Here is a 57,147-nt window from a genome sequence, read left to right as displayed (position 1 = left end):
CCCAGAAATCAACACCAAGTTTATTCAAGGTGACTGGAGTGGATTACACGATGGTGAGTTTAGATACTTCCACGAGTTACAACATAAATTCTTAGCTCCTTGGCGTGTTGGATTGTATGTATTAGGTTTTGTTTTCTTAGCATTACACTTATTACACGGATTTAGTTCTGCTTTCCAATCAGTTGGAGCAAATAATAAATATACCAGAGGATTGAAAGGATTTGGTAAAGTATATGCTGTCGGAATTCCACTAGGATTCATCATCATTGCATTATTCCACCATTTCAATCACTAATAAAACCACTTAAATATGGCAATTTTAGATTCAAAAATACCAAAAGGTCCATTAAAAGATAAGTGGACAACTTATAAAGATAAAATCGACTTGGTAAACCCTGCTAACAAGCGTTTAATTGACGTAATTGTTGTAGGTACTGGTTTAGCAGGTGGTTCTGCTTCTGCAACGTTAGCAGAATTAGGATACAACGTTAAAGCTTTTGCTTACCAAGATTCACCTCGTCGTGCTCACTCTATTGCAGCACAAGGTGGTATTAACGCAGCAAAGAACTATCAAGGAGATGGTGACTCTTTTTACCGTTTATTTTATGATACAGTAAAAGGTGGGGATTACCGTTCTCGTGAAGCAAACGTTTATCGTTTAGCTGAGGTTTCTGCAAACATCATCGATCAATGTGTGGCGCAAGGAGTTCCTTTTGCACGTGATTATGGTGGACAATTAGATAACCGTTCGTTTGGTGGGGTATTAGTATCTCGTACTTTCTATGCGAAAGGTCAAACTGGTCAGCAATTATTATTAGGAGCTTATTCAGCAATGAATCGTCAAATTGCTCGTGGTAAGATTGAAATGTTCAATCGTCATGAAATGTTAGATTTGGTAATTGTTGATGGAAAAGCTCGCGGTATTATTGCTCGTAACTTGGTTACTGGTGAAATTGAGCGTCACTCTGCACACGCTGTAGTAATTGCTTCTGGTGGATACGGAAATGTGTATTTCTTATCAACCAACGCAATGGGATCTAACGCTACTGCTGCTTGGAAAGTTCACAAAAAAGGAGCTTTCTTTGCAAACCCTTGTTACACGCAAATTCACCCAACTTGTATTCCTCGTTCAGGTGACTATCAGTCTAAATTAACCCTAATGTCAGAATCGTTACGTAACGATGGTCGTATTTGGGTTCCTAAGAAAATGGAAGATGTATTAGCAATTAGAGAAGGAAAATTAAAACCTACTCAAATCGCTGAAGAAGATAGAGATTATTATTTAGAAAGAAGATATCCTGCTTTTGGTAACTTAGTACCTCGTGATGTGGCTTCTCGTGCTGCAAAAGAGCGTTGTGATGCTGGTTACGGTGTAAATGCTACTGGTGAAGCTGTTTACTTAGATTTTAAATCAGCTATTGAGCGTTACGGTAAAGAGCAGTGTAAATTACACGGAATTAAAAACCCTACTCAAGAAAAAATTATTGAGGAAGGTGAAAAAGTAGTAGAGGCTAAATACGGAAACTTATTCCAAATGTATGAGAAGATTGTAGATGACAATCCATACAAAACACCAATGATGATTTATCCTGCAACCCACTATACAATGGGTGGAATTTGGGTAGATTATAACTTAATGACAACTATTGATGGTTGTTATGCTATTGGTGAAGCAAACTTCTCTGATCACGGTGCAAACCGTTTAGGAGCTTCTGCTTTAATGCAAGGGTTAGCTGACGGGTACTTTGTATTACCATATACAATTGGTAATTACTTATCTAACGACATCCGTACAGGAAAAATACCAACCGATACTAAAGAATTTGATGAGGCTGAAAAAGCGGTTAAAGATCGTATTGATTTCTTCATCAACAATAACGGAGAGCATTCTGTAGATTACTACCACAAGAAATTAGGAAAAATTATGTGGGATAAATGTGGAATGGCACGTAACGAACAAGGTTTAAAAGAAGCGATGGCTGAAATTAAAGCGTTACGTGAAGATTTCTGGAAGAACGTAACTGTTCCAGGAGATGCGAATGAAATGAACCCAGAGTTAGAAAAAGCAGGAAGAGTTGCTGATTTCTTAGAGCTAGGAGAATTATTTGCTAAAGATGCCTTAAACAGAACTGAATCTTGTGGAGGTCACTTTAGAGAAGAATCTGTTGAATTAGACGGACCTCAAAAAGGAGAAGCAAAACGTGATGATACTAACTTTGCTTACGTAGCTGCATGGGAATATAAAGGAGAGCCAGCTGATGCTGTATTACACAAAGAAGAATTAGAGTTTAACGATATTGAATTAAAACAACGTTCATACAAATAAGAGAGAATTATGAATTTAACACTTAAAATTTGGCGTCAAAAAAACGCAAGTGATAAAGGAAAAATGGTCGAATATAAGGTGACCGATATTTCTGAGCATATGTCTTTCTTAGAAATGATGGACGTATTAAACGAACAATTAGTAAATACTGGTGAAGAGCCAGTAGCATTCGACCACGACTGTCGTGAAGGAATTTGCGGAATGTGTTCAATGTATATTAACGGTGAGGCACACGGACCAGACCGTGGTGTAACTACTTGTCAGTTACACATGCGTATGTTTAAAGATGGCGATACAATTACAATTGAGCCATTTAGAGCGGCTGCTTTCCCTGTAATTAAAGATTTAGTAGTTGACAGAAGTTCTTTTGAAAGAATTCAACAAGCGGGAGGATACATCTCGGTAAACACTTCTGGTAACACTACTGATGCGAATGCTATCTTAGTTCCTAAAGAAAATGCTGATAAAGCAATGGATGCTGCAACTTGTATTGGTTGTGGTGCTTGTGTAGCTACTTGTAAAAACTCTTCTGCAATGTTATTTGTGGGAGCAAAAGTATCTCAATATGCTTTATTGCCTCAAGGACAAGTAGAAGCTACTGAGCGTGTTAAAAACATGGTAGCGCAAATGGATTTAGAAGGTTTTGGTAACTGTACCAACACTGGAGCTTGTGAAATTGAATGTCCTAAAGGAATTTCTTTAGAAAACATTGCTCGTATGAACTCTGAGTTCTTGAAAGCAAGTTTTAAAGGATAAGATATTATAACTTATAGTAATAAAAAAACCGAAGCAAATGCTTCGGTTTTTTTATTGGCTTATAATTAATTATTTCCAAGTGTTTTCAGCTGCATCTCCGCTCCAAATAACTGTAGCTAAATACGGATTGTCTATAAATGGGTTTCTGTTACCTTGTGCATTTGCAACAACATTGTTACGTTGTATTTCTAAATCAGAAACTGGGTCTTCCGCATTCCATTGTAATAATAAAGTAACCATATTACTATCAGAAGCTGCAACAGAACCCACAGCCACATTTTTAGGTAAACATTGATTTCCATAACGTACATACATATACATCATCATACGAGCAACATCTCCTTTCCATTCATCACCAGGATACCAATTTCCCGATACATCACCTGCATTACCTGAACCAGCGGCAAATAACTTATTTGATCTTTGAGAATTAAAAGTTACATCAGAAGGTCTTAAATGATGCGCATCAGCTCCTGGGCCTGAAGTTCCTAGATTTGGATCTCCTAACGCCTTTGCATATACATGTTCTCTGTTCCAATCTCCTATATTTCCACCATTTGCATTCTTATCACGAGTTCTATCAGTTACATAATTCCCATCGTTATCGTCATACCCATAAATTAAAACTACTTTGCTATTATCTGTAGGATCTAAATCAGATTGTTTTAATACATCCCAAACTCCTGGAGTGTATGATAAACTAGTTGTATGTGTGTTAGCAATAGTCACCGATAATGCATCTTTTAAAGAACTTCCTGTTAGTGTAAAATCAATATCTTTATAATATTCAGATACCTCAGAAGGTATATTGAAATTACCTGAATTACCTGTAGAAGTTTCATTTACATTAATAATTACTGTTGCTGTAGAACAATTGCTAGGTGTAATTGTGCTACAAATAGTATATTTAAAAGAATCTGTACCTACAAAGTCTTGAGCTGGTGTATATTTAAAGATATTATTACTCTCTTGTATTGTTCCATTTCTCGCAGAAGTTGCCTCAAACGTTACCTTTACATTTCCTAACTTATACGTGTCGTTCGTTAAAAAACTAGGTAATACAGCTATTGTATTTTCATCAGCTTGAAAAGAATCATCAACAGCTACAACTATATCTTCTTCTTGTGGTATTACATCACTGTCACTTCCTCCACAATTTATAAACAATGCTAGCATTGCTATAAGTCCTACTACTTTCCTCATAATCTTCTATTATCTAATTATTATTTTACTTGTTTATCATGCACCTTTGTTGGTACATTCTCGTTCCATACAGTCAAAATATCAGTTGCTACACTTGCTCCACTTCCCGCTGCAATCGCAAATTGACTTCGCCACCCTGCTAAAGTTCCACAAACATAAAGTCCGTCCTTAATCAAATGATTAAAATTACGCAGCTGTATTCTGTCCTTCATAGCATTCGCTCGTATATGACGCTCAACGTATTGCTCTAGACCTGCTATTTCAAATGGCTTTGAATAATTTAAAGCAATGATAACGGCTTTACTGTAATATTCATTTTTATTGGTGACTACTTTATATCCATTTTCATCATCTAAAACAGCCATCACTTTTTCATTTTCAATTTGAGCGACATCAGGATATGATTGACTTAATTGTTGTTTTCCTCCTTCTAAAATATCTTTTCCTAAAGTGCCTGGAGTTAACCCCAAAACATTATTAAACAATGCATCTTGTAAGTGAGATGCGCGCTGATGCATAATGATACCAACCTTTTTTCCTCTTGCATACTCTTTGGTTAGTGCCGACCCTAAAATCAAAGCGCATTGCATTCCGGAAACTCCTCCTCCTACTATAAGTGCGTCAAAAATCATTTTCTATGCTAATAACATTTTAATATTGGTTGCAAATAGTTTAACCGCAATTGCTAATAAAACAACTCCAAATACTTTTCTAATGATTTTAATACCATTAGGACCAATCATTTTTTCAATTTTAGAAGACGTTTTTAATACAATGTATATTACAATCACATTTAATAAAACCGCTATAATGATATTTTCTAAGTTAAACTCAGCTCTTAATGAAAGTAAGGTTGTTAAACTACCAGGACCTGCAATTAAAGGAAATGCTAGCGGAAAAACTGTTGCACTCAAAGCCTCCTCTTCTTCTTCTTTGTATAGAGTAATTCCTAAAATCATCTCTAAAGCAATAAAAAATAAGATAAATGATCCTGCAACGGCAAAAGAATGTACATCAATACCAATTAAGTTCAACAGTCTTTGTCCCACAAACAGAAACAAAATCATAATAAATCCAGCAATAACAGAGGCTTTTTCTGATTGAATATGTCCTGCTTTTTTACGCAAATCAATAACAATAGGAATGTTTCCAATAATATCAATTACTGCAAACAAAACCATAAAAGCTGTAAAAATTTCTTTAAAATTAAAGTCCATAGTTGATGTTTTTCGTGTGCAAAATTATATAAGTAATGTTACAATCTAGTATTTTTGCATTTAAATTTACGAGAAGTTAATATAAACTTCTAGTTTTAAAATTATTTTATGTTTCAGTTAGGTAAAACCATAGTTTCAGAAGACCTTATAGAAAAGGAGTTTGTCTGTAACTTATCTGCTTGTAAAGGCGCTTGTTGTATTGATGGTGATGCAGGTGCTCCGTTGGAAAAAGAAGAAACAAAAATTCTGGAAGAGATATATCCAAAAGTGAAACCTTTTTTACGAAAAAAAGGAATTGATGCTATTGAAAAACAAGGTACATGGATTACTAGTGATTTTGGTGAACTAGAAACTCCGTTAATCGATGATGCAGATTGTGCTTATGTTATTTTTGATGATAAAGGAACTGCATTATGTGCAATAGAAGAAGCTTACAATCAAGGAATCATAGATTGGAAAAAACCTATTTCTTGTCATTTATATCCTGTTCGCGTAAAAGATTACAGTGAATTTGCTGCCGTAAACTACCATAAATGGGAAATTTGTGACGATGCTTGTTCTTTGGGTAAAGAATTACAGGTACCTGTTTATAAATTTGTAAAACAGGCTCTAATTAGAAAATTTGGACAAAACTGGTATGACGAACTCGAAAAAGTTGCAGAAAAGCATTTAAGTAAATAAACTAAACACAAAAAACGACGCTAAATAGCGTCGTTTTTAGTTTTTATACTCTCTTCTTTATTAGTTTCCTGTAAAACTCCAAACTTGTCCAATAGACTTTGCTCCTGCATTATCAATTGTGTTTACTTTCCAATAGTATGTTTTACCTGATTCCACACTTACTTCAACATTAGTAGTACTAATACCTTCTTCTTTTAATATTGTTGGAGTTGCATCTTCACCAAAATAAACATCATAGGTTAATGTATCTCCTGTATTAGAATCTGCCCCTTTCCATTCTAAAGTAACAGTTAGTCCATCCACTGCGCTCTCATCAGCAGGTTTAACTAATTCTGCCGTAAAAGGTGCTATATTGCTTTCTCCTTCTCCTTTGGTATAAAAAGCAAATACTGATGATGGTTCTCCTTGTTTTCCTTTGCTATCTATTGCGGTAATTCTCCAATAATATGCTACTCCTTTTTCTAAAGTAATAGTAACCTGAGAAGTACTTACTGTTTGTGTTTTAGCAATGTTTGTTAACTCTCTGTTTTTAGCTATTTCTATTTTATAGCTAATATTATCTCTATTAGGATCTGTGGCATCACTCCAATCGAATGGAATACCATTTTCTATACACAACAAATTTTGTGTAGGATATACCAAGTTTACAGTAGTTGGTGCTTCATTAACGGGTTCTTTACTTCCTCCGCCACAAGCCACAAGTAAAGGAAGTGAAAATAAGGTGATTGTTTTTATTACTTTTCTCATCGTTTTAAAACTTTAAATGTGTTTGTGTTTTCATTTCCTATTTTAAGGATATAGGTTCCTGAATTGAATCCGCTAAAAGGAATTGATAATTCGTTACCTTGTTTCTCAAAACTTCCATCTAGCACTATTTTCCCTTTTGTGTCGTATATTTTTACTTTAAAACTTGATGCTGCATTATCAGGTAATAACAAGTCAATAGTTTCTGAAACTGGGTTATTTTTCAAGAAAATATTATCGATAATTTCAGTTAGTTTTCCTTCACATGCCTTAGCTGTTTTAACCTCTAAAACGCCACCTTTTTTAGCATTTACATCAAATGTTGTTGTTGTAAACGTGTCTAGTATATTTCCATTTAAATATACCGTATACGGTGCCGTTCCTGAGATTACACTAATCGTATAGTTTTGAGATACTTCATTTTTAGCCAATCTAAATGCTACAGGATTAGATCCAGTAATATTAACTTCATAACATTGAACATAATCATCTCTATCATTAACTTTTACGCATACTTCATACTCTCCTGGAGCTAAATCAGTAAAAGTAATTGAAGTTGTTGTTAATTGCTTTGTTAAATCTGTTGAAGTTCCCTTAACAGTTACAGTATAACTCACAAATGTTTGTTTTACACCTACTATTATTTTTCCATCATTTTGATCAACACAAGTTTCTGAAATTGTTTTTACAGAAATGTTATCAGAGTTTTTATAACTTGTATCACATATATCACCTACTCCGTCATTATTCCCGTCTTTCTGATCTGGGTTTTTTGTAGTTAAACAGTTATCCACATCATCCATTATACCATCGTCATCAGTATCTTGACACGCATCACCTACTCCATTTCCATCCGCATCTGCTTGATCTGGATTTGCTGTATTTGGACAATTATCATCAATATCTAAAACACCATCTTCATCATTATCTTGACATACATCTCCTATTCCGTTTCCATCAGCATCAGCTTGATCTGGGTTTGCAGTATTAGGGCAGTTATCAACTCCATTTAATATACCATCTCCATCTGCATCACCATTTGGGTCAAAAGAGAACTTCCCTGAGAAGATACCTCTACCATAAGTAGCTGCAAAAACGGTATTATCATCTCGTAAATCTAAATCTAAAACAGGTACATTACTCATACCATTATAAGACTGACTCCAACTAGGTGATGCATCGTTAAAGTTTTTTGTTTTCCAAACACCTAAATCAGTTCCTATAATTACTTCATTAGTACTTAATGGATTTTGTAAAATTGTTTTTACAGGAATATCTGGTAAATTTCCTTCTTTGCTAACCCAACTAGCACCTCCATCGTTAGAAAACCAAATGTTTTTTACTCCATAATTGTGCATGGTAACAAAAATTTGATTTTCAGTTTCTCCAAACTCAATATCAGAAACTGACCCTATAAACTCTGTTCCTGTAATTTCAGACCAAGTCCCTAATCCTTTATTTGCGTCTTCTACTTTTAATAATTTCCCATTTTTTAAACCAATAAATAACTTACTTGACGTTTTAGTGTGAGGAGAAACTTTTAGAGATGATGGTTCAGCATCCATTAACGAATTCGATAAAGATTGTTTTACTACAGTTGATGATAATATATTTGAATATCTTTTAACTATATAATTCGTTCCTGAAGAATAGTTTGAATATAATATATTTAAGTTAGAGTCTAATTCTTCTTGATTAATAAAATCTCCATTTGACTCCTCTTCATCATTAATAATAATCTCTTGATTAGTCGCTAAGTTTTTTAACCCAATAGACTGATTGTATACATAGTTAACTATATAATATTTATCTATTCCATCTGTATCAAAAAAACTGGCTGCACCGTCTCCCCCAGAAACATCATAAGAACTATTTACCCCGGCTTTAGCATTAGTTACTAAGTGGGTTCCATTGTCTTGAGCTCCTGCTAAAAAGTATTCCTTACCATTAAAAGCTGTTTTTGGAGCAACCCCAACAGTATAAAATTGAACCGTATTGTAATTGTTATTTCTTTTGTTTATTGTAGTTCCTGAATTATTAGAAAAATAAACTCCTCCATCATTTCCAAAAACCATTCTACTAGAAGAGGCAAATGCTAGACCATGTTGATCAGCATGAACATTTTGTTTTCCAAAATCCCCATACCAATGAGATAATTGGTTCCAACTTGTTCCTCCATTAACAGATTTAAACAAATCAATTCCTCCTACATAAACCGTATTCTCATCATTTGGATCTACTTTAATTAATAAATCATAAAATGCTTGACCTCTTGTAAAGTCATTTGCTTCAATACCTGTATCTGCATCATTTGGTAACGCTAATTCATTAACCATAGTAAAATCGTCTGTAGTTTTTAAAATTTTAACAGGTGAGCTGTCATTGTTTATTTGAGATAGTATATATAAAGTTTTTGGTTTTGTTGGTGACAATGCAATCTCTGTTCTAAGTCCATTTGGAACTGAATATACTAGACTAAAGTTATTTCCATCGGTTGATTTAAAAATAGCTCCTCCTCCATCATCATAAGTGTAACTTTGAGTAGTACTTACAAAAACCGAGTTATCAGAAGCTATTTCAATATTATTAGGCTCATAATCATTTCCTGCTGATGTTTTAGGAAAATTTACTTTGGTAAAACTTGTACCGTCAACAGATTTATAAACTCCAATACTATCTCCTCCTAACGAAACACCTCCAGTATACCCTGCTTCCCCTGCTGCAATATACACTTCAGATACACCTGCATTATTTCTTACAACAATATCATTTATGTGTTGAATACCCGGAACAACTGTAGCATTAGTAGCATTGTTATTCGTTTTTATCAATGTTCCATTTACAGTACCAGAAGATATTGCGGTAATTATTGCATCACCATCTTCTTTTCCTATCATCACTGCTGGAATACTAACTTCTCCTGCTCCATCTCCTGCTGCCATATTAAAAGGAGGTGTAGTTGCGTTATTAACTACAATAACTGCAATAGCTCCCGCATCTTGAGCATTTTTTGCTTTAGCTGAAAAATTACACGATCCTCTTCTTATAACAGCGATTTTACCATTTAATTCCGAAGCATTTGTAATTGTTTCACAACCATCTTCTGTTGTTCCCGTTCCATCATCAGCTAATATTAAATCACTTGTAATTGGAGATGTCATATCCCCTCCAAAAGCTGTAGTTAATACTGTGGTATAATCTCCTTTTATTTCTAAAGGTAAATTGACAGTTAATTTAGAGTTTGTGTCAAAAAAAGACGCTCCTGAAACCCCTCCGAATACTTTAGTCCATGAATTTCCACTATCAGCAGATCTCCATAAACCATCACCGTTAACATCGCCATTAACATAGGATTCTCCAGTACCTACATAAAAAATTTTAGAATCATTTGGATCTACAGCAATACATGACACTGCTAAATTTTCTGGAATCCCTACACGTTCCCATTTTTGATTATGATCAGAAATATTTGTGTTTTTCCATAATCCCCCACTAACTCCTCCTGCAAAAACAGTTTCATTAGTAGCATCGTTTGGATCAAATAAAAGAGCTCTGGTTCTTCCTCCAACATTATTAGGTCCTCGCTCTTCCCATGCATTATCAACGTCTCCTGGCACCTTTTGTCCTAATCTGAGCTTATTTAGTTCTTCTTGAAGTTTGTAAACGTTTTCTTTATGTGTTCTTCCAGTACTAGGATTAATTTCACTCAGGTACTTTTGCTCAAAATAAGCGTTTGGTGGTAATCCTTGTGCTTTTCTTTTCTTTTTAGGAAGTTCCCCTGTTTTTTGAAAGGGGTGGTTCTTTAAAAACTCTGCATGTTGTTTTCTTAGTTTATCAACCTCTGTGTCATTTTTAATTGAAACTTTAAAAACAGCACCGCAAATAGCTAACATTAAAAAGCTAAGGGAAAGTATTTTTTTATTCATAATAACATTATTCTTGACAAGTAGAACAAACAGTTTTTATTTTACCCTACTATTTACCGAGAATAATATGTTAATTGTGTTAATTTTTAAAAGAAAACTAATTTTTTAACATTTTCTAACTAATATTCCCCATCAGCTTTCTATGCAAACGAATGGCATATCCATCAGATAATCCTGCAATGTAACTACATACTTGCATAATTCTGTCATACAAGTTTTCTCTTTCTTGTTGGTATTCTTCTGGTAGTAAATTCAATACTAATTTATCGTAGTTTGATTGTTTGTTGTCAAACTTATTGTTAAGCGCTGTTACAAAAACATCTAATAAATCGGCAATAATCTTGTACCCTGCCACTTCTTTTTCAACTACCTCTTTGCTTCGGTAAATTTTATCGACACTTATTTTGATAATATCGTTAATCTGTGCTTCGTATTGACATTTATCTAGCAATCCTCTACTAAAAGTTCCGTTTAAAATAGCTTCTTCATTTTCTAAAAAGATAGTTACTGCTTCATCAATTAAAGATCCAATAGCTAATGCTCTTAGATAAGCTGTTCTGTCTTTTGTGTGTTTTAAAGCGTAGTATTTTTCTTTATTTACATTTCTTATTAATTTAGACATGTATTCTAAAGTATAGCTCTCATCAATCAATCCAAGATTAATACCATCTTCAAAATCGATAATTGTGTAGCAAATATCATCTGCTGCTTCCACCAAATATGCTAATGGATGACGATAAAACGATATTCCATCACTTTCTTTTGGTTGCAAACCTAAATCTTCAGCTACTTCTAAAAAAGCTGCTTTTTCAGACTGAAAGAAGCCGTATTTTTTATCAACAATATGATTGGTTGGTTTCTTTGGAAGACTCTCTTTAGGATACTTTAAAAAGGCTCCTAAAGTTGCATACGATAAGCGTAAGCCTCCTTCAATTCCTTCTCTACTTTCTGTAAGGATTTTAAACCCGTTGGCATTTCCTTCAAAATCAATCAAATCTTGATATTCTAAATCAGTAAGCTCTTCTTTATACTGAAGCCCTTTTCCTGTTTTAAAATATTCTCCAATGGCTTTTTCTCCTGAATGCCCAAACGGCGGATTCCCAATATCATGCATTACTGATGCTGCAGCGACAATGGCTCCAAAATCGTTAAAAGTGTAGCCTAACTCTTTTAAATGTGGGTGACGTTCTAATAATTCCTTTCCTACTCTACGCCCCAAAGTACGCCCCACAACCGATACCTCTAAACTGTGGGTTAAACGCGTATGAACAAAATCGGTTTCTGACAGTGGAATTACCTGTGTTTTATCTTGTAAACTACGGAAAGCCGACGAAAATATAATTCTATCAAAATCTACTTCAAAACCTAAACGGGTTTCGTCTTGTTTTGCACGCTCACGTTTTTGAGTGTCACCAAAACGTTTTAAAGAAAGGAGTTGTTCCCAGTTCATTTTTTTATACTTTAATTTTTAATAAAGTGTACTTCAGATATTAGGTTGTTTACTATTTCATAAATCACAACAACTTCTATAAAATCTACACCATTTCTTCCTGTTACTTGTTCTTTATCTATTACCTTATTGTTATAAACAATTCTATTTGCTATTGTAGCACATAAATCAGGCGAATCATTAAAAACCTTCTCATATACTTTAGCTAAAGATTCTAAACCTTTTATGTAGGGTAATTCTTCTTTGAAATTATAAATCTGAATGTCATTTGCATAACATTTTAAAAATTCTGATAAACTTCTATTATTATAAGCGTCTAGCTGTTTTTGAACTATTTTTTCAGGATTCATTTCACGAAAATACTAAAAAAGAGAAGCCTTTCAGCTTCTCTTTATCACTTTTAATTTAATTTGCTTTTTATAAGGTTTCTCTCCTTAAGCGTAGGGGATAGAAATACTACAAAAGGTAAAGTATTCTTTATTAAGATCCACACATTAAACAATCATCTGGACCTGCATTTTTAGAAGCATCAATCATTGCCTTAAATTCTTCTGGGCTCATTGGTTTTTCTTCTTCTTTCTTTTCTATATTCAATGTGAATTGCTTCGCATTTACAGCAGATTTAGTACGTAAATAATACATTCCTGTTTTTAATCCAGATTTCCATGCATAGAAGTGCATTGATGTTAATTTAGCAAAGTCTGGATCTTGCATAAATAAGTTTAACGATTGAGATTGATCGATAAAATATCCTCTATGGCGCGCCATATCAATAATATCTTTCATACTCATTTCCCAAACCGTTTTGTATAAATCTTTTAACTCTCGTGGAATTGCATCAATATGCTGAATTGATCCGTTTGCACGCATAATATCTTCTTTCATATTGTTATCCCATAAGTCTAGTTCAACCAAGTCTTCTAATAAATGTTTATTTACTACGATAAACTCACCTGATAATACTCTACGAGTATAAATGTTAGAAGTATATGGTTCAAACGCCTCATTATTCCCTAATATTTGAGAAGTAGATGCTGTCGGCATTGGTGCTACTAATAACGAGTTACGAACCCCGTGTTTTTTCACTTCTTTACGCAACTTCGCCCAATCCCAACGACCACTAAGCTCTTCATCACCAATTCCCCACATATTGTGTTGGAATTCTCCTTCAGACATTGGAGAACCTTTAAAAGTTGAGTATGGTTCTTTTGCTTTAGCCATTTCCATTGATGAGGTTACAGCAGCAAAATATAAGGTTTCAAAAATTTCTTGGTTCAATTGCTTCGCTCCTTCTGATGTAAATGGTAAACGTAACATAATAAAAGCATCAGCTAATCCTTGAATTCCTAATCCTACTGGGCGGTGGCGGAAGTTCGAATTTTCAGCTTCTTTTACTGGGTAGTAATTACGATCAATCACCGTATCTAAATTTCTAACCACTTTCTTAGTTACCTCAAATAATTTCTGATGATCAAAGAATTTGTTTCCATTCTCATCCTCTGCAACAAACATTGGAATTGCAATAGATGCTAAGTTACATACTGCTACCTCATCCTCTGCAGTATATTCCATAATCTCAGTACATAAATTTGAAGAACGAATAGTTCCTAAATTCTTTTGATTTGATTTACGGTTTGCAGCATCTTTATATAACATGTACGGTGTACCTGTTTCAATTTGTGATTCTAAGATTTTCTCCCATAAATCACGCGCTTTAATGGTTTTTCTTCCTTTCCCTGCTGCTTCATATCCTGTATATAAACGCTCAAACTCTTCACCGTAAGTATCATATAAATGTGGGCACTCATGTGGACACATTAAAGTCCAATGTGCATCTTCTTCCACACGTTTCATAAACAAGTCTGAAATCCACATTGCATAGAATAAATCACGTGCACGCATTTCTTCTTTACCATGGTTTTTCTTTAAGTCTAAGAAATCGAAAATATCAGCATGCCAAGGCTCTAAATACATGGCGAAAGAACCTTTACGCTTTCCTCCTCCTTGGTCTACATAACGAGCTGTATCGTTAAACACACGTAACATTGGTACAATTCCGTTAGAAGTCCCGTTAGTTCCGCTAATGTATGACCCGGTAGCACGGATATTATGAATAGACAACCCGATACCTCCAGCAGATTGTGAAATCTTAGCTGTTTGTTTTAAGGTGTCATAAATTCCATCAATACTATCATCTTGCATTTGTAATAAAAAGCACGATGACATTTGCGGTTTTGGTGTTCCTGCATTGAATAAGGTTGGTGTTGCATGCGTAAAATATTTTTTACTCATCAATTCGTATGTAGCAATAGCCTCGTCAATATCTTCTTTGTGAATACCAATAGAAACACGCATTAACATTTGTTGTGGACGCTCAACAATGTTTCCGTTTAATTTTAATAAATAAGAACGCTCTAATGTTTTAAAACCAAAATAATCGTAGTTAAAATCACGACTGTAAATAATAGTTGAATCCAACTTATCAGCATTATCCATGATGATTTTGTATACATCATCTGCTAATAATGGCGCTTTTTTTCCCGTTCGCGGATTGATATAATTATACAAATCGGTCATCGTTTCAGAAAACGACTTCTTTGTATTTTTATGTAAGTTAGATACGGCAATTCTTGCTGCTAGCTTTGCATAATCTGGATGCGCAGTTGTCATTGTCGCAGCTACCTCAGCCGCTAAATTATCTAATTCAGAAGTAGTTACCCCGTCATACAATCCTTCAATTACTCTCATTGCTACTTTAACCGGATCAACAATATTGTTTAATCCATAACACATTTTTCTAACCCTTGCTGTGATTTTATCAAACATCACAGGCTCTTTTCTGCCGTCTCTTTTTACTACATACATATTGATATTGGTTTTAGTTGGTTAATAGAGTCGTCAAAACACCCTAGATTGACAACTTGTAAAATGATAATAAATTGTTTCTCTTTGAAACGTTATATAAGCTAAAGCACATTTTGCAGTGCTTTAGCTGAGTAATACTGCATGTAGGGGATATAGCAGCTTATTGGTTTCTAAAAATCTGCATCAAAGCTGATGCTTCCTGTACCTCCAGATTTTACTCCGGCTTTTTGGTACTCTGATACTCTTTTTTCGAAGAAATTGGTTTTCCCTTCTAATGAAATCATTTCCATGAAATCAAACGGATTGGTTGCTTCGTATTCTTTTTCACAACCAAATTCAAGTAGCAATCTATCAGTTACATACTCTAAATATTGTGTCATTAAAGTAGCATTCATTCCAATCAAACTTACTGGAAGTGATTCGGTAATAAACTCTCTTTCAATATTTAAAGCTGAGATAATAATTTCTTTAATTCTTTCTTTTGGTACTTTATTAACTAAGTGATTGTTATGTAAATGTACTGCAAAATCACAGTGCATCCCTTCATCACGAGAAATTAACTCATTTGAGAAGGTTAACCCAGGTAATAACCCACGTTTTTTTAGCCAGAAAATTGAACAGAATGATCCTGAAAAGAAAATTCCTTCAACCGCTGCAAAGGCTATTAAACGCTCTGCAAACGAATCAGATTCAATCCATTTTAATGCCCAATCAGCCTTCTTTTTAATGGCAGGAAAAACTTCAATTGCTTTAAACAATCTGTTTTTCTCCTCTTCATTCTTAATATAAGTATCAATTAATAAAGAGTAGGTTTCAGAGTGAATATTTTCCATCATGATTTGAAAACCATAAAAGAATTTTGCCTCTGAATACTGAACTTCATTTACAAAATTTTCTGCTAAATTTTCATTTACAATTCCATCGGATGCAGCAAAGAATGCTAAAACGTGTTTAATAAAATAACGCTCATCATCTGTTAACTTTGTGTTCCAATCGTTTAAATCTGAATGTAAATCAATTTCTTCTGCGGTCCAAAAACAAGCTTGTTGCTTCTTATACCATTCCCATAAGTCATTATGTTGGATAGGAAAAATTACAAATCTGTCTTTGTTTTCTTGTAAAATTGGTTCAATAGATGCCATGCTTTTTTAAGCTCTTTTTAGTGTGTTATTTTTATTACCTAAGGGAGAAACAAAGATTGAAAAAAATGCTAAATTTTGAAAGTTATACTTATTCACAAATCCCTTGAAGTTTTTAACAAAATAGAATTTTTGTGTTAAAAACGTGAATTTTAAACTATTTATAAATTTTTAATAATCAATAACTTATAAATACATAAATTGCTTGATTAGTGATACTCACTGGGTTTCTTATTTTGTGCTTTCACACAAAAAAAGTGATGCAAAATGCATCACTTTTAAAAATTATTCATTTCAATAAATTGAGGCTATTTTTCAACTTTTAAAACATCTAAAATTATTTGTTCAATTTGTTTTTTTGGCAAAGCTCCATGTGCCATTTGTGGATCTTCATTTGCAGGGCAAAATAACATTGATGGAATACTTCTAATTCCAAAAGCCGCAGATAATTCTTGTTCTGCTTCGGTATCTATTTTATAAATATTGATTTTTCCTTCATACTCTTTACTTAACTCTTCTAAAACTGGAGCCAACGCTTTACATGGTCCACACCAATCTGCATAAAAATCAATAATTGCGGGTAACTCCCCTTCAAACTTCCATTCTTTATTTTCTTCGTAATTAAAAACCTTTTTTAAAAAAGCCTCTTTATTCAAATTCTCTGTCATTTGTATTTACTATATTATAATTGTGTAAAGGTAGTCGTTTTTATTTCATGCTTTTTACAGTATTCTTTTTGTTAAAATCGTCTTAAAATAAACTGCTTTCATAGTTTTTCTTCTAAATTTGAGCGAATTAACCAATTTTTAAACCATGAAAAAAGTCCTTCTTCCCCTTATTTGCGCAGGAACAATTTTTGTTTCTTGCAAAGAAGAAAAACAATCTAAAAACAATATTAGTGTGAACTACCCAGAAACAACTAAAAAACCTGTTGTAGATGAGTACTTTGGTACCAAAGTAACCGATAATTATCGTTGGCTAGAAGATGATAAAAGCAAAGAAACTGAAGCTTGGGTGAAAGCTGAAAACGAAGTTACTTTCGACTACTTGAATAAAATTCCGTATCGCGAACAATTAAACAATCGCCTATCTAAATTATGGAACTATGAAAAAATTGGGGCACCTTTTAAAGAAGGAAATCATGAATATTTTTACAAAAATGATGGTTTACAAAATCAATATGTTGTCTATAAAAAAACAGAGGATGGGAAAGAAGAAGTTTTCTTAGACCCAAATACGTTCTCTGAAGAAGGTACAACCTCTTTAGGAAACTTAAGCTTTTCTAAAAACGGAAAAATTGTTGCTTATTCTATTTCTGAAGGGGGTAGCGATTGGAGAAAAGTAATTATTATGGATGCAGAAACTAAAGAAGTTATGGAAGATACTTTAGTGGACGTAAAGTTTTCAGGGATTTCTTGGAAAGGAAACGAAGGGTTTTATTACTCTAGCTACGACAAACCTAAAGGAAGTGAGTTGTCTGCAAAAACAGATCAACACAAATTATACTTCCATAAACTAGGTACAAAACAAAGCGAAGATCAATTAATATTTGGAGGAACAGAAGAGCAAAAAAGAAGATATGTGGGAGGTAATGTTACTGAAGATGATAAATATTTAATCATTACAGGAGCTGTTTCTACTTCTGGTAACGATATGTTTATTCAAGACCTATCTAAAGAAAATGCTCCTTTAGTAGAAGTTGTTAAAGGATTTGATTCAGATTCTTATGTAATTGAAAATGATGGTGACAAATTGTTCATTGTAACCAATCATAATGCTCCTAACCAGAAAATTGTTACTGTAGATGCTAAAAATCCAACTATTGAAAACTGGGTAGACTTTATTCCTGAAACAGAAAATGTAGTATCTCCTAGCACTGGAGCGGGATATTTCTTTGCAGAATATATGAAAGATGCTGTTTCACAGATTAAACAATACGATTACAATGGAAAATTAATTCGTGAAGTAACTTTACCTGGTGTTGGTAGTGTTGGTGGATTTGGAGGTAAAAAAGAAGCTAAAGAACTGTACTTTACTTTTACTAACTATATTAATCCAAGTACAATTTACAAGTTCAATCCAGAAGACGGAACATCTGAAGTATACAAAAAACCTGAAATAGATTTTAATTCAGATGATTTTGAATCTAAACAGGTATTCTATACCTCTAAAGATGGTACTAAAATACCTATGATTATTACTTATAAAAAAGGAACTGAACTAAACGGAAAGAACCCAACAATTTTATACGGTTACGGAGGTTTCAATATTAGCTTAACTCCTAGCTTTAAAATTGCCAATACTATCTGGTTAGAACAAGGTGGTATTTATGCTGTACCTAACTTACGTGGTGGTGGAGAATATGGTAAAAAATGGCATGATGCAGGTACGCAAATGAAAAAACAAAATGTTTTTGATGATTTTATTGCTGCTGCAGAATACTTAATTAGTGAAAAATATACTTCTTCAGATTATTTAGCAATTCTTGGACGTTCTAACGGAGGGTTATTAGTAGGAGCTACAATGACGCAACGTCCAGACTTAATGAAAGTTGCTTTACCTGGTGTAGGAGTTTTAGATATGTTACGTTATCATACATTTACTGCTGGTGCAGGATGGGCATATGATTATGGAACATCAGAACAATCTGAAGAAATGTTTGACTATTTAAAAGGATACTCTCCAGTTCACAATGTAAAAGAAGGTGCTAAATATCCCGCGACAATGGTACATACTGCAGATCATGACGACAGGGTTGTTCCTGCACACTCATTTAAATTTATTTCAGAATTACAAGAAAAACAAGCTGGGGAATCACCTGTTTTAATAAGAATTGAAACAAACGCAGGACATGGAGCTGGTAAACCAGTAGCAATGCAAATCTCTGAATATGTAGATTTATTTGCTTTTACATTATACAATATGGGGTATAACGCTTTACCAAATGCTCCTCAAACAAAAATTAAGAGTTAAAAACTGTAACAATCCTATAGAAATAGAATCTTATTAGGATAAATCAAAAAATCAAGATTCAATCAAAAATCACAACAAATGAAAACCATTCACAAAATGCTGTTTACTACTGCGGTTGCTTCGTTAGGAGTTGTTGCGTGTAAAACAGATAAAAAGCCTGAAGAAAAAGTACAGGCAATTATCTTAGAAAATATGGATAACTCGGTTAAACCAACCGATGATTTCTTTAGATATGTTAACGGTTCTTGGGTAGATAGAACTGAAATTCCTGCTGATGAAACTTCATGGGGAGGATTCAATCAGTTAAGAAAAACTACCACCAAAGATGTACTAGCTATCTTAAACAAGGCAATTGAGGAGAGAAACTTCCAAAAAATAAAAGATGCTGAAGGAAACGAAATAGATTCTGACCAAGAAAAAGCGGTAAACTACTACGAAACCATTATGGATACCGTAGCAAGAAACAAAGCTGGTAAGGCACCAGTACAACCATTCCTTCAAAAAATTGAAGAACTTAAAGATTTGAATGATGTTCAAACTTTTATTACCAACATGGCTCCTTATGGAGGTGCTGGTTTTTATGGTTTTGGTGTTTACAACGACCTAAAAAATAGCAGCATCAATGCTGGTTATATGGGAGCTGGCGGACTTGGATTATCAAGAGACTATTACGTAGACGAAAAGGTAAAAGATAAACTTGAAAAATATAAAATATTTGTAGCAAAAATGTTACAAGAGTTTGGTGATGATGAAGCTACAGCTAAGAAAAATGCTGAAACAATTGTTGCTTTCGAAAAGAGTTTAGCTGAGCCAAGAATGACAAAAGAAGAGCGTAGAGATACTCGTAAAATTTACAACCCAATGACCATTGCTGAATTAACTGAATTAGTTCCAGTAATTGACTGGGAAGCTCACTTAAAAGGAATTGGTGTTGATTTAGAAGGAACTGGGGATTCTAATGGAAATGGTGGTCTTGATAAAGTTATAGTTACCGACCCTGGGTATTTCAAAGCAATGAATGACGTATTAAAAAACAGTCCTATTGAAACTATTAAGTTATCACTACGTTGGAATGCTATTAATAACTCATTAGGTTTATTATCAACTGATTTAGAAAAAGCTAACTGGGAGTTTTACAGCAAAGAAATGCGTGGTGCTAAACAACAACGCCCAAGAGATGAACGTGCTTTAAGTAACTTAAATGGTGCTATTGGTGAAGCTTTAGGTAAATTATATGTGGATGAAAAATTCCCGCCAGAAGCGAAACAAAAAGCTAAGGAAATGATTGATAATGTAATGTTAGGGTTTGAAAAACGCATTGCACAATTACCTTGGATGAGTGAAGAAACTAAAGAAAAAGCTTTAGATAAACTTCACAAATTAACCGTTAAAATAGCTTATCCTGATAAGTGGAAAGATTATTCTGCGTTACAAGTAAAAGGTCTAAAAGAAGGAGGTACATATTTTGACAATGCTGTTAATGTACGTAAGTGGAACTTTGAAAAAGATATGGCTAAATTAGGTAAAGAAGTAGATAGAACTGAATGGGGAATGTCTCCTCAAACAGTTAACGCTTACTTTAACCCAGTTAATAACGAAATTGTGTTCCCAGCAGCTATTTTACAACCTCCTTTCTATAACTACAAAGCGGATGAAGCTGTAAACTATGGAGGAATTGGAGCGGTTATCGGTCACGAAATTTCACACAGCTTTGACGATTCTGGTGCTCGTTTTGACGGTGACGGAAACCTTAAAAACTGGTGGACAGAAGAAGATTCAGAAAAGTTTAAAGAAGTTGGTAGTAAATTAATCAAACAATACAGTGATATTGTTGCTATTGACAGCATGCACTTAAACGGAGAGTTTACTTTAGGTGAAAATATTGGTGATTTAGGTGGTGTACAAGCTGCTTACGAAGGATTACAAATTTTCTTAGAAAAGAATGGTCGTCCAGAAAATATTGACGGATTTACTCCAGAGCAACGTTTCTTCCTTTCTTGGGGAACAATTTGGAGAACTAAAATGCGTGATGAGGCATTGAAAAACTTAATTATGACTAATCCACACGCTCCTGGAATGTACAGAGCATACATTCCTCTTAAAAACGTAGATGCTTTCTATGAAGCATTTGATGTTAAAGAAGATGATCAAATGTATTTAAAACCAGAAGATCGAGTAAGAATTTGGTAATTTAAACCAAAAAACAAGTACCTTTAAACCAGTGTGTAAGCACTGGTTTTTTTATTTTTAATAAATAAAGAATTAGGTATTGTGTATTTCAAAAAATAGTAAGTAATTCGCCATCCTTAACTTTTTATCTTAATGAAACTAATAGGAAGAGCTGAAAAAATATCCTTTTTAAACTGGGAAATTGAAGATTTGCCTGCTAAGATAGATACAGGCGCCTATACTTCTGCGATACATTGTAAGCATATTAAAGAAAAAGATGGTGTCTTAGAGTTTATATTATTGTGCCCAAAAACAGAAAAGTATAATAACAAATTGCTCCAAACAACTAAGTACCAATTAAAAAGTATAAGAAGTTCTAATGGTAAAAAACAAAAAAGATATGTTGTATCAACATCCGTTGTTTTTTATGGAAAAAAATATAAAATAAAGCTATCTTTATCAGACAGAGGTAAAATGAACTACCCTGTTTTAATTGGTAGAAAATTTTTAACTAAAAAGTTTATTGTAGATGTTTCTCAAAAAAACATCGCTTCAAAAGAAATATAAATAATGAAAATTGTTGTTCTTTCAAGAAACACTAAATTATATTCAACCAAACGCCTAGTAGAAGCTGGCGAAAAAAGAGGTCATGAAATGTTGGTTTTAGATCACACCAAATGTGATTTAATTATTGAAAAAAGAAAACCTGCTATTGTATACAACCATGAATTAGTAACCGATGTAGATGCGATAATACCTCGTATTGGTGCCTCTGTTACCTTTTATGGAACAGCCGTAGTTCGTCAATTTGAAATGATGAAAGTTTTTTCAGTTGTAGAATCACAAGCGTTGGTTAGATCTAGAGATAAACTAAGTAGTTTACAGGTACTTTCTAGGGCTAATTTAGGTTTACCAAAAACTGTTTTTACCAATTATTCAAAAGACACTTCTGAAATTATTAAAAAAGTAGGTGGTGCTCCATTGATTATTAAGTTACTAGAAGGAACTCAAGGTTTAGGAGTTGTTTTAGCAGAAACCAAAAAGGCTGCTGAATCGGTTTTAGAAGCTTTTAATGGCTTACAAGCTCGTGTAATTGTTCAAGAATACATTAAAGAAGCAAAAGGAGCTGATATTCGAGCATTTGTAGTTGATGGTGTTGTTGTAGGTGCTATGAAGCGTCAAGGTAAAGAAGGTGAGTTCAGATCAAATTTACACAGAGGTGGAACAGCTGAAATTATAGAATTAACTGAAGAAGAAGAAAATGCAGCCTTAAAAGCTGCGAAATCAATGCGATTGGGTGTTGCAGGTGTTGATATGTTACAATCAGATAGAGGTCCGTTAATTTTAGAAGTTAATTCCTCTCCTGGTTTAGAAGGTATAGAAAAAGCTACTGGTAAAGATATTGCCAAAAGCATTATAAGATATGTAGAAAGAAGTGCTTAAAGCAAAAACCGACATAAAACTATGTCGGTTTTTTTATGTTTAATCTGCTAACTCCATACAGTTAAACCCTTTTTCTTTTACCTTATTTATAATGTCAGCTTCTTTTGTTAAATCTGTTGCTTCTATTCTTAAAACATTATCAACATCTTCAATATCAACAGATAAGTTAATTATATTACTATCTTGATTAAATAATTGACGTATGGATTGTTCTTTTTTCTTTGTATCAATATCAGTCCCATAGATAAATAGTTTCATAACTCATTAATTTTATTCTTGTTCCGTTTCTTTATTTAACTTGTCTACATATTTTTGGTAAGCTTCACTCCCTTCTTCTTCCCAAAACCTATCATAATATTCCCATTCTGAAAGTTTCCCTTTACAGTTCTTTTCATAATATGATTTAAATTTGTGCTTTCTTCTTTTGTCTAAGTGTTTCTCTGATTTGTGTTTTCCTCCACATCCACCAGATGAGAATAAAATTTTCGATAAAATAAATAAGCCTACTGCTTGCCAGTAGTTAATAACCGATAATCCGAAGATCTCTGGCATAAGGTTATTCCAAAGCCACATGATTGCATACCCAAAAAGTATTGCAAGTGCTAAAACAGCAATTATTCCAAATATTATTCTTCCTACAAATATTCCTGGAGATTCTCTATCTCTTCGTTTTTTAAACAAATTTTCCATCTTTTATTTTTTGTTTTCAATTTTTCTTAATAGTATTCCTAATGCTCGATGTCTTCTTGACATTAATGTTCCAACAGGTATTTCAAGTTCTTCCGATAGTTCTTTGTATGAGTACCCTTCAAAATCAATAGCTATAATAATCTCCTTATATACTGGTTTAAGATTCATTATTTTTAATTCTAGTTCCTTTTTCATCGCTTCTGAATAAGCATTATCAGGAGTTCCATACAAAACCTCAGTAAATTCATTCAATTTCATTTCATCAATATCTGAATCAGAAGCTTCGTATTTCTTTTTTCTCAAATTATCAATGATTTTATTTTTTAGAGATCTATAAACAAAGCCAGCTACATTGTTTATAGATGAATGTTCATTAACTCCAGAAAACAATTTTAAAGCAACTTCCTGAATAATATCCTCTGCATCTTGATGAATACTCTGTTTAATTTTAGTTCCAACATAAGACTTAAGAGCGCCATATTCTTTATCAAAAAAGGCTTTTAATTTCTTTTTATTTTCCGTTTCTTGGTTCATTCACTGGCTTTCTTTGTAGCTCCTCAATTATAAAGACGTACTTTTTATTTTCTATTGCATTTTTTTTAAAAAACTTTTCATCTCGTTTATAACAAATATACTTAGGTCTAATTCTTAAAAAAAGAAGATTATTTAGAGAGAAATAGGAGATGAATTATCTTAGCCCTTTACGTATTTTTGTATCTATGCTACAAGTTAACAATATTTCATTCACGTATCCATCAAAAGAAAAAACCCTACAAAACATCCATTTTACCTTACAAAAGGGAGAACATTTGTGTATTATGGGAGAAAGTGGTTGTGGAAAATCTACCCTTCTAAAAATAGTGTATGGTTTACTTGATGTAGATAAAGGAAATCTCTTTTGGAATGATACTCAAATTTTAGGACCTGAACATCACTTAGTGCCTGGAATGGAGTTTTTTAAATATGTAGCACAAGATTTTGATTTGATGCCATTTACTTCGGTAAGTGAAAATATCAAGAAATTCTTATCTCGTTTTTATCCAGAAGAAGCTGAAGAAAGAACCCAAGAACTTTTGGAGGTTATTGAAATGACTGAACTCGCCAATCAAAAAGTTAAAAATTTAAGTGGTGGTCAACAACAACGCGTTGCTATTGCTAGAGCACTAGCCAAAGAACCTGAGCTATTACTCCTTGATGAACCTTTTAGTCAAATAGATAATTTTAAAAAGAATTCTTTACGAAGAAGGTTATTTGCTTATTTAAAAAAGAAAAACATTGCTTGTATTATAGCAACTCACGACGGAAATGATGCCTTATCTTTTGCTGATAAAATGATGGTTATTCGCAATCATCAAGTGCTTGCATACGATAGCCCGTCTAATTTATATAAAAACCCAAAAGAAAAGTATACCGCTTCTTTATTTGATGACGTCAATGAAATTCTCATTAATAATCAATTGTTGTTATTATATCCGAATCAACTAGAAATAACTCAAAAACCGACAAGCATAGAAGCTACTGTTATAAAATCTTATTTTAAAGGATATTTTTGGTTGATTGAAGTATTACATAATAACCAAATAGTGTTTGTAAATCATCACAAAACTATAACGCATAAAAAAACAGTTTTTCTGAAACTCAAAAAAACTGTCTAAACCAATAATAATTATCTCACTAATTATTACTCAACTATCTTAAATTAATTTTGTCTTAAAAAAATACACTTCTACCCTATTAAACACCAAAAGGCAAAAGTGTATATAACTTCTTTTTCTTATAGTAGGAATAACAATCTTTCCTGTAACTAAAACAGGTAAGTTTTATTTTACCCTACTTTTTTTTAAAAAATTTCTTTGATAGTGTTTTTAACTCCATTAAAAACAAAGGTTTCTCCCTCTTTCTTTCCTAAAATTAATTTTCCAATAGGTGAAGATGGAGAAATAGCGAAGTACTTTTTATTGTCAATTGTGAGTAAACCTACACTGATGCTCACAAAATAATTAGCTGAGGTGGTTACAGCCACACTGCCTAAACAAACATTTGATGAAGTATTATTTATGTTTAATTTGGCTAAAACTTCTTTCATTTGTGCAATCCCACTAAGCTGTTGACTTGCCTTTTCCATTTCTAACTGCAACATTGCTCGTCCAGTTTCATGCTTATCTCCTGCAGAGCTCTTAGTTTCTGACTGCAATGCCTTTTGATGAGAAGTAATGGTTTCTTCTACTGTATGTAAACGTTTGTTTACGTACAATTCACATTGTTTATATAGTTCTTCTTTTATGTTCATAGCTTTCCAAGCTTAATTGATAAGTTCTGCTAGCTCCTTACCTACCAAACTACCTATTGCAACCCCCATTCCTCCTAAACGAACACCGCAAAACACATTATTGGAAAGTTGCTTTACAATCGCTTTTTTTTGATTACCAACTCCCATTATTCCACTCCATCTGTGGTCTATTTCAACTTCCATATTTGGTAAAATGGTTGTTTTTAAAAGCTCTTCCAATTTATTTTGAATAAGTGCTGTTTGTCCAAACTCCATAGTTTCTTCTGCTTTAAAATCAAGGTTTCTTCCTCCTCCAAACAAAATTCTATCATCAATATTTCTAAAGTAATAATAGCCCTTGTCTAAGTGAAAAGTCCCTTTGATGTGCAAATCTTTAATCGGTTTGGTAATTAATACCTGCGCTCTTGCAGGTTGTACATTTTCTTTCAAGAGTTGATTTGCAAATCCGTTGGTAGCAACAAACAATTTTTTAGTAGTAAATTCAATCTGATTTGTTTGTACCTCAACTTGTTCGTTGTTTTCTATAAACTGCTCAACTTGAATATTGTTGATGATTTTCACACCAGAAGACAAAACTTTTTCTAGCAACTTAGCCGCCATTTTACCAGTATCAATTTGCCCTTCAAACTGATTGGTTATATATTGTTGATGGATATTTTGAAATCCAAATTTGTTGTTATCAACCGTAAAAACATCCGAAGAAAACAACGGCTTCAAAAGTTCGTTTATCGATGATTTTTTTTCTAAACACGATTCATACAACTCCGTTGTTAAAAACAATTCATATCCTTTATTTTGTTGAAAATCGATGTTTTTATCACCCAATGCGGTACGTAAAAGCTGTAACCCTTCCCAACGTTTTTTTACCAAACTAAAAACCTCTTCTTCGGTATGTGTATTTAAATCATCAATCAATTCAGATAAACTTCCAAAACAAGCAAAGCCTGCATTTTTAGTGCTGGCTCCTTGCGGTAACATCCCTTTTTCTAAAACTATTATTTTGGCTTTTGGATATTTTTCACGTAGCTGTAAAGCACAGTTTAACCCAACAATTCCACTACCTATTACAGTAAAATCAACATTTGTAAACCATTCTTTTAACTCCCAATAGCTGAAATTCAACTTCATATTAATCTGATTATATTTGTGACTTGGCACATTACTTGAGTGCTAAAAATAAACAATAAAAAGAAATTCTATGAAATGAGCCATCTCTGTCTTTGTGTTTAACTAAGATATTTAATGGCGAATTACATTTGACTTAAAAAAATAAAATTTAACTGATGAAACTAATAGGAATCTTACTACTCACATTTAGTTTAACACAATGTGCAAGTGTAAAAACGCAAAACACACACCCTTTTAAAATAGAATCAGCAAGTTACTCTCATATAACTGGTGGTGTAAAAGGTAGTTATAACTCTATTAACTTAATTATCAATTTCACTGCAGAAAAGTCTGTAGATTTCAAAAAGGTATATTTTCAAAATAGAATAACTGATGCTGTTGTAGAGCAAAAAGTTGGTAAACAATACATTGCAGCCCGATACAAAACCTCATCTAATGATGATAGAAAAGATCTTATTCTACATGCAGATCCAAAACAAGAATTTGGAAATACTCCAACAGAAAAATTTCCGTTTGAATTAAAAGAAAATGAAGCGATGGTTTCTTATGTAAAAAATGAGAAAATTTGCTATGTAAAAGTGGAAAACATCATAAAAAAGAGTAAGGTTTTTATGGAGTAAGTTTATACTATTTTAGCTAATAAAAACACCTCTTTCGGAGGTGTTTTTATTTTTGGCACGCAATTTGAAAACTGATAAGCATAACCATAAAACGAATGCTTATGAAACGTATAAAATTACTTTTAATACTACTGGTTAGTGGTCTAACATTTACGTCGTGTGTTGTAAGAAATGATATTGTAGAGGATGGTTTTTCATTAAGTCAATATATTTCAAGTTACGATTTATGGTATGTAGATTATCACAAAACAACAGGTACAGGTGATGTTCCTTTTTTATCAAGAGCATTTACTATTTCTTTTTTAAACGGAACCATGTATGCAAACAACAATATTGTTGATATTGGTAAAACTGGAAACGGTTTAGGAGTTATTGTTGGTAGCTATGGTACTTTTGGTACTGTTTTGGAAACTAGACACGATATTGATGGTTACTATGAATTTGATGTTGTACAACTTTCTAGTAATAGAATTAGACTGGATGATTTATCTCAAAACGTGAGTTACTATTTAGTAGGATACCAAAGAAATAGTTTTGATTATGACATGCTGTTCTATGACAATATTGAGTATTTCTTACAAGAGTATGTTGCTTGGGAAAGAACGGGGGCATCAGGAGGAACAGCAAATCCATTTGATTATGAGCATTATTTGCAATTTACTCCAGAAAATGACGTAACTTTCTACTCATCTCACGATCCTTTTGGCACAAATGTTGATTACATAAATTGGGATTTTACAGGAGGGTATATTGTACAGAATGTTCAGGGTGAAAACAACCTAAAATATTTAACACTTAATTATGATAACGGAGATACTGAAGAGTTTGACTTAACCGTTATTAATGATGGAACAATAGAGTTATACCACGTTGGCTCTGGAACAACCTATATTTTCTCTGGTAGAGGCTTTATACAATACCTAAAAGGAGAAAAAACAAGTACTTCAAAACCCGCTGTAAGGAATAGTGGCAGAAAACGTACTAAGATTGAAAGAGAAACAGTTCCGAAAAGGACATTAAAATAAAGTTTGGTTAGTTGATTTTTGGTTGGTGTAATAGCCAACTAAAAAGGAACCGCCCTCAACAGGGCGGTTTTTCATTTTATAATAGTAGCTTAACATAAAAAACTTTACCTTTATACAAAACAAAAAACCATGCAACAAACTGCTTTAATTACAGGAGCAACCTCTGGTATTGGTAAGGCAACCGCTCAGCTTTTTGCAAAAAATAACATCAACTTAATTCTTTGTGGTAGACGCATAGAAAAGCTGCAAAAATTACAACAAGAATTATCAGCATTTACTAAAGTACACATACTACAATTTGATGTTCGCTATAATGAAGAAGTACAAAATGCTATTAATAGTTTACCAAGCAATTTCAAGCAAATTGACATTCTTATTAACAACGCTGGTAACGCACATGGATTAGATAGCATTCAAAACGGAAATATTGATGACTGGGATGCTATGATAGACGGAAACGTAAAGGGGCTTTTATATGTTTCAAAAGCTGTTATTCCTCAAATGGTCGAACGCAACAATGGATTCATTTTAAATATTGGCTCTATTGCCGGAAAAGATGTGTATCCTAACGGAAATGTGTATTGTGCGTCAAAGTTCGCTGTAAACGCTTTAAATAAAGGAATGCGTATTGATTTGAATCAACATAACATTCGCGTGTGTGCCATTCATCCAGGATTGGTAGAAACCGAATTTTCTGAGGTTCGTTTTAAAGGAGATTCTGAAAAAGCTAAAACCGTATATCAAGGTTATAAAGCGCTACAACCTGAAGATATTGCAGATATCATCCATTTTGTAGTTACACGCCCATATCATGTAAATATTGAAGATTTAATCGTATACCCAACAGCGCAAGCTAGTGCAACTATTGTGAACAAAAATGCTTAAGTTGTGATTAACAAACGTCTTTTAATTAAAAACTTGCTGTCTCATAACGACGAAAATAGTTTTTATGATAAAAAGCAAAAGTTATCCTTAGGGTCAAAAGAAGGAAAGGCAAAATTTATCAAACACATTTGCGCGCTTTCTAACTCAAACCCTAAAAACAACTCGTACATTGTTATTGGTATCGAAGATGAGGAAAATAAAATTATTGGGGTTGATTTCTATGACGATAGTAAAATTCAAAATTTGGTAAATGCCTATTTGAATAACCCTCCAAAAATAGAATATGAAAATGTGCCTTTTCCTCGTTTACAACGTCATAAAGTAATTGGATTGGTAACTATTTACCCAAACAATTTAATTACTTCACTAGCAAAAAATGCATGGAAATATCGTAAAGGAACGGTGTTTTATCGCAGAGGCAGCAATTCTATGCCTGCTGAAGGTAATTTTGAACTAAAAAATGTAAACAAAGAACTTGTTGAAGCTATAGAAAAAAACGCTAGCAACAATATCAAACTCACACTTGATGGTGTTTTCGATTTTATCAACAGACATAAACCAGAATACAATCCTCGATACAAAGTATTTAACGAACAATTTGTGTTGTGTTGGGCTGGAAAAAGAAAACTAATTAATAACGAAGAGTTTTTTACACGAGTAGATATTGAATTGGTAAACGAACAGGTTCGTTTGTTTTTTTCTTCGTTAGATGATGTTCAAATTAGCTATAACGAGCAATCATTTATTATTACCGAGTATATTGTATTAGGGATTGATAAAACCGAAAAACGTTATCCTTTAGAAAAAACAATCATCAATTTTAAAGATAATGGAAAACACGATATTGTTACCGAGTTTTTGTTTGAGGCTCCTCAATACGATAAAAATATTTTACAACACATTTACAACAACAATAACTGTATTGTTGCTAAAATTGTAAAAAACAAACCGCTTTCGGTTACTGAGCACGAAGATGTATTTAGGCTTCCTACCTCCTACTTAATATGTTATTTAAACGGGTTTTTAAATGCTCCGTTACAACTTAAAAAAGCAAAATACTATATTAAAAACTTAGAAGATAAAACCACTTATATTAAATATAAAGAAGCGATGCGCGTGCTTAGGAAAGTGAAGTATAATTAGATAAATTTCTCTTAGAGTTACGTTTATATATAACTTTTAATTTATTTTTTTAAATTTTTGAGAATACCCTTCATTAGAAATGAAATTCAAGATCAAATCCTCATTATTTAATTCAAAAAAAATAGTGGCGATATTAGGATCTTGACAATTCGTTTTGATTATATTATTTTCATACGTTCCAGAACTTATTATTTCATCTGAGTATGGTTTACATAAAGAACTATTAGTTGTCAAAATTCCATTATTTTTAAACTCAATAGTTTTATCACTTTCAACTGGTTCGAAAGCTCCACTCCCATCTCCTGGATCAGCTAAAACCTCAATTAATTTCCATTTTCCTATCAACTCTGTTTCAAAACTATTTTGGTCATTACTACAGGAAAACATTAGTCCAATAGATAATAAAAGGAATATTTGCTTTTTCATGTTTTTTTAGGTTTTTATTTAACTATTAGATGTTTAATTATATAAAAGGTTGCGTCATATAGCTCATAAAATAGCTAAGGATATACTTTCATTTTTATGATTAATATTCTATAATTTCCAATTATAAAAAGAATAAAACAGTCTCCTATTTCACTACCTCAACACCAATTGTACTATCGTAATAATTCCTATTAATAATATAAAAGATAAAGACAAGTTTCTAAACTTTGTTTGTGGTATATAGTGTAATATTCTCTTTCCAATGAATGAGCCCACTAATCCAATTACAAATAAAAAAGGGACATATTTTAAATCATGTTCGTGAATGTAGCCATTTTGATAGTATACAAAGGTTCTTGAAAAGTCTATCATAAAATCTATAAAAGCAGAAGTTGCTATAAATACACTCTTTTCTAAGTTAAAAGCAGCCATCGTTAAGCCTCTAATGGCTCCTCCAGTTCCTAATAACCCTGCCGAAAACCCTGAAAAAGAACCTCCAATAATGGCATTTTTTCTATTGGGTGAGATAACAAACTTATTTTTAATCAGGAAAAAGGCACTAAACCCTACTAAAAAGATTCCTAAAAATATTTCTAAATAGGTGCTATTTAAAATTTTTGATAGTACACCGCCTACAATTACAAAAACTACTGAGGGAATTCCTATATTTATCAATAGTTTTTTATCCAATCCTTTCTTAAATAAAAAGATTTTACTGAGGTTACTAGACAAATGAAAGATAGCTGTGAGCCCTAAAACAGAATAAAAATCGAAATAGAAGTTCCCTAGTGGAACAAAAAAAACAGACGACCCAAAACCACCTATTGTTCCAATAACTTCAGCAATTAAAGCTAATACTAAAAATATGAAGTTAATATCTTTCATCGCATTTTTATTCTAACATCGCTACCACTCTTGCGGGTGCAGCAGAAGCGCCTACTATTTTTAAAGGAAACACCGCTACTTTAAATCCTGTTAAAGGCAAAGCATCTAGATTTACCAACTGTTCCATATGGCAATATTCTTTATTTTGCCCTACCAAATGTCCTTCCCAAAACAATTCAGCATTATTGGTTTCTTTTGCTTTTTGAATCATGTATGGAAGTGGTAAATCCCATCCCCACGAATCAATTCCCATTACTTTAATTCCTTGATCAATCAACCACTCAGTAGCTTTTGCACTTACACCAGTTCCTTTTTTATGAAAATCTTTGGTTCCGTTAAATTTATCACGTCCGGTTTTAATCAATACAATCATGTTTGGTTGTATTTCTAACTGGTTTTCTTCTAAAAACTGTTGAATGTCTTCAACAGTAATTGGGTCAAAATCAACTTTATGTTTCATGTCAATCACGATACCTTCTCCAAAACACCAATCTAAAGGAACTTCATCTATCGTCTTTGCTTTTTCTCCATTTACTGTTGGTGAATAATGCCACGGCGCATCTATGTGAGTTGTTGAATGCACTCCCATTTTTTGAATCGTATCATCTGCCCAACCTGTAAAATTTTTAGGAAAGAGCTTGAATGGCAGTCCTAAAATTCTAATTAGCCATTTTGCTTTATGATGTGGTTTATGTTTTATTTTAACTTTCATAAACCAAGGATCTTGTTTGTTATATTGAATAGGTTTGGATAGATCGATAATTTTCATAGTATCATTTAGTTCTTTCAAACAAATATAAAAGAAAATCCCTCGCTATTGGAGAGGGATTAATGCAGTTATTACGCTTTTCCACCATCTAAATTATCTTGCCAGTCCTTGAGTTCTTCCCATTTACCCTCATACGCTAATTGTGCTTGTTTAGGCCACGTATTAGGTTTATGTATTTTGTATCGTTCACCTCCACTATTCAATACTTCTTGGCATTTTGCTATGGATGTTTCTCCTAAAGCTTTCCATGTATTAATTCCGAATTTGTGAAAAAGACCTTCTATTTTAGGACCCACACCTTCTATTATTTTTAAATCGTTTTCCTTTATTTTTTTTCCAAAAACCTCTTTGGCAAGAGTTGCATCAAAAGGTATAAACACATTTGATTCTTGTGCTAATTTCAAATCTGTTTCTAAGATTAACTTACTTTCTTTACAGTTTCTCAAACTAGACTCTAGCTTCGCTATTTTATTGTTTAAAAGGACTTTCTCATTACCATTCTTGCTTTTTTTTGACAATCTTCCTAATAAATAGCCTAAAATAGCAGAAATAACTCCTACTACTAATGGAATTAATATACTCTGATTCATAATTCTGTTTTAGTTTTTGGTTAATTAAATTATTGATTGTTAATTTATTAAAAATAATTTAATCTATTAAGAGGTTTTTAAGAGCTCATCTTAAATAATTGTTAAGTATCAATCTTTATTGAAACGTTTTTTTTAAACACACGTCTTTTAACTGTAATCCAATCAAAAACACTAAACTTAACATCATGAAAAAATTTGTATTAACTGCCTTTACCATCGCTTTATCTTTTGGAACTGTTACCGCTTCAACTTTACACGAAACTTCTGTTAAAACTACCTTAGAGTATGCAGAGATAAGTACTTTTTGTAAATTAATTAGAGCTGGAAACTACGAAGCTGTAAAAACATTGATTGAAAATGGAACGAATATTAACAGAAAATCTGGAGGTTTGACTCCTTTAATGTTTGCTGCTAGATATAACAAAGCAGATATTGTTCAGTTATTAATTGATAACGGAGCCAAGCTAAAAGTAAAATCTGAAAAAGGATATACTGCCTTAGAATATGCTAAAATGTCAAAAGCACACGAAGCCTATAAAGTTATTGCTGCTGCTTTAGAAAAATAATTATTTGAATTTTATATAAAGAAAAAGTCACATCATAATGATGTGACTTTTTTATATTTTGAAAACTGTGTTTTCTTATAAATCAAACTTAATTCCTTGCGCTAAAGGCAACTCATCAGAATAGTTTACAGTATTCGTTTGACGTCTCATATATACTTTCCAAGCATCAGATCCAGACTCACGTCCACCACCAGTTTCTTTCTCTCCTCCGAAAGCTCCACCAATTTCAGCACCTGAAGTACCAATATTAACGTTAGCAATACCACAATCAGATCCTGCAAACGATAAGAATTTTTCAGCTTCTTTCATTTCGCTCGTCATGATTGAAGAAGATAATCCTTGCGCAACTCCATTTTGTAATTCAATAGCGTTTTCAACATCTCCTGAATACTTCATTAAGTATAAAATAGGAGCAAATGTTTCGTGTTGAACAATTTCAAAGTGGTTTTCAGCCTCAATAATTGCAGGTTTAACATAACAACCACTTTCGTAACCTTCTCCTTCTAAAACGCCTCCTTCAACTAATACGTTACCTCCTTCAGCTTTTGCTTTTTCAATAGCAGCTAAATAAGTATTTACAGCATCTTTGTCAATTAATGGTCCAACGTGATTATTTTCATCTAATGGATTTCCTATTTTAATTTGACCATACGCACCAACAATCGCATCTCTTACTTTATCATATACAGATTCGTGGATGATTAAACGACGTGTTGAAGTACAACGCTGACCACAAGTACCTACAGCACCAAATACAGCTCCAGGAACTACGACTTTTAAATCAGCCGTTGGAGTAATGATAATAGCATTGTTTCCTCCTAACTCTAATAAAGATTTACCAAAACGTTCAGCAACCTTAGCACCAACAATACGTCCCATTCTTGTAGAACCAGTAGCTGATACTAAAGGAATACGTGCATCTTCAGTAATATATTCACCAACTTTATAATCTCCATTAACAATACAAGAAATTCCTTCTGGTAAATTGTTATCTTTTAAAACTTCAGCAATAATGTTTTGACAAGCTACTGAACATAAAGGTGCTTTTTCTGAACCTTTCCATACACATACGTTACCACAAATCCAAGCTAATGCTGTGTTCCAAGACCAAACAGCAACTGGGAAGTTAAATGCTGATATAATACCAACCACTCCTAATGGATGCCATTGCTCTCTCATTACGTGTCCTGGTCTTTCTGATGGAATTACTTGTCCGTTTAACTGACGAGATAAACCTACAGCAAAATCACAGATATCAATCATCTCTTGAACCTCACCTAAACCTTCTTGGTAAGATTTTCCCATTTCGTAAGAAACTAATTTACCTAATGGTTCTTTTAATTCTCTTAATTTGTTTCCAAATTGACGAACTATTTCTCCTCTTTGTGGAGCAGGCATTGCTCTAAAAGTTTTGAAAGCAGAAGTAGCAGCTTCCATTACCTTTTCGTAATCTTCTTTGGTAGAAGCTTTTACTTTTCCTATTAACTTTCCATCTACTGGCGAATATGATTCGATAATTTCACCATTTGCAAAGTTTACTGAACCTGTTGAAGTTCCTTCATTTATCTCTTTTAATCCTAAAGTAGCTAAAGCTTCTTTGATACCAAAATCTGCCATATTTTATATTGTAATTTTAGTTGTTTAAATTTAAAGCTCAAAACTACGAATAATTTTACAATTAATAAATTAAACAAAAACAATACTGTTTGTTTAAAAATTAACAATTAGTTATGAAAAATATACATTACCTATTTTCTTTATTATTGGTTTTATCAGCGTGTAATCAACCCAAAAAAACTTCCAAAGAACAAAACAATGTTCCAGTAAATGAATTTGCCATTATTATTCATGGTGGTGCAGGAACTATCTTAAAAAAGAATATGACTCCAGAAAAGGAAGCTGCTTATAAAGCTAAGTTAGAAGAAGCGATAAGAACAGGATATGAAATTTTAAAAAATGGTGGTTCAAGTGGAGATGCAGTGGTAAAAACAATTCAAGTAATGGAGGAATCCCCTTTATTTAATGCTGGAAAGGGAGCTGTTTTTACCCATGATGGAACTAATGAATTAGATGCCTCTTTTATGGATGGAAAAACACTTAATGCTGGCGCTGTTGCTGGTGTGAAGGATATTAAAAGTCCTATCGAAGCTGCTAGAAGGGTAATGACTAACTCTGATCATGTGATGCTTTCTGGAGCTGGTGCTTCTCAATTTGCCAAAGAGCAAGGGTTAGAAATTGTAGATCCAAGTTATTTTTATACCGAAAAACGCTTCAATTCTTTACAAAAAATCAAAGACAAAGAAAAAACGGAGTTAGATCATAACGATAAAAAAGCCGCTTTTTACGATGTTGATATTAAAAACAGTAAGTTTGGTACCGTAGGTTGTGTAGCCTTAGATAAAGATGGAAATATTTCTGCTGGAACTTCTACAGGTGGAATGACTAACAAACGCTGGGGACGAATAGGTGACTCACCCATAATCGGCTCTGGTACCTATGCTAATAATAATACCTGTGGTGTTTCTTCAACAGGATGGGGTGAGTACTTTATAAGAACTCAGGTAGCTTATGATATTTCTGCTCAAATGGAATACCTGCATAAATCATTAAAAGAAGCTACTAAAGATGTTATTCAAAACAAACTAACTAAACTTGGTGGAACAGGTGGTGTTATAGCTCTTGACAAAAAAGGAAACATGTCGTTTGAGTTTAATACAGCTGGAATGTATAGAGCTTCTATGAATGATAAAGGTGATTTAATTGTTAAAATTTATGCAGATTAAAATATGAAGACCCTCTTAGTTTAGAGTATCAATTATATTTTTAAAACTGATATTTAATTCCAGAATATAAACCTAAAGTATAAGGTTTAAACCCATTACTTTCAGATGAAAAGGTATTTAATTGTACTTTAAACATCGGATTCAAGTTGAATTTGATTTGCTTATTAATTGAATAATCGAATTCAATACCAAAATTACCACTAAAGTCAACTGAATTTAAGTTTTTAACACTTCCGAATGTTTCCGATATTTTTTTCGAAGAAACAGAAACCTCATTCTTATTTAAAAACAACGAACTAAAACCTGTTACTACTTTAGAACTAAATTTTTGAGTATCTATAAATGTGTATTTTATTTCTACAGGAACTTCTATATAACCTAAACTTTGAGTTAGTGTTGCATTTTCATTGACTATCCCAAATCCTGTAGAACTCATACCGATCATACCTGTACTTGTTCCAAAACCAAAGCTACTAAACTCATCAGTATATTCTACACTCGATAGCGTTTGGCTAGAAAAACCATTAGTTACAGGAACATCATTATTTACATAATCAAGTTTTTGTAGTTGAACTCCCGATTGTACTTCCCATCTTTTATTTAACTGATACGCAACTTTTAAACCATAAGAAAAATTGTTGCTTCCATTTGTTGGTGATTGAATTAGTTTACTGTCTAACGGAGATTCCTTAGAAAAAGAATTCGATTTAACAAAAGCAAAAACTGGAGCTATGGACCATTTTTTTGAGTTCTTGTTTTCTTTAATATTTTCTTCTTCTATTTCAGCCAACAACTCTTGTTTTGGGTTTAAAACATCATTGAGAGTACTTTTTTTCTCCTCTGAAAAATCTTGAGCTTCATTTTTAATAACTGGCAAGCTATTTTCAAGCTTGCCAGTAGGTTTTTCTTCTTTCACAACATTGTTTTTAGCTAGTAAAGCCCCTTCAACTACTCTACTAGCTATGTTGCTATCTTTTTCTTGTAGCTCTTTTTTACTAATCTTCACAACATGATTAGCGGTTAAAACTTCATTCTCATGAAGCTTTTCTTTCAATTTCTTTTTTTGGTTTGTTTCTTTCTTTTCAACATTACTTTTAACTAGTAGAGAACCTTCAATTTCTCTACTAGTTTGGTTATTATCTTTTTCTTCTAGCTCTTTTTTACTAATCTTCACAACATGATTAGTGGTTAAAACTTCATTCTCATGAAGCTTTTCTTTCAATTTCTTTTTCGAATTTTTCTCTTCTTTTTCAATATTCGTTTGAACTACTAAAGCCCCTTCAACTTCTCTACTAGTTTCAATTTCTTCTTTTTCTTGGAATTCTTTTTTACTAATTTTTACAACATGATTTGTATTTAGAATTTCATCTTTTTGAAATTCCTCTTTTTGATTGGTTTCTTCCTTAACTATAAGTGTTTCTTTTATACTTTCTTTTTCAGATTCTATTGATACAATTTCTTCTGATTCTTTTTTATCCTTATTTTGCTGAGTTGGTGACTCAACTATAATAGCATCTATTTCGTTTGTATTTTCTTGTTTATCAACATAAGGGTACAATAAAAAGCCTAACACTAGTGTTGCTGCAACACCGCCTGAAAACCACCATATAGGAAAAACTCTTTTCTTTTTTTTCTTACTGAGTTTTCCTTCAATAGCATTCCATACTCTTTCATTTGGAGTTATCTCCAAATCTTTAAGTCTTTCTTGAAATAATCTATCGATGTTTTTTTCTTCCATCAGTTATGCATTTTGTACTTTGGTTAGATGCAACTCCATCTCCTTTTTTAATATCTGTTTTGCTCTTGATAAATTAGATTTTGACGTACCTTCAGTAATTTTTAATAATGTTGCTATTTCTTTATGTGAATAATTATCTAATACATATAAATTAAAAACCAACCGATATCTGTCTGGTAAATTTTGAATTAGCTTCAACAATGTCTCTACACTTATATTTTCAGTTTCAAGTACTACATCTTCCTCTATTTCTTCATTTGAAACTTCAGCTACTAGCTGTAAAGGTGATTTTTCTCTATACTTCTGTAATGCTGTATTTATTGTTATTCTTTTCATCCATCCTTCAAAAGAACCTTTGTTTTGATATTGAGGCATTTTTTTAAAAATGGTTAAAAAGCTGTCTTGTAATGTATCTTCGGCATCTTGATAATTACGCGAATACTTTAAACAAAGCGCGAAAAGTTTACCAGAAAATAACTGGTAAACTTGGGCCTGCGCTGTAATATTTTGATGACAGCATTCTTGTATGAGTTTCTCTAAATTGATGCTACAAATTTACTGGAATTACCACTTCTTCATACACATCTTCTCCGTCATCATTTTTTCCTTTCCAAAACTTAAAAACATAGTCTTCTTCTTGAGTTGCTTTTACTGGAAAAGCATATTCTTCTTGTCTTTCCTCTTCAGTACATGCAACATCAAGAGCCACTATTGCAACACCTGCAACAATTCTAGTTGTATCAACTTTTTGATAGTATAATCCATCAAAAGCATAACAGCTATTAGGCAATGTGTATTTTATTTTAATAGTATCTACTTCTCCATATGTAAAACTTTCGGGGGTAATAGCACTGTCAATCGTTAAATACTCATACTTATAAGTTGGGCCGTCATCATCTAAACAAGAATAAAACGTAAATACACTTAAAAAAAGAATTAAAATTTTTTTCATGATATATAATTATTGGGGGTTATTAACTTTTTAATTTCCATGATTTATATACTAGATGAAAAAAAATTAAAAAGGTTGCGTACAATACTCTTATTTTTGTAAAAGTTTATGAAAAACACCGTTTTTAACATACAATCTCCAGAAGATTTTAATACAACTGCACTGCAGGTTTTCAAACACCAGTTTGCCAATAACAAAGTATATCGCTCTTTTTGCGATTTAATCTATGTGCACCCTTCAGATGTGCATACTATTGAGCAAATTCCTTTTTTACCTATTCAATTTTTTAAAACTCGAGAAGTGCTTTCTTCAACCAATGAAATTCAAGAAACTTTTACAAGTTCTGGAACTACAGGAAGTACAACCAGTAAGCATTTAGTTACCGATGTATCTTGGTACGAAACCAGTTATTTAAAAGGTTTTGAACATTTTTATGGAAATATAGAAGATTATGTAGTACTAGCTTTGCTACCTAATTACTTGGAACGGAAAGGTTCTTCTTTAATTTATATGGTAGATGATTTAATTAAACGTTCTAAACATTCTGAAAGCGGGTTTTACCTCAACAATCTTGGTGAACTTACTGAAAAATTGATACGATTAGATAGGCAAGGAAAAAAAGTATTACTTATTGGAGTTTCTTTTGCTTTGTTAGATTTGATAGAGCAATATGAATTCAACCTTTCCAACACCATTATAATGGAAACTGGTGGAATGAAAGGAAGAAGAAAAGAGCTTATTCGTAACGAATTACATGCAATTTTAAGCAATGGTTTTGGAGTAAATGAAATTCATTCTGAATACGGAATGACAGAATTATTAAGTCAAGGGTATTCAAAAGGAAATGGTGTTTTTAACTGTCCCCCTTGGATGCAAATCCTAACTCGTGATACAGAAGACCCTTTAACTATCTTGCCTAAAGGAAAATCAGGTGGAATTAATGTAATCGACTTAGCAAACTACAATTCCTGTTCCTTTATTGCGACACAAGATTTAGGTAAAGTATACCAAGACAATAGTTTTGAAATTATAGGTCGTTTTGATAATTCAGATATCCGTGGTTGTAATTTGATGGTTTTATAACTTTTCTATTTTTTACTATCTTCCCAGTCAATTAACCTCTATTAGTTCAAGGTCTTATGAAAAACTGGGCAGAAAATGTACAGTGGAATCCATCTGCAGTTGCTTTCCCTCATTCAGAAAATGAAATTCAACAACTTGTTTTAAAAGCTATACGATTTAACCAAAAAATTAGGGTTATTGGTTCTGGTCATTCTTTTACTTCTTTATGTAGTACCGATGATGTTTTGGTGAGTCTGGATAATTTTCAAGGACTCATCTCAATTGATAAAAAAAAGAATCAAGCTACTGTTAAAGCAGGAACAAAACTATCACTCTTAGGAGAACTCCTTTTTAAAGAAGGACTTGCCATGGAAAATATGGGCGATATCAACGTTCAGTCAATTGCGGGAGCTATAAGTACAGGAACACACGGTACTGGTATAAATCTAAAATCTATCAGTAACCAAGTTATTGGGTTAAAATTTGTGAATGGAAAGGGAGAAATCATTGAGTGTTCTACTACAAAAAACACTGAACTATTCAAAGCTGCCCAAGTGTCGTTAGGTTGTTTAGGTATTATCACTGAAATTACTTTACAATGTGTTCCTACCTATAAACTAAAACTTCAAAACAAAAAGGAAAAGTTAAGCGATGTGTTAGCTACCATGGATGAAAGAAATTCTCAAAACCGTAATTTTGAGTTTTACTGGATTCCCTATACCAATACCGCTTGGACAAAAACTTCAAACATTGTTGAAGATTCTGAGCCTGATAAAGTGAATTTTTTCAATTATTGGACTGAATATGTACTCGAAAACTATGTTTTTAAGTTGATGTGCGAGTATGCAACAATTTTTCCATCACAAAATAAAACTGTTGCTAACATTACAGCTGCTAGCATAAGTAATGTAAGAAAGGTATATCACAGCCATAAAGTATATGCTACGCAACGAATGGTAAAATTCCATGAAATGGAGTATAATATTCCTGCAGAAACTTACCAGGATGTATTTAAAGATGTGCAAAAAATTGTCAATTCTAAAAAATTTAATATTCATTTTCCTATTGAAAATCGTTGGGTAAAAGGAGATGACGTTTTTATGAGTCCTGCCTACGGAAGAGATTCGGCATATATTGCTTGTCATGTATACAATAAAAAAGATAGTAGTGCTTATTTTGCTGCTTTAGAAGAAGTTTTTAAAGCCTATAACGGAAGACCTCATTGGGGTAAAATGAATACATTTACCACTGATGATATCGCAAGAATGTATCCTAAATTCACCGATTTTATGACTTTCAGAAAAGAACATGATCCGGAAAATATCTTTGTGAATCCGTATCTTCAAAAACTGTTAGGTATTTAATTGTATGGATGTTTATTTTAAAACACTAAATAACGAACTAAAAAACTACCAACGAGCCATTCCTTGTTTGTTGGTAGATTTAGATATTTTAGATGAAAATATTGCAGAAGTACTTTCTAATTTTAGAAAGGATTCTTCGCTCAGAGTTGTAGTAAAATCATTGCCTGCTGTTCAATTGATTGAATACATCTTACAAAAAACCAACTCAAACAAATTGATGGTTTTTCATCAACCTTTTCTAAGTGATTTAACCTCTCAATTAGATAACAAAGCAGATGTTTTATTAGGGAAACCCATGCCAATAAAAACTGCGGAATATTTTTATAATAACTTACCTCAACAACGTAACGGATTTAATCCATACACCCAAATTCAATGGTTGGTAGATACTGAAAAACGAATTGAAGAATACATCAGTTTAGCTAAACAACTCAATCAAAAATTACGATTGAATATTGAAATTGATGTGGGATTACACCGCGGTGGATTTTCTTCATTAAAAAGTTTAACAAAAGGGCTATCGCTTATTGAAAACAATCAAAAGTTTGTTGAATTTTCTGGATTTATGGGCTATGATCCACATGTAGTAAAACTTCCAACAATTATTCGTTCTCAAAAAAAAGCATTGCAATTAGCGAATCACTTTTATCAACAATGTAAAACCTTAGTTAAAAATGATTTTCCTGGGTTATGGAACGATAATTTAACCTTTAACGGAGCAGGAAGTCCTACTTTAAATTTACACAAAACATCCTCCTCTCCTATTAACGATATTGCTATTGGTTCATGTTTTGTAAAACCAACAACGTTCGATATACCTTCGTTAAGAAATTATAAACCAGCAACATTTATAGCGACACCAGTTTTAAAAACTTTTTCTAATACAATACTTCCTGGTTTAGAAAAACTAAAACAATTTTTCACTAAAAAATCAGCCTTTATTTATGGCGGTTTTTGGAAAGCAGATTATTACTATCCTAAAGGAATAAAACAAAATAATTTGTTCGGTGATTCAACTAATCAAACAATGATTAATATTCCTAAAAATATATCTTTACAAGTAGATGATTTTATCTTCTTAAGGCCTCATCAAAGTGAATTTGTTTTTTTACAATTTGGAGAAATTTTGCCCATTAGAAATGGTAAAATCCAACAACCTTATACATTATTACAGCAATATTAAAAGTACTTTATGAATAGAGTAGATAGATTAATGAATATAATGTTGAGTATTCAGTCTAAAAAATATGTAACCGCTGATTTTTTGGCCGAAAAATTTAATTTAAGTGTACGTACTATTTATAGAGATTTAAAAGCCTTAAGTGAAATAGGTATTCCTATTTATTTCGAAAAGGATAAAGGATATACGTTAGTACAAGGTTACTTTTTACCTCCTTTACATTTTACTACCGAAGAAGCAAATGCTCTTATTTTATTGCAATCATTAGCTAATAAATTTACCGATAAAACTATCATTAAAAACTCTGAATCAGCATTAAAAAAAATCCAAGCAGTATTAAAATATCAAGACTGGGAAAAAACTGCTTCATTTTCATCTAAAGTAGAGGTTTATTCTCCTTACAGAAAGGATAGTGACAACTTATCTAAGATTCAAAATGCAATAACAGATAAACTTATAATTTCTATTACCTACTCAGACGCAAAAGGAAATACCACTGAAAGAAAAATAGAACCTATTGGCATTATTTTTTATACTGAACAATGGCATGTTATTGCTTGGTGTTGGTTACGCGAAAATTATAGAGATTTTAAAGTTGATAAAATTCTTAGTTTAAGAGTTATTAATCAACATTTTAAAAAAGAACATACATATACCATTCAAGATTACATGAAAATATTTTAAAATTCTTGTTTTTTCACTGACATAATGTTGTCATTGACTGCTATTATTTTTGATTCATTAACATTAAAAAACATAAAGAATAATGATTGAAAATGTAAATTTAGTAGTACCTGAATTACAGGTTGATGAGAATAACGAGTTAATTATAACCCCTTCTCCTACTTCTTCAAAAGATGATTTTGATTTTTTTCAAGGAAAGTTTAAACTCAAAAATTTAAAACTTAAAACTCTTTTTGATAATTGTAATGAATGGATAGAGTTTGAGTCTACCCAAGAAATGTATAAAGTACTACACGGTTTAGGAAATATAGATAATTTTATTGCTATTAGGAATGGAGAACCTTTTGAAGGAATGACTGTTAGATTATTCAATCCAAAAACCAAATTATGGAGTATGTATTGGGCAGATTCTAGCAGAGCAACATTTGATCCTCCAGTAGTGGGTTCTTTCGAAAATAACATTGGTTATTTTTATACCAAAGATGTTATCAATAACCAAAACGTTATCGTTATATTTAAATGGGACATAACTGATAAAAAAAATCCTATTTGGAGTCAAGCTTTCTCTAATGATAATGGGAAAACTTGGGAGTGGAACTGGTTTATGTATATGACCAAAATTGAGTAAAAAACTTACAGCTCGTAATAAGACAAGCTGTAAGTTTTTTATTTACTACCGACTACTCCAAAAACCATATACTTATGAAGAACATTTTTATTCTTTTACTCTTACTAACATCATCAGTAGTTTTAGCTCAAAAATCAGATTACAACACTAAAAAAGGATATGTAGCCGATGGGTATGATGTAGTATCTTATTTCAATAACACAGTAGAAAAAGGGAAAAATGAGTTTTCTACCACTTATGATGGAGTAAAATTTAAATTTTCTTCAGAAAAAAACTTAGCGCTGTTTAAAGAAAACCCTACAAAATATGTTCCACAATATGGTGGTTACTGTGCTTATGCCATGGGTAAAAAAGGAGAGAAAGTCAATATAGATCCAGAAACTTATGAAATAAGAGAAGGTAAATTGTATTTATTCTATAACTCTTGGGGTACCAATACATTTAACCTATGGTTAAAAGAAGGACCTGAAAAACTTAAAAAGAAAGCTGATATAAATTGGGGAAAATGAATCAGTAATTGATTCTATAGTAAGAAAAAAGAGCTAGCATTTTCGGCTCTTTTTTTTATGTGTTTTCATTTCTTTTTATTCTTACTTTTGATAGCTAAAAAACATCTATGAACAATTTTTCTTTTTTTAACCGACCAAATATTCAGCAAGAATTACAAAATACAGAATTCGATATTCTAATAATTGGTGGTGGTATTACTGGTGCTGGTATTGCTTTAGATGCAGCTTCTCGCGGAATGAAAGTAGCCTTGATAGAAAAAAACGACTTTGCTTCTGGTACCTCAAGTAAATCAACCAAATTAATCCACGGAGGTTTACGTTATTTAAAACAATTTGATTTTTGGCTGGTAAAAGAAGTAGGTACTGAGCGTGCTATTGTTCATAAGTTAGCGCCGCATTTAGTAATTCCTGAAAAGATGATTTTACCTTTAATTGAAGGAGGTACTTACGGTTCTTGGTTAACTTCAATTGGGTTAAAAGTTTACGATGTGTTGGCTTCTGTTGAAGGAGATGACAAACGTAAAATGCTTGATAAAAAAGAAGCTTTAGAAAAGGAACCTTTATTACCTGAAAGCATCTTAAACGGTGCAGGTTTTTATGCTGAATACCGTACTGATGACGCTCGTTTAACCATTGAAGTTTTAAAAACAGCAAGTCAATACGATGCACAAATATTGAACTATACAAATGCTGATGAATTCATCTACGAAAACAAACGTGTTGTAGGCGCTAAAGTAACCGATGTTTTTACCAATGAAAGCTACAATATCAGATCTAAATATGTAGTAAATGCTGCTGGACCTTGGGTAGATGAATTACGTCAAATTAACAATTCAAAAATTGGAAAACGTTTGCATTTGACCAAAGGAGTGCATTTGGTTGTTCCTTATGAAAAATTACCTGTAAAACAATCGGTGTATTTTGATATTCCTGATGGTCGCATGATGTTTGCTATCCCTCGTGGAAAAGTAACTTATTTTGGAACTACCGACACCAATTACCAACAAGATAAAGATTCTGTAGAAACCTCTATGGTAGATGCTCTTTACTTAATTGAAGCTGTTAATAACATGTTTCCAGATATTCATTTAACTATTAATGATATTCAATCTTCATGGGCAGGATTACGTCCGTTAATTCACGAAGAAGGAAAATCGGCTTCAGAATTATCTAGAAAAGATGAAATTTTTGTTTCAGATACAAAGTTAATATCCATTGCTGGAGGTAAATTAACTGGATATCGAAAAATGGCAGAACGTATTGTAGACATAGTAGCTAAAAAAATGAAACGACGTTTTGAAGTAGATTTTGACCTAATTCAAACTGAAGAAATCGTATTAGCTGGAGGTCCTTTTCAAAATTACAAATCAGTTAAGCTATACATTAATCAGGTATTCAAACGTATAAAACCGTACGGTTTTTCTGAAAAAGATGCTAGCTATTTGGTTCACAACTACGGTAAACAAACTGAGCTTATTTTAGATAAGTTTGATGAGTTAACTGAAGATAATTTTGAGCAACGTTTGTTACAAGCAGAAATATGGTTTACTATAAAACATGAAATGGCTTGTACACCAACCGACTTTTTTATGAGACGAACAGGTCGTTTATTTTTTGACAAACCTAGTGTAGATGCTTATAAAGACTTTGTTGTACAAGAATTTGCATTACGCTTTAATTGGGATAAAAAAACAACTTTACATCATCAACAAGAGCTTGAGAAAAAAATAAATTTAACAGTAAATTTTAACTAGATATTAGCTATAAAATTATTCTAGTATTATATATTTGGCACTCTTAAAAATTAGCTGCAAAAAGGTTAGTATAATTAATTTTTAAAGTGGAATGAAGCAAGTAGTAGTATTAGTATTTTTATTAACCAGTTTTATAGTAAAAAGTCAAACGGTTAATACCCTATCAAACTCTGAAATTGATAACAGTAAAATTAATAATGTGACGTTAAGTGACGTTAAAAAAACCTTAGGTAAACAACCCAAAGTAGAGTCTTTGTTAGGAGCTTCTACTTCTTTTGAAGATAATGGTTTTTATTATTATTATAAATTCAACGGATTAAAGCTCGATTTTTCTACCGCTGGAAAAAGTAAGCCTTATATAGAATCTTTTGTAGTGCTTACTAACGAAGTAAACTTTACCATTAAAGGTATTACCATTACTGTAGGAGATCCTATAAGTAAATTAGGTACTGTTAATTTTAGTAAAGGTAGAAATGGTGATAAAAGCATTTTATTTGCTGAATGCGAAAGCTGTGATGTTTTTATCAATATAGAATTTGATCAAGCGACAAACATCATTACCAAAATTAATTATTTTGATATGTCGTAATCAATGTTAGAAAGTTATCATAAAAAAGCCCAGAGACTATGTTTCTGGGCTTTTTTTCTTACTTAAGAAATAGACAGTACCTTTTCACATTTTATTTCCAAGTAATAATTCTATTACTATTGTATTACTTAAAGCTTTGTACGCATCAGACGACTCCAATCCTCCCAAAGACATAGCTGTATAATAACTTATATCTTGTTGGTGATTATCGTAAGCGGAATAAAAAAAATAGGATTATAAAAAAAGGAGTGAAAAACCCACTCCTTCTTTCTTTATGTTTAATCAGCTATTGGTGTAGGGTCATCTTTTAAATAAGCATTGATAACTATAGAGTCTCCTTTTTTTACAATCAAGTCTTTTATTATCACACTAATTTTCCCTAGTGCCGCTATTTCTATACTGTGCTTACCAGTAGTTGGTCTAAAAAAACTCGTTTCACCAAAATAAAGATTATTTATTATTATAAGAGGACTAGGTATTGTATCATAAGGGAATCCTTTATCTAAAACATTTATTTTAATAGATCTACGATTAGATTTAAATTTATTTACAGTATAATTAGAAAATTTATTTATGAAATTTTCTCTTGAACTACTACATCCAAATACTAATAAACATATAAATATATATATCAATTTATTCACACTTAGTACTTTTCGCATCGCTTTTTGCATATCTTTCATTATTAATTATTTTTTGAATTTGTTCTTGTTCATCTTCTGTTAATGCTTGATAGGTTTCCGAACTTTCCAAACCTCCCCAACACATAGCTGTATAATAGTCCATATTTTATTAATGGTTGCCGTAAACTGATAAAAAAATACCCGAAAGTTAACTTTCGGGCATTGTAAGCTTCTTTAGTATACAGGACGGTTGTCTTCTTTTAAATAAGCATTAATCACTATAGAGTCTCCTCTTTTTATATAAAACTCTTTTACTTTAACTGTATGCCTTGATAAAAGAAATACTTCTACATCAAATTTATTGTTTGGAGAAACTCTCACACTTAGTGTTTTTTTTTTCTTATCAAGATTTATATCATAATAAATACTATTTATTGTTACACTAGGACTTAAATCATTTTTATATTCATAATCATAGGCTTTAACATTAATACTTGAAAAACCACTTTTAGAAGTATACTTTTCAAAAGTGTATGTATCATCCACAACATCGGGTCTTTTTGTTACTTTACATGAAACCATAAACATTAAAAAAGTTACAATTAAAAGTGTTTTAATTACATTTGGTGCTTTTGGCATCGCTTTCTGCATATCTTTCATTATTAATTATTTTTTGAATTTGTTCTTGTTCATCTTCTGTTAATGCTTGATAGGTTTCTGAACTTTCCAAACCTCCCCAACACATAGCTATATAATAGTCCATAGGTTGTTGATGATTGTCGTAAGCGGAATAAAAAGAATAGATTTAAAAAAGGAGTGAAAAGTCACTCCTTTTTTTGTGCTTAATCAACTATTGGTCTTATATCTTCTTTTAAATAAGCGTTAATAACTATTGAATCTCCTTTGTTTATTTTTAAGCTTTCAATCTTAAGAGATAGAAGACCAGGAGAAAAAACTTTAATTTTATATTTATTATCAGGAATCGTTTTTATTACTATAGGAAGTATCTTTTCATCTTGATATTCACTCGGAAAGTAAATGCCATTAACCGTTGCAGCAGCTAAAACTTTTGTTTTACTCTTATCATCATAAAATGTATTTATAACAATACTTGAAAATCCACTTTTTGATCTAAACTTTTTTTGATGGTATAAATGAGAAGACTCATCATTATTTTTAACGGTAGCACATCCATTTATAAATAAATAAGTAAATAAAACTATGACATTTAGTACTTTCTGCATATCTTTCATTATTAATAATTTTTTGAATTTGTTCTTGTTCATCTTCATGTTAATGCTTGATAGGTTTCCGAACTTTCCAAACCTCCCCAACACATCGAAGTATAATACTCCATGGGTTGTTGATGGTTGTCGTAAACTGATAAAAAATACCCTAAAGTTAACTTTCAGGTATTTTCATTTTTTTAATGTACAGGGCGGTTGTCTTCTTTTAGATAAGCATTAATCACTATTGAATCGCCTTGGTTTAACACAAAGTCTTTTAAATCTATAGAATACCTCGAAGGAAAGAAAAACCTAACTTTAAATTTATTTTTAGGACTAGCAATAATATGTAAAGGAACTATTTTTTTTCCTCATTAAAATTTAAATCATAGTAAATATTATTTATTGTTAAACCTGCATTTAAATCATTTTTATATTCATAATCATAGGCTTTGACATTAATGCTTGAAAAACCACTTTTGGAAACAAATCTTTTAAAGGTATAAGTACCTTCGGTTATGTTAACTCTTTCAGTTACTTTACATGAAGCATAAAGAATTAAAAAGGCTAGAATCATAACTGTTTTATTTACATTTAGTGCTTTTCGCATCTTTAACATCTCTTAGATTAGTATTAACTTATCATAAAAAGTATATATAATCTCCCATTTACCTTTTCTCTTTTGCATTATGAAAACAGGAGTTTCAAATTTACTTTGTTTACTAAAAATAGCTAAATCATCAATAATCAAGGGCAAACTAATTAAGTATTCTTTTTTGTTAGTTAATTTTAAATTTTCACTTAAAATTCTATTCTTATCAATTTTGATTTTCTTTGAAGACAAAATTAATGTATGAAACTCTTCACGAACTTTCTTATTTAATAGAACCTTTAATGTATCTTCAGAAATATATGACGGAATACCTCTAGATTCAATTATTGAGTCTATATTTTTTGAATTAAAATATCGAGCAATCTTTGTATCTATAAAAAAATTTTTATGTAGGTAAATATTATCTTTAATATCCTTAGTAAAAAAGGTGTTTATTATTTTATACTCTTCTTTGTATAATTCTTGTGGAATTCTACTTCTATTAGTAGAACCACAAGAAGAAAAAATTAATATAATTAGAGTAAAATTAATTACACTTAATACTTTTCGCATCGCTTTCTGCATATCTTTCATTATTAATTATTTTTTGAATTTGTTCTTGTTCATCTTCTGTTAATGCTTGATAGGTTTCCGAACTTTCCAAACCTCCCCAACACATAGCTGTATAATACTTCATACTTTATGGTGGTTGCTGTACGTTGATAAAAAAATAGAATTATAAAAAAAGGAGTGAAAACCCACTCCTTCTTTCTTTATGTTTAATCAACTATTGGTGTAGGATCATCTTTTAAATAAGCGTTAATTACTATAGAGTCTCCTTTTTTGACAACTAAGTCTTTTATTTCTATAGATATTTTACCGATATGAGAAATTCGTATACCATAGTTGGAGTCTTCTACATTAAATGTTTTAATCCCTTCATTATGAAAATATAATTTATTAATTTTTATAATTGGAGTAAGAGCACCGTACGAAATTTCATTATCATATGCATTTATGGTAATCCAACTATCAGAAGACTTAAATTTTTTTATTGAATAATTACCTTGCGTAACTTTAACCCTACTATTAGCACATCCTGTAATAAATAAATAAGTAAGTAAATAAATAAAACTATGGACATTTAGTACTTTTTGCATCACTTTTCGCATATCTTTTATTTACTCTATCCAAACTAAACTTGAACAAATAATTTTCCATGTTGAATTCTCTTTTTTTAACAACATAAAACTCCCCCCATATCTTTGAGTTGAATAATAGATTGCCATAGTATTATTTCTAAACAAAATAGGCATAGAAATAAATGAGGTTTCAAAACCTTTCTTTTTTTTCGTTATTTTTTCCTTTATACTTAACGGTAGCCTATAGAGATTTACAATCTCTAGCTTTTGATTTTTTAAAAAAGATATTTCTTTTGGTTCTATGGTGTCATTTTCACAAAATTGAAATTCCATATCATTTGTAATATAATCTTCTATTGGTTTATTTAAGTCTTTAATTATGGTTTTATAATACGTATTGTATTTAGATGACTTTAAAACTTCATTTAGGACATCAATTTGGTTTTCATCAATTAATAATCTCTTAGAAGAACATGATATTGTTATAAAACAAATAAATAAATAAATAAAACTGTTAGCATTTAGTACTTTTTGCATCGCTTTTGGCATATCTTTCATTGTTAATAATTTTTTGTATGGCTGTTTTTTCTGTGCTACTTAATGCTTTATAGGCGTCTGAACTTTCCAATCCTCCCCAAGATAGTGCAGTATAATAACTCATATCTTGTTGGTGATTATCATAGGCAGATAACGAATACGCCAAAGCTTCTACAAACTGACTCATAAAATTGTGTTGCGACAAATTGGGGTCATTTTTGTATTTTGTATAATAAATTTTTATTGATTGTTCAAAGGTCTTACTTCTGTCATATTTATCTAAGTAAAGATTAATATAAGCATGTAAACTTTCATGTATTAAGGTTTTAGCAATAGAAAGTTGCGTAGCCTCTTTTACCAAATCGGTATCTAAGGTAATACTTTCTATTCCGTTGGTTTGGGCATTTAAAGGAAAACCTTGCGAGTTTGTACCTAACTGTGCTATATCAATTACTAGGTCGTGATTTGTACATTCACCAAATAAATCCAATACCATTTGCGAGAGGTGGGTTTTACCCTTTAAATCGGGTACCAAGGCTCCATAGGTGTCTTTTTCTTGTAAAGCCTTTATAATAGCACTTACACAAGGGTTTCTTGTATTGTCTATTATTTCTTCAGGATGATTATCTAAGCCCATTGAAGGACCATGAGGCTCATCATAATGGGAATGGAGAACTGGTGTAGTATCTCCTCCTTCCCCACCGCTATATTCCTCTTCTATATACACATATTCAACTGAAGTTGACTCGTATACACTTAACATATATACAAAATTTCCATCTCCTCCTCCTTTATACCAATCTACATAATAATCGGTAACAACAAGCACATATCTCCCCATGTAAGGGGTTTTAGAGGCATAATTATTGTGTATTTGTAGTTTGTTATTTACTTCACTAATAAGTTTTCCTTTTTTATAGGCTTCTATTTTACTAGTTTCACCTAAAAGATTATAATAGTGTAAAGTTCCTGTAAAGTCAGAAATATTTAAAATTGAAACATTTTTTATTTCTTTTTGAGAATTAGAAATAAATTTTAAAACTTCGAAACTAACATTATCTCCTGTATTATACTTTGCCAATAATTTGTATTTGTAAAAATAATCTTGCCCTTTATTTAATGATTCATTTTTACCAACAAGTGAAGTATTAAACTCATAAGTAATAGCATTGTTTTGCTCTTCATTAACTATAATATAATCATCCCAGTTAATTTTTAAATTATTTTTTACAAATGAATTTTTAAAATTATCTAAAGTAAATTGCTCTTTAATATTAGAGTTCTGTTCATTGTTAATTGCTAAATTTTCATTTTCACAGTTCCATAACAATAAAGAAAAACCAAATAATAATATTCCAACCTTTAAGAGATTAGTTATTTTACTTCTTTTATTTTTCATAGCATACATAATTTTAAATTAGTAATAAAAATTGCTACTAAAAATAGTCAAAATAAAAAGAAAGTAAGTGAGGTTAATCCGTATTTATAGTAAGGGTAAACCTTACTTTTAATCTGATTTATAATACTTTAAATAAAGTAAAACCCTATCTAAGCTGCTTTTTCGTGTTCTTCTAAATCTTTTGTCAAGTCTAATTTTCTTAAGGTTGGATTGATAATTCCAGTTGTTAGCACAGTAATTAATGTCATAGTTCCACCAAAAACGACAGCAGTTACTGTTCCCATTAACTTTGCTGTTACTCCACTTTCAAAAGCACCCAATTCATTTGAAGATCCTACAAACATTGAGTTTACCGAAGCTACTCTACCACGCATATGGTCGGGTGTTTTTAATTGTAAAATAGTTTGACGAATAACCATCGAAACACCATCGGTAACACCACTAAAAAACAAAGCAACAATAGAAATCCAAAATACAGAAGATAATCCGAAAATGATAATACATACACCAAAGCCAAAAATGGCTCCTAAAAGCTTTATTCCTGCATTCTTACTGATAGGTATATAAGCTGTTATTAACATTGTTAAAAAGGCTCCTATGGCGGGTGCAGCGCGTAAAGCACCAAAACCTTCTGGACCTACTTTTAAAATATCTTGTGCATAAACTGGTAACAGTGCAACTGCACCTCCAAATAATACTGAAATCATATCCAAAGTAATGGCTCCTAAAATAGCTTTGGTTTTATACACAAAACGAACCCCTTCCTTTAAACTCTTCATTACAGGTTCACCTATCTTAGGGTTTAGAATAGGTTTCTTTTTAATTAAAAACACCGTGAAAAATGATACGGAAACCAATCCAAAAACAATACATAACGACCAGTGCACACCAATCCAAGAAATGGTTAATCCAGCAAAGGCTGGCCCTAATACCGAAGCTATTTGCCATGTAGAACTACTCCATGTAGCGGCATTTGGATATAATTTTTTAGGTACAATTAATGCTATTAGTGAAAAAATAGTAGGCCCAAAAAACGAGCGTAAAAATCCACCAAAAAACACCAAGGCATAAATAGCATACAGCACTTTAATTTTATCCCATCCTTCAACAAAACTCGGTAGGGTTAAAAAGAATAAACCAAAACTAATAAGTGAAAATAATCCTATACACAACGCAAGTAAATTTCGTTTTTCTTTTTGATCAACAATATGACCTGCAAATAATGCCATAGATACAGCTGGAATAACTTCCATCAATCCTATAATTCCTAATGAAAGTGGATTTTTAGTAAGACTGTATACTTGCCATTCGATAATGATAAATTGCATTGACCAAGCAAATACCAATGCAAAACGTACTAAAAGGAAAATGTTAAACTCTTTAATCCTAAGTGAAGCGTACGGATCTTTTTTTTCCATATATTAATTTAATTTCAAATCCATTAAAATGGCAAAGGTTTCATTTACATCTCTTTCTTTTACTACAATAGTCATTTCGTGAGTAGTAGAAATAACTTCTTGTACCGCAATATTTGCCCAAGCAAATTGCTTTAATATAAAGTAATAAACCCCTGATTGATCTAAATTTTCTTTCGGAAGCTTAATTGTAATTGACGCTAGATCGTTTACATTGTTAATTAACGTTTCCTTTTTGAAAATTTCTTCAACATACGGTTGTAAATTTTTACTAGTTACAATATTGGTTTCAAAAATTCCTTGCGAAACGGTTAAAAAGTAATCATTACTATCGGCCGATTTACTTAAAATTTTAGCAATTTCTTTGAGTAATGAGGTAGTATTTTTAAAAGTAAAGTCGCATAAATCTGATCGAACAATTACATCACCTAAATTTAAAGCAAGTCGTTTAATATTTTTACGAACTCTCAATTCATTTGCTGGAGATAATCTATTAATCGCCATCATTACTGCACCAACTTTTATTTCCTTTTTTAAAAGTTTAGAAACTTCCGGTAAAATTTCTCTTGCTAATGAGGATACGTTAATTAGTTTTTCGTTCAAAGCCTCCTCTATAAAGGGAGTTTTCCTGATGGTAATTTCAACAGCTTCTTGAATTGTTTTCATATTTTGTTTAATTTTAAACTAAAAGTAACAAAAATACAATTAATAGTAAAATTAAACGTTATTTTTATCTAGTAAGATTTTTTATTAAAATCTTTGCAAATCAGAATTTTAAACTAACTTTGTTATATATGTAATTCATTACAAAACCTATACACAACTCAATTATAGAAGCGATTGATGGGGCTTCTTAATTCATTTTAAGAAGGATTATTTGTACAAATGCAAGCAACTAATCTAATCTATTTGTTAACTTTAAAAACTCATCTTTCGCTTCTTTTTTGTCGTATAATACATTATACACAGCGTTAATAATTGGAGTTTTTGCACCATTTTTTTGATTGATTTCGTAGGCACTTTTAGCAGCATAATACCCTTCTGCAACCATACTCATTTCTAACATAGCAGATTTTACTGTATAGCCCTTACCTATCATATTTCCAAACATTCTGTTTCTACTAAAAACTGAATACCCTGTAACTAATAAATCACCTAAATACGCTGAGTTGTTAATGTTACGTTTCATTTTATGAACCTTTTTAATAAAACGTTTCATTTCACGAATACCGTTACTCATCAATACAGCTTGAAAATTATCTCCATAACCTAAACCATGCGCTATACCTGCTGCTATTGCATAAATATTTTTTAGCATGGCGGCATATTCAGTACCTATAATATCGTCGGAAATTTTTGTTTTAATATAACGTCCTTCAATCGATTTACTCAGTTCTTTGGCTATTTCTTGATCTTGGCAAGCTAATGTTAAATAAGATAAACGCTCCATTGCTACTTCTTCAGCATGGCAAGGACCCGTAATTACTCCAATATTATCATAAGGAATATCGTATATATCATGAAAATGCTCGCCTACAATTAATCCCGATTCAGGAACGATTCCCTTAATTGCAGAAAAAACAACTTTGTTTGTTAAAGAAGCTGTTAGTTTTTCTAACTCTTTGTTTAAAAATGCTGAAGGGATTGCAAAAATTAACACGTCGTAATTTTCAACAATGTAATTCATATCATCCGACAAATCGAGTTGTTCTGGATGCAGTTCTGCTGAACTTAAATAATTAGGATTGTGTTTATTACGTTTTATATGTTCAATAGCATACACACTACGCATATACCATCCTATAGTTTCTAAATTTTCAGATAACATTTTAACAATAGCAGTCGCCCAACTTCCCCCTCCTAACACAGCTATTTTAGTTTGATTGCTCATAAGTAATATTTGTTTGTAGTGACAAAATTAAGAAATCTATATTCTTCTTTTAAACCTTAAGCTTATTATATTTGGAAGTTGAAAAATTTGAAACATATGAACGTACAAATCATAAACAAATCTAAACACCAAACTCCTGCTTATGAAACTGATGGTTCTGCTGGAATGGATTTACGTGCCAATTTAAACGAGCCTGTGATTTTAAAACCTTTAGAAAGAGCTATCATTAAAACAGGATTATTTATTGCTCTTCCTGTTGGATACGAAGCACAAGTACGTCCTCGTAGTGGACTTGCAGCCAAAAAAGGAATTACCGTGTTAAATTCTCCTGGTACTGTTGATGCTGACTATCGCGGAGATATTGGGGTAATTTTAGTGAACCTATCTAACGAAGATTTTATAGTGAATGATGGTGAACGTATTGCGCAATTAGTTATTGCTAAACACGAACGCATACAATGGCAAGAAGTTGAACTATTAGACGAAACTGCACGCGGTGCTGGTGGATTTGGAAGTACAGGAGTTTAACTAAGTATTTTATATACCTGACTCATTTTCCTCATTTCTTCAAACAATAATTCAAAATCTAAAAAACAATGTGAATGGTATTGGTACCCTACTTTTTTGTAAAATTCAAAAGCTTGAGGTTTTTCATCCATAGTATCTAACCATATCAATTCATATTGTTTTTTTATTGCTTCTTCTTCTAACCAAGTTAACAATTGTTTACCAACTCCTTTTCCTTGGGTCTTTTCGTGTAAATAAATTCGATGAAGCTTTACCATTTTTTGGTTGTCAAATCCTGATAACTTTTTACCCCATAAAATTCTAAAAATTCCCACTTTTTCTCCATTATAAAGAATAAAGTAGTAGTTCGTATTATCTTCTGATAATTCTTTTTCTAAATTATTTTTTGAAAATTGAGTTTGTACATACCAACTACCTTCATCTTTCCAAAAATGCTTGTAGGCGGCTTTATAAACTTCGTCCATTAAGGTTAAAAGAGTTTTGGAATCTTCTAATTGTACCTCTTCTAATTGTATACTTTCAGTTACAGTAATTACTTTTTTACTTAAAATCAACCTATAATATTTTTCTAATTCAAACACATAATTAGTAATAGTTTTTAAAAATTAAAACAAATATTTACCTCCTTCTATAAATTTCTTC

General features: G+C 31.9%; 62 protein-coding genes (1 of these 62 only partly in view). 24 read left to right on the top strand and 38 right to left on the bottom strand.

The genetic code is table 11. The features are described 5' to 3' along the window. The 3 genes in view from ACQY6M_RS14960 to ACQY6M_RS14950 are tightly spaced (at most 15 nt apart) and all read left to right on the top strand, a layout consistent with a single transcriptional unit that may run on beyond the window. A protein-coding gene (locus ACQY6M_RS14960; protein ID WP_428743411.1) for a succinate dehydrogenase cytochrome b subunit crosses the window boundary here: on the top strand, positions 1-295 show its 3' end. 383 nt of this gene lie to the left of the window's left edge; 295 of the gene's 678 nt are visible here — the last part of the coding sequence; the start codon falls outside the window, past its left edge; its stop codon occupies positions 293-295. A 15-nt stretch (positions 296-310) separates the two neighbouring features. Continuing rightward, positions 311-2,326, top strand: coding sequence for a fumarate reductase/succinate dehydrogenase flavoprotein subunit (locus ACQY6M_RS14955; protein WP_428743412.1), 2,016 nt, complete (start codon positions 311-313; stop codon positions 2,324-2,326). Positions 2,327-2,335: 9 nt separating this feature from the next. After that, positions 2,336-3,082 (top strand): succinate dehydrogenase/fumarate reductase iron-sulfur subunit, encoded by a 747-nt coding sequence (locus tag ACQY6M_RS14950; protein WP_428743413.1) that lies wholly within the window; start codon positions 2,336-2,338, stop codon positions 3,080-3,082. Positions 3,083-3,151: 69 nt separating this feature from the next. On the opposite strand, the gene ACQY6M_RS14945 is transcribed toward ACQY6M_RS14950, so the two are convergent. The 3 genes from ACQY6M_RS14945 to ACQY6M_RS14935 are packed head-to-tail and all read right to left on the bottom strand — an operon-like array spanning position 3,152 to position 5,502. Then, positions 3,152-4,285, bottom strand: a complete 1,134-nt coding sequence (locus tag ACQY6M_RS14945; protein ID WP_428743414.1) for an endonuclease — start codon at positions 4,283-4,285, stop codon at positions 3,152-3,154. Between the two features lie 20 nt (positions 4,286-4,305). Beyond that, the gene (locus ACQY6M_RS14940; protein ID WP_428743415.1) at positions 4,306-4,917 is read right to left on the bottom strand and encodes an NAD(P)/FAD-dependent oxidoreductase; all 612 of its coding nucleotides are present in this window, start codon (positions 4,915-4,917) and stop codon (positions 4,306-4,308) included. A gap of 3 nt (positions 4,918-4,920) precedes the next feature. Beyond that, positions 4,921-5,502: a MarC family protein gene (locus tag ACQY6M_RS14935; protein WP_428743416.1), complete on the bottom strand. Its 582-nt coding sequence runs from the start codon at positions 5,500-5,502 to the stop codon at positions 4,921-4,923. A gap of 108 nt (positions 5,503-5,610) precedes the next feature. Between ACQY6M_RS14935 and ACQY6M_RS14930 the strand changes: the two genes are divergently transcribed. Continuing rightward, positions 5,611-6,183, top strand: coding sequence for a DUF3109 family protein (locus ACQY6M_RS14930; RefSeq protein WP_428743417.1), 573 nt, complete (start codon positions 5,611-5,613; stop codon positions 6,181-6,183). 60 nt (positions 6,184-6,243) lie between these two features. Here ACQY6M_RS14930 and ACQY6M_RS14925 read toward each other — a convergent pair whose 3' ends face one another. From ACQY6M_RS14925 to trxA, 7 genes are all read right to left on the bottom strand, one after another. Then, positions 6,244-6,930 (bottom strand): hypothetical protein, encoded by a 687-nt coding sequence (locus ACQY6M_RS14925; protein ID WP_428743418.1) that lies wholly within the window; start codon positions 6,928-6,930, stop codon positions 6,244-6,246. After that, entirely contained in the window at positions 6,927-10,853 is a 3,927-nt protein-coding gene (locus ACQY6M_RS14920) for a thrombospondin type 3 repeat-containing protein (RefSeq protein ID WP_428743419.1), read from the bottom strand. The genes ACQY6M_RS14925 and ACQY6M_RS14920 overlap by 4 nt, the downstream gene beginning before the upstream one ends. Before the next feature lie 115 nt (positions 10,854-10,968). Then, a complete protein-coding gene (locus ACQY6M_RS14915; protein ID WP_428743420.1) occupies positions 10,969-12,303 on the bottom strand; it encodes a deoxyguanosinetriphosphate triphosphohydrolase in 1,335 nt (444 codons plus the stop codon). Positions 12,304-12,314: 11 nt separating this feature from the next. Continuing rightward, positions 12,315-12,653: a nuclear transport factor 2 family protein gene (locus tag ACQY6M_RS14910; RefSeq protein WP_428743421.1), complete on the bottom strand. Its 339-nt coding sequence runs from the start codon at positions 12,651-12,653 to the stop codon at positions 12,315-12,317. 130 nt (positions 12,654-12,783) lie between these two features. Next, on the bottom strand, positions 12,784-15,168 hold the full coding sequence (locus ACQY6M_RS14905; RefSeq protein WP_428743422.1) for a ribonucleoside-diphosphate reductase subunit alpha: 2,385 nt from the start codon (positions 15,166-15,168) through the stop codon (positions 12,784-12,786). A gap of 170 nt (positions 15,169-15,338) precedes the next feature. Further along, a complete protein-coding gene (locus tag ACQY6M_RS14900; RefSeq protein WP_428743423.1) occupies positions 15,339-16,310 on the bottom strand; it encodes a ribonucleotide-diphosphate reductase subunit beta in 972 nt (323 codons plus the stop codon). A 305-nt stretch (positions 16,311-16,615) separates the two neighbouring features. Next, on the bottom strand, positions 16,616-16,975 hold the full coding sequence (gene trxA, locus ACQY6M_RS14895; RefSeq protein ID WP_428743424.1) for a thioredoxin: 360 nt from the start codon (positions 16,973-16,975) through the stop codon (positions 16,616-16,618). Between the two features lie 145 nt (positions 16,976-17,120). Here trxA and ACQY6M_RS14890 point away from each other — a divergent pair, with 145 nt between their 5' ends. The 4 genes from ACQY6M_RS14890 (at position 17,121) to rimK (ending at position 22,892) form a co-directional block, all read left to right on the top strand. After that, entirely contained in the window at positions 17,121-19,280 is a 2,160-nt protein-coding gene (locus ACQY6M_RS14890) for a prolyl oligopeptidase family serine peptidase (RefSeq protein WP_428743425.1), read from the top strand. 78 nt (positions 19,281-19,358) lie between these two features. Then, positions 19,359-21,470, top strand: a complete 2,112-nt coding sequence (locus ACQY6M_RS14885) for a M13 family metallopeptidase (protein ID WP_428743426.1) — start codon at positions 19,359-19,361, stop codon at positions 21,468-21,470. Between the two features lie 132 nt (positions 21,471-21,602). Then, complete coding sequence (locus ACQY6M_RS14880; protein WP_428743427.1) at positions 21,603-22,016, top strand: ATP-dependent zinc protease family protein; 414 nt, start codon at positions 21,603-21,605, stop codon at positions 22,014-22,016. A gap of 3 nt (positions 22,017-22,019) precedes the next feature. After that, positions 22,020-22,892, top strand: coding sequence for a 30S ribosomal protein S6--L-glutamate ligase (gene rimK, locus ACQY6M_RS14875; RefSeq protein ID WP_428743428.1), 873 nt, complete (start codon positions 22,020-22,022; stop codon positions 22,890-22,892). A 39-nt stretch (positions 22,893-22,931) separates the two neighbouring features. On the opposite strand, the gene ACQY6M_RS14870 is transcribed toward rimK, so the two are convergent. From ACQY6M_RS14870 to ACQY6M_RS14860, 3 genes are read right to left on the bottom strand one after another with little or no spacing between them, the layout of a single operon-like run. Next, positions 22,932-23,150 (bottom strand): hypothetical protein, encoded by a 219-nt coding sequence (locus tag ACQY6M_RS14870; protein WP_428743429.1) that lies wholly within the window; start codon positions 23,148-23,150, stop codon positions 22,932-22,934. Positions 23,151-23,162: 12 nt separating this feature from the next. Continuing rightward, positions 23,163-23,582: a hypothetical protein gene (locus tag ACQY6M_RS14865; protein WP_428743430.1), complete on the bottom strand. Its 420-nt coding sequence runs from the start codon at positions 23,580-23,582 to the stop codon at positions 23,163-23,165. A 3-nt stretch (positions 23,583-23,585) separates the two neighbouring features. Next, on the bottom strand, positions 23,586-24,116 hold the full coding sequence (locus ACQY6M_RS14860; RefSeq protein WP_428743431.1) for an RNA polymerase sigma factor: 531 nt from the start codon (positions 24,114-24,116) through the stop codon (positions 23,586-23,588). Positions 24,117-24,301: 185 nt separating this feature from the next. Between ACQY6M_RS14860 and ACQY6M_RS14855 the strand changes: the two genes are divergently transcribed. Further along, positions 24,302-25,237 (top strand): ABC transporter ATP-binding protein, encoded by a 936-nt coding sequence (locus ACQY6M_RS14855; RefSeq protein ID WP_428743682.1) that lies wholly within the window; start codon positions 24,302-24,304, stop codon positions 25,235-25,237. A gap of 185 nt (positions 25,238-25,422) precedes the next feature. Here ACQY6M_RS14855 and ACQY6M_RS14850 read toward each other — a convergent pair whose 3' ends face one another. Together ACQY6M_RS14850 and ACQY6M_RS14845 are read right to left on the bottom strand one after the other, a co-directional pair. Further along, positions 25,423-25,872: a 3-oxoacyl-ACP synthase gene (locus ACQY6M_RS14850; protein WP_428743432.1), complete on the bottom strand. Its 450-nt coding sequence runs from the start codon at positions 25,870-25,872 to the stop codon at positions 25,423-25,425. Positions 25,873-25,884: 12 nt separating this feature from the next. Further along, a complete protein-coding gene (locus ACQY6M_RS14845) occupies positions 25,885-26,994 on the bottom strand; it encodes an NAD(P)/FAD-dependent oxidoreductase (protein ID WP_428743683.1) in 1,110 nt (369 codons plus the stop codon). Between the two features lie 161 nt (positions 26,995-27,155). On the opposite strand from ACQY6M_RS14845, the gene ACQY6M_RS14840 reads away from it, so the two are divergent. From ACQY6M_RS14840 to ACQY6M_RS14825, 4 genes are all read left to right on the top strand, one after another. After that, positions 27,156-27,620 carry a hypothetical protein gene (locus ACQY6M_RS14840; RefSeq protein ID WP_428743433.1) on the top strand — a complete coding sequence of 155 codons (465 nt, stop codon included), beginning with the start codon at positions 27,156-27,158 and terminating at the stop codon, positions 27,618-27,620. 101 nt (positions 27,621-27,721) lie between these two features. Continuing rightward, positions 27,722-28,645 (top strand): hypothetical protein, encoded by a 924-nt coding sequence (locus ACQY6M_RS14835; protein ID WP_428743434.1) that lies wholly within the window; start codon positions 27,722-27,724, stop codon positions 28,643-28,645. 129 nt (positions 28,646-28,774) lie between these two features. Next, entirely contained in the window at positions 28,775-29,530 is a 756-nt protein-coding gene (locus tag ACQY6M_RS14830; protein WP_428743435.1) for an SDR family NAD(P)-dependent oxidoreductase, read from the top strand. Between the two features lie 3 nt (positions 29,531-29,533). Continuing rightward, positions 29,534-30,673, top strand: coding sequence for an ATP-binding protein (locus ACQY6M_RS14825; RefSeq protein ID WP_428743436.1), 1,140 nt, complete (start codon positions 29,534-29,536; stop codon positions 30,671-30,673). Positions 30,674-30,709: 36 nt separating this feature from the next. Here ACQY6M_RS14825 and ACQY6M_RS14820 read toward each other — a convergent pair whose 3' ends face one another. The 4 genes from ACQY6M_RS14820 to ACQY6M_RS14805 form a co-directional block, all read right to left on the bottom strand. Beyond that, complete coding sequence (locus ACQY6M_RS14820; RefSeq protein WP_428743437.1) at positions 30,710-31,099, bottom strand: hypothetical protein; 390 nt, start codon at positions 31,097-31,099, stop codon at positions 30,710-30,712. Positions 31,100-31,252: 153 nt separating this feature from the next. Further along, entirely contained in the window at positions 31,253-31,984 is a 732-nt protein-coding gene (locus ACQY6M_RS14815) for a sulfite exporter TauE/SafE family protein (RefSeq protein ID WP_428743438.1), read from the bottom strand. Between the two features lie 7 nt (positions 31,985-31,991). After that, complete coding sequence (locus tag ACQY6M_RS14810; RefSeq protein ID WP_428743439.1) at positions 31,992-32,753, bottom strand: cyclase family protein; 762 nt, start codon at positions 32,751-32,753, stop codon at positions 31,992-31,994. Positions 32,754-32,824: 71 nt separating this feature from the next. Then, positions 32,825-33,343 carry a hypothetical protein gene (locus ACQY6M_RS14805; protein WP_428743440.1) on the bottom strand — a complete coding sequence of 173 codons (519 nt, stop codon included), beginning with the start codon at positions 33,341-33,343 and terminating at the stop codon, positions 32,825-32,827. Between the two features lie 185 nt (positions 33,344-33,528). Here ACQY6M_RS14805 and ACQY6M_RS14800 point away from each other — a divergent pair, with 185 nt between their 5' ends. After that, positions 33,529-33,909 (top strand): ankyrin repeat domain-containing protein, encoded by a 381-nt coding sequence (locus ACQY6M_RS14800; protein WP_428743441.1) that lies wholly within the window; start codon positions 33,529-33,531, stop codon positions 33,907-33,909. 75 nt (positions 33,910-33,984) lie between these two features. On the opposite strand, the gene amaB is transcribed toward ACQY6M_RS14800, so the two are convergent. Next, positions 33,985-35,526 (bottom strand): L-piperidine-6-carboxylate dehydrogenase, encoded by a 1,542-nt coding sequence (gene amaB / locus ACQY6M_RS14795; protein ID WP_133535178.1) that lies wholly within the window; start codon positions 35,524-35,526, stop codon positions 33,985-33,987. A gap of 113 nt (positions 35,527-35,639) precedes the next feature. Between amaB and ACQY6M_RS14790 the strand changes: the two genes are divergently transcribed. Further along, positions 35,640-36,692, top strand: coding sequence for an isoaspartyl peptidase/L-asparaginase family protein (locus tag ACQY6M_RS14790; RefSeq protein WP_428743442.1), 1,053 nt, complete (start codon positions 35,640-35,642; stop codon positions 36,690-36,692). 40 nt (positions 36,693-36,732) lie between these two features. On the opposite strand, the gene ACQY6M_RS14785 is transcribed toward ACQY6M_RS14790, so the two are convergent. The 3 genes from ACQY6M_RS14785 to ACQY6M_RS14775 are packed head-to-tail and all read right to left on the bottom strand — an operon-like array spanning position 36,733 to position 39,382. Beyond that, a complete protein-coding gene (locus ACQY6M_RS14785; RefSeq protein WP_428743443.1) occupies positions 36,733-38,430 on the bottom strand; it encodes a hypothetical protein in 1,698 nt (565 codons plus the stop codon). A 3-nt stretch (positions 38,431-38,433) separates the two neighbouring features. Beyond that, entirely contained in the window at positions 38,434-38,934 is a 501-nt protein-coding gene (locus ACQY6M_RS14780) for an RNA polymerase sigma factor (RefSeq protein WP_428744968.1), read from the bottom strand. Between the two features lie 43 nt (positions 38,935-38,977). Next, positions 38,978-39,382: a hypothetical protein gene (locus ACQY6M_RS14775; protein ID WP_428743444.1), complete on the bottom strand. Its 405-nt coding sequence runs from the start codon at positions 39,380-39,382 to the stop codon at positions 38,978-38,980. 108 nt (positions 39,383-39,490) lie between these two features. On the opposite strand from ACQY6M_RS14775, the gene ACQY6M_RS14770 reads away from it, so the two are divergent. The 8 genes from ACQY6M_RS14770 to ACQY6M_RS14735 all read left to right on the top strand — a co-directional run bounded on the left by ACQY6M_RS14770 (position 39,491) and on the right by ACQY6M_RS14735 (position 47,152). After that, positions 39,491-40,465, top strand: coding sequence for an acyl transferase (locus ACQY6M_RS14770; RefSeq protein ID WP_428743445.1), 975 nt, complete (start codon positions 39,491-39,493; stop codon positions 40,463-40,465). 56 nt (positions 40,466-40,521) lie between these two features. Further along, positions 40,522-41,808, top strand: a complete 1,287-nt coding sequence (locus tag ACQY6M_RS14765; protein ID WP_428743446.1) for a D-arabinono-1,4-lactone oxidase — start codon at positions 40,522-40,524, stop codon at positions 41,806-41,808. A 4-nt stretch (positions 41,809-41,812) separates the two neighbouring features. After that, positions 41,813-42,991 (top strand): alanine racemase, encoded by a 1,179-nt coding sequence (locus tag ACQY6M_RS14760; RefSeq protein ID WP_428743447.1) that lies wholly within the window; start codon positions 41,813-41,815, stop codon positions 42,989-42,991. Between the two features lie 9 nt (positions 42,992-43,000). Continuing rightward, entirely contained in the window at positions 43,001-43,672 is a 672-nt protein-coding gene (locus ACQY6M_RS14755) for a helix-turn-helix transcriptional regulator (RefSeq protein ID WP_428743448.1), read from the top strand. 82 nt (positions 43,673-43,754) lie between these two features. Beyond that, positions 43,755-44,300 carry a hypothetical protein gene (locus tag ACQY6M_RS14750; protein WP_428743449.1) on the top strand — a complete coding sequence of 182 codons (546 nt, stop codon included), beginning with the start codon at positions 43,755-43,757 and terminating at the stop codon, positions 44,298-44,300. A 74-nt stretch (positions 44,301-44,374) separates the two neighbouring features. After that, entirely contained in the window at positions 44,375-44,809 is a 435-nt protein-coding gene (locus ACQY6M_RS14745; RefSeq protein ID WP_428743450.1) for a YHS domain-containing (seleno)protein, read from the top strand. 107 nt (positions 44,810-44,916) lie between these two features. Beyond that, positions 44,917-46,563, top strand: coding sequence for a glycerol-3-phosphate dehydrogenase/oxidase (locus ACQY6M_RS14740; RefSeq protein WP_428743451.1), 1,647 nt, complete (start codon positions 44,917-44,919; stop codon positions 46,561-46,563). Positions 46,564-46,654: 91 nt separating this feature from the next. Then, positions 46,655-47,152 carry a hypothetical protein gene (locus ACQY6M_RS14735; RefSeq protein ID WP_428743452.1) on the top strand — a complete coding sequence of 166 codons (498 nt, stop codon included), beginning with the start codon at positions 46,655-46,657 and terminating at the stop codon, positions 47,150-47,152. A gap of 278 nt (positions 47,153-47,430) precedes the next feature. Here the strand turns inward: ACQY6M_RS14735 and ACQY6M_RS14730 are convergent, their stop codons facing one another. The 14 genes from ACQY6M_RS14730 to ACQY6M_RS14665 form a co-directional block, all read right to left on the bottom strand. Further along, positions 47,431-47,835 carry a hypothetical protein gene (locus ACQY6M_RS14730; protein WP_428743453.1) on the bottom strand — a complete coding sequence of 135 codons (405 nt, stop codon included), beginning with the start codon at positions 47,833-47,835 and terminating at the stop codon, positions 47,431-47,433. Then, positions 47,789-47,938 (bottom strand): hypothetical protein, encoded by a 150-nt coding sequence (locus ACQY6M_RS14725; protein ID WP_428743454.1) that lies wholly within the window; start codon positions 47,936-47,938, stop codon positions 47,789-47,791. Before ACQY6M_RS14725 ends, ACQY6M_RS14730 begins: the two co-directional genes overlap by 47 nt. A gap of 71 nt (positions 47,939-48,009) precedes the next feature. After that, positions 48,010-48,435 carry a hypothetical protein gene (locus tag ACQY6M_RS14720; RefSeq protein WP_428743455.1) on the bottom strand — a complete coding sequence of 142 codons (426 nt, stop codon included), beginning with the start codon at positions 48,433-48,435 and terminating at the stop codon, positions 48,010-48,012. Continuing rightward, positions 48,389-48,538: a hypothetical protein gene (locus tag ACQY6M_RS14715; protein ID WP_428743456.1), complete on the bottom strand. Its 150-nt coding sequence runs from the start codon at positions 48,536-48,538 to the stop codon at positions 48,389-48,391. Before ACQY6M_RS14715 ends, ACQY6M_RS14720 begins: the two co-directional genes overlap by 47 nt. Before the next feature lie 79 nt (positions 48,539-48,617). Next, a complete protein-coding gene (locus tag ACQY6M_RS14710; RefSeq protein WP_428743457.1) occupies positions 48,618-49,028 on the bottom strand; it encodes a hypothetical protein in 411 nt (136 codons plus the stop codon). A gap of 331 nt (positions 49,029-49,359) precedes the next feature. Then, positions 49,360-49,611 carry a hypothetical protein gene (locus ACQY6M_RS14705; RefSeq protein WP_428743458.1) on the bottom strand — a complete coding sequence of 84 codons (252 nt, stop codon included), beginning with the start codon at positions 49,609-49,611 and terminating at the stop codon, positions 49,360-49,362. 12 nt (positions 49,612-49,623) lie between these two features. Beyond that, positions 49,624-50,187, bottom strand: coding sequence for a hypothetical protein (locus ACQY6M_RS14700; protein ID WP_428743459.1), 564 nt, complete (start codon positions 50,185-50,187; stop codon positions 49,624-49,626). Then, entirely contained in the window at positions 50,141-50,290 is a 150-nt protein-coding gene (locus ACQY6M_RS14695) for a hypothetical protein (protein ID WP_428743460.1), read from the bottom strand. Before ACQY6M_RS14695 ends, ACQY6M_RS14700 begins: the two co-directional genes overlap by 47 nt. Positions 50,291-50,372: 82 nt before the next feature. Next, entirely contained in the window at positions 50,373-50,753 is a 381-nt protein-coding gene (locus tag ACQY6M_RS14690) for a hypothetical protein (RefSeq protein WP_428743461.1), read from the bottom strand. Between the two features lie 21 nt (positions 50,754-50,774). After that, on the bottom strand, positions 50,775-51,293 hold the full coding sequence (locus ACQY6M_RS14685) for a hypothetical protein (protein WP_428743462.1): 519 nt from the start codon (positions 51,291-51,293) through the stop codon (positions 50,775-50,777). Beyond that, a complete protein-coding gene (locus tag ACQY6M_RS14680) occupies positions 51,250-52,671 on the bottom strand; it encodes a hypothetical protein (RefSeq protein WP_428743463.1) in 1,422 nt (473 codons plus the stop codon). The genes ACQY6M_RS14685 and ACQY6M_RS14680 overlap by 44 nt, the downstream gene beginning before the upstream one ends. A gap of 149 nt (positions 52,672-52,820) precedes the next feature. After that, the gene (locus ACQY6M_RS14675; RefSeq protein ID WP_428743464.1) at positions 52,821-54,089 is read right to left on the bottom strand and encodes an MFS transporter; all 1,269 of its coding nucleotides are present in this window, start codon (positions 54,087-54,089) and stop codon (positions 52,821-52,823) included. Positions 54,090-54,092: 3 nt separating this feature from the next. Next, complete coding sequence (locus ACQY6M_RS14670) at positions 54,093-54,752, bottom strand: hypothetical protein (protein WP_428743465.1); 660 nt, start codon at positions 54,750-54,752, stop codon at positions 54,093-54,095. Positions 54,753-54,981: 229 nt separating this feature from the next. Next, entirely contained in the window at positions 54,982-55,977 is a 996-nt protein-coding gene (locus tag ACQY6M_RS14665; RefSeq protein ID WP_428743466.1) for an NAD(P)H-dependent glycerol-3-phosphate dehydrogenase, read from the bottom strand. 96 nt (positions 55,978-56,073) lie between these two features. Here ACQY6M_RS14665 and dut point away from each other — a divergent pair, with 96 nt between their 5' ends. Then, the gene (gene dut, locus ACQY6M_RS14660) at positions 56,074-56,505 is read left to right on the top strand and encodes a dUTP diphosphatase (protein ID WP_428743467.1); all 432 of its coding nucleotides are present in this window, start codon (positions 56,074-56,076) and stop codon (positions 56,503-56,505) included. Here dut and ACQY6M_RS14655 read toward each other — a convergent pair. Beyond that, positions 56,502-57,059, bottom strand: a complete 558-nt coding sequence (locus ACQY6M_RS14655; RefSeq protein ID WP_428743468.1) for a GNAT family N-acetyltransferase — start codon at positions 57,057-57,059, stop codon at positions 56,502-56,504. The two genes, dut and ACQY6M_RS14655, sit on opposite strands and share 4 nt — an antisense overlap. Positions 57,060-57,147: the final 88 nt, after the last annotated feature.

This window comes from Tenacibaculum sp., assembly GCF_050290165.1.
In the GTDB taxonomy this organism is placed as follows: Bacteria; Bacteroidota; Bacteroidia; order Flavobacteriales; family Flavobacteriaceae; genus Polaribacter.
Note: the sequence above shows the minus strand (reverse complement) of the source record. Positions and strands in the feature narration are given on the sequence as shown.

Bases quoted from the DNA above. Each gene is read 5' to 3' on its own strand.
- ACQY6M_RS14680 (WP_428743463.1), bottom strand. From the start codon at position 52,671: ATGAAAAATAAAAGAAGTAAAATAACTAATCTCTTAAAGGTTGGAATA.
- ACQY6M_RS14910 (WP_428743421.1), bottom strand. From the start codon at position 12,653: ATGAATCCTGAAAAAATAGTTCAAAAACAGCTAGACGCTTATAATAAT.
- ACQY6M_RS14700 (WP_428743459.1), bottom strand. From the start codon at position 50,187: ATGAAAGATATGCAGAAAGCGATGCGAAAAGTATTAAGTGTAATTAAT.
- ACQY6M_RS14890 (WP_428743425.1), top strand. From the start codon at position 17,121: ATGAAAAAAGTCCTTCTTCCCCTTATTTGCGCAGGAACAATTTTTGTT.
- ACQY6M_RS14865 (WP_428743430.1), bottom strand. From the start codon at position 23,582: ATGGAAAATTTGTTTAAAAAACGAAGAGATAGAGAATCTCCAGGAATA.
- amaB (WP_133535178.1), bottom strand. From the start codon at position 35,526: ATGGCAGATTTTGGTATCAAAGAAGCTTTAGCTACTTTAGGATTAAAA.
- ACQY6M_RS14675 (WP_428743464.1), bottom strand. From the start codon at position 54,089: ATGGAAAAAAAAGATCCGTACGCTTCACTTAGGATTAAAGAGTTTAAC.
- ACQY6M_RS14720 (WP_428743455.1), bottom strand. From the start codon at position 48,435: ATGAAAGATATGCAGAAAGCGATGCCAAAAGCACCAAATGTAATTAAA.
- ACQY6M_RS14715 (WP_428743456.1), bottom strand. From the start codon at position 48,538: ATGGACTATTATATAGCTATGTGTTGGGGAGGTTTGGAAAGTTCAGAA.
- ACQY6M_RS14930 (WP_428743417.1), top strand. From the start codon at position 5,611: ATGTTTCAGTTAGGTAAAACCATAGTTTCAGAAGACCTTATAGAAAAG.
- ACQY6M_RS14940 (WP_428743415.1), bottom strand. From the start codon at position 4,917: ATGATTTTTGACGCACTTATAGTAGGAGGAGGAGTTTCCGGAATGCAA.
- ACQY6M_RS14855 (WP_428743682.1), top strand. From the start codon at position 24,302: ATGCTACAAGTTAACAATATTTCATTCACGTATCCATCAAAAGAAAAA.
- ACQY6M_RS14935 (WP_428743416.1), bottom strand. From the start codon at position 5,502: ATGGACTTTAATTTTAAAGAAATTTTTACAGCTTTTATGGTTTTGTTT.
- ACQY6M_RS14695 (WP_428743460.1), bottom strand. From the start codon at position 50,290: ATGAAGTATTATACAGCTATGTGTTGGGGAGGTTTGGAAAGTTCGGAA.
- ACQY6M_RS14665 (WP_428743466.1), bottom strand. From the start codon at position 55,977: ATGAGCAATCAAACTAAAATAGCTGTGTTAGGAGGGGGAAGTTGGGCG.
- ACQY6M_RS14820 (WP_428743437.1), bottom strand. From the start codon at position 31,099: ATGAAAAAGCAAATATTCCTTTTATTATCTATTGGACTAATGTTTTCC.
- ACQY6M_RS14785 (WP_428743443.1), bottom strand. From the start codon at position 38,430: ATGGAAGAAAAAAACATCGATAGATTATTTCAAGAAAGACTTAAAGAT.
- ACQY6M_RS14955 (WP_428743412.1), top strand. From the start codon at position 311: ATGGCAATTTTAGATTCAAAAATACCAAAAGGTCCATTAAAAGATAAG.
- ACQY6M_RS14805 (WP_428743440.1), bottom strand. From the start codon at position 33,343: ATGAATCAGAGTATATTAATTCCATTAGTAGTAGGAGTTATTTCTGCT.
- ACQY6M_RS14860 (WP_428743431.1), bottom strand. From the start codon at position 24,116: ATGAACCAAGAAACGGAAAATAAAAAGAAATTAAAAGCCTTTTTTGAT.
- ACQY6M_RS14915 (WP_428743420.1), bottom strand. From the start codon at position 12,303: ATGAACTGGGAACAACTCCTTTCTTTAAAACGTTTTGGTGACACTCAA.
- ACQY6M_RS14905 (WP_428743422.1), bottom strand. From the start codon at position 15,168: ATGTATGTAGTAAAAAGAGACGGCAGAAAAGAGCCTGTGATGTTTGAT.
- ACQY6M_RS14790 (WP_428743442.1), top strand. From the start codon at position 35,640: ATGAAAAATATACATTACCTATTTTCTTTATTATTGGTTTTATCAGCG.
- ACQY6M_RS14840 (WP_428743433.1), top strand. From the start codon at position 27,156: ATGAAACTAATAGGAATCTTACTACTCACATTTAGTTTAACACAATGT.
- ACQY6M_RS14880 (WP_428743427.1), top strand. From the start codon at position 21,603: ATGAAACTAATAGGAAGAGCTGAAAAAATATCCTTTTTAAACTGGGAA.
- ACQY6M_RS14725 (WP_428743454.1), bottom strand. From the start codon at position 47,938: ATGGACTATTATACAGCTATGTGTTGGGGAGGTTTGGAAAGTTCGGAA.
- ACQY6M_RS14735 (WP_428743452.1), top strand. From the start codon at position 46,655: ATGAAGCAAGTAGTAGTATTAGTATTTTTATTAACCAGTTTTATAGTA.
- ACQY6M_RS14710 (WP_428743457.1), bottom strand. From the start codon at position 49,028: ATGAAAGATATGCAGAAAGTACTAAATGTCATAGTTTTATTTACTTAT.
- ACQY6M_RS14810 (WP_428743439.1), bottom strand. From the start codon at position 32,753: ATGAAAATTATCGATCTATCCAAACCTATTCAATATAACAAACAAGAT.
- trxA (WP_428743424.1), bottom strand. From the start codon at position 16,975: ATGACAGAGAATTTGAATAAAGAGGCTTTTTTAAAAAAGGTTTTTAAT.
- ACQY6M_RS14670 (WP_428743465.1), bottom strand. From the start codon at position 54,752: ATGAAAACAATTCAAGAAGCTGTTGAAATTACCATCAGGAAAACTCCC.
- ACQY6M_RS14750 (WP_428743449.1), top strand. From the start codon at position 43,755: ATGATTGAAAATGTAAATTTAGTAGTACCTGAATTACAGGTTGATGAG.
- ACQY6M_RS14885 (WP_428743426.1), top strand. From the start codon at position 19,359: ATGAAAACCATTCACAAAATGCTGTTTACTACTGCGGTTGCTTCGTTA.
- ACQY6M_RS14815 (WP_428743438.1), bottom strand. From the start codon at position 31,984: ATGAAAGATATTAACTTCATATTTTTAGTATTAGCTTTAATTGCTGAA.
- ACQY6M_RS14685 (WP_428743462.1), bottom strand. From the start codon at position 51,293: ATGAAAGATATGCCAAAAGCGATGCAAAAAGTACTAAATGCTAACAGT.
- ACQY6M_RS14870 (WP_428743429.1), bottom strand. From the start codon at position 23,150: ATGAAACTATTTATCTATGGGACTGATATTGATACAAAGAAAAAAGAA.
- ACQY6M_RS14920 (WP_428743419.1), bottom strand. From the start codon at position 10,853: ATGAATAAAAAAATACTTTCCCTTAGCTTTTTAATGTTAGCTATTTGC.
- ACQY6M_RS14835 (WP_428743434.1), top strand. From the start codon at position 27,722: ATGAAACGTATAAAATTACTTTTAATACTACTGGTTAGTGGTCTAACA.
- ACQY6M_RS14740 (WP_428743451.1), top strand. From the start codon at position 44,917: ATGAACAATTTTTCTTTTTTTAACCGACCAAATATTCAGCAAGAATTA.
- ACQY6M_RS14925 (WP_428743418.1), bottom strand. From the start codon at position 6,930: ATGAGAAAAGTAATAAAAACAATCACCTTATTTTCACTTCCTTTACTT.
- dut (WP_428743467.1), top strand. From the start codon at position 56,074: ATGAACGTACAAATCATAAACAAATCTAAACACCAAACTCCTGCTTAT.
- ACQY6M_RS14945 (WP_428743414.1), bottom strand. From the start codon at position 4,285: ATGAGGAAAGTAGTAGGACTTATAGCAATGCTAGCATTGTTTATAAAT.
- ACQY6M_RS14760 (WP_428743447.1), top strand. From the start codon at position 41,813: ATGGATGTTTATTTTAAAACACTAAATAACGAACTAAAAAACTACCAA.
- ACQY6M_RS14830 (WP_428743435.1), top strand. From the start codon at position 28,775: ATGCAACAAACTGCTTTAATTACAGGAGCAACCTCTGGTATTGGTAAG.
- ACQY6M_RS14705 (WP_428743458.1), bottom strand. From the start codon at position 49,611: ATGCGAAAAGCACTAAATGTAAATAAAACAGTTATGATTCTAGCCTTT.
- ACQY6M_RS14850 (WP_428743432.1), bottom strand. From the start codon at position 25,872: ATGAACATAAAAGAAGAACTATATAAACAATGTGAATTGTACGTAAAC.
- ACQY6M_RS14690 (WP_428743461.1), bottom strand. From the start codon at position 50,753: ATGCAAAAAGTACTAAATGTCCATAGTTTTATTTATTTACTTACTTAT.
- ACQY6M_RS14775 (WP_428743444.1), bottom strand. From the start codon at position 39,382: ATGAAAAAAATTTTAATTCTTTTTTTAAGTGTATTTACGTTTTATTCT.
- ACQY6M_RS14900 (WP_428743423.1), bottom strand. From the start codon at position 16,310: ATGGCATCTATTGAACCAATTTTACAAGAAAACAAAGACAGATTTGTA.
- ACQY6M_RS14770 (WP_428743445.1), top strand. From the start codon at position 39,491: ATGAAAAACACCGTTTTTAACATACAATCTCCAGAAGATTTTAATACA.
- ACQY6M_RS14950 (WP_428743413.1), top strand. From the start codon at position 2,336: ATGAATTTAACACTTAAAATTTGGCGTCAAAAAAACGCAAGTGATAAA.
- ACQY6M_RS14765 (WP_428743446.1), top strand. From the start codon at position 40,522: ATGAAAAACTGGGCAGAAAATGTACAGTGGAATCCATCTGCAGTTGCT.
- ACQY6M_RS14800 (WP_428743441.1), top strand. From the start codon at position 33,529: ATGAAAAAATTTGTATTAACTGCCTTTACCATCGCTTTATCTTTTGGA.
- ACQY6M_RS14730 (WP_428743453.1), bottom strand. From the start codon at position 47,835: ATGAAAGATATGCAAAAAGCGATGCGAAAAGTACTAAGTGTGAATAAA.
- ACQY6M_RS14745 (WP_428743450.1), top strand. From the start codon at position 44,375: ATGAAGAACATTTTTATTCTTTTACTCTTACTAACATCATCAGTAGTT.
- rimK (WP_428743428.1), top strand. From the start codon at position 22,020: ATGAAAATTGTTGTTCTTTCAAGAAACACTAAATTATATTCAACCAAA.
- ACQY6M_RS14755 (WP_428743448.1), top strand. From the start codon at position 43,001: ATGAATAGAGTAGATAGATTAATGAATATAATGTTGAGTATTCAGTCT.